Here is a 57,671-nt window from a genome sequence, read left to right on the forward strand (position 1 = left end):
ACGATACTTTAGCCAATATTCGGGCCCGCAAACGATGCTCTACCAGACAGGGGTAGCAACGCTGTTGTTATGCGCCTTTATTGAAGTGCCGATAATGCAAGTATCACATTATGATTTAGGCTTATTAGTCGTAGCTGGCGTTATTTTTACAGCAACACCGCATTCGCTATTTGCAGCAAGTTTGCAGTACTTATCAGCTTCCACTGCAGGGCTTATATCGTGTTTGCAGCCACTATATGGCACCTTTTTAGCTTTTTTATTGCTACATGAACAACCTTCATTACTGACTTTAGTCGGTGGAGCTTTAGTCATTAGTGCAGCATTTTACGAAACATGGTCAGTTACACGGAAACAGAAATAATGATAAAAGTATTCGCCCATCGCGGCGCAAGTGGTACTCACCCCGAAAATACTCAAAGTGCCATTAAAGCCGCCGTCGAAGTTGAAGTAGACGGTATTGAAATAGACGTACAAAGCTGTATTGATGATTACATGATCATTCATGATACATGGCTCGATCGCACCACCAGCGGGCGTGGTAAAGTAAATAAGTTAAGCCGAGAACAAATTCAACAATTTGATGCCGGAAAAGGTGAGTTTGTACCAACTTTACAACAAACTATCGATTGGATTGACGATAAAACGATACTTAACTTAGAGCTTAAGCATACTTTTTCTTTAGATAAATTTGTGGAGCTAATTGAAGAGAATGTGGCTGACAATAAACTATCTCGTAACAACCTGTTGGTGTCTTCGTTTGATCATCATCAATTAATGTGGCTTAAGCAAAAGTTACCTTGGGTGAAAATTGGCGCGTTAACGTCATCTATCCCCATTCATTATAGTGAGTTTGCTGAGCAGTTACATGCGTTTAGTATTCACATAGACAAAAACTTTATTAACCATGAATTTGTTGCTGACGCAAAACAACGTGGTTTACAAGTTTATGCCTACACAGTTGATAAACAAGAAGACATCGAGCTGATGCTTGATTATGGCGTGGACGGTATTTTTACCAATTATCCGTGTAATACCAAAATGATTTTAAACTCGCTCTAAATCAGTGAAGATATTAACTTCTTGTGACTTACCTAAACTATCTAAAAATGCTGAGTTCAGCATTTCACAGAGGCTAATATCAAGGCGTTACTTAGTAAAAATGGCAGTGCCTTTTAAGAAGTAATACCGAAGAGAGTGAGTACCTGTGAAATTCCCAAATAATTGGTTTAAAAGTGATTTATACTGCATTATTGGTTTTAATAAGAAATAATCATACTCTGCAATTAATACCTGCCTAAATCGCTTTTAACCCCAACGACGCTCGCATCTTGAGATGGTTTGGGTATATGTGGTAAATTGCGGTGTTATTTTGCAACTATGGTTATACACCCGTGACGATGCCAGCCCCTGATTACACGCAACTCGCTCAGCAAATAAAAGAGTGGGGCAAAGAGCTTGGCTTTAGCGAGGTCGGTATTACTGATATTGACCTAACTAAACATGAAGCTCAATTACAGCGCTGGCTAGATTTAGGTTATCACGGTGATATGGACTACATGGCTTCGCACGGTATGAAGCGCGCACGCCCCGCAGAACTAGTACCCGGCACACAGCGGGTGATTTCAGTAAAAATGAACTACCTCCCCCCTGATGCAAGCTTTGCTAAAACACTCAAAAATACAGATCAGGCCTACATAAGTCGTTATGCACTTGGCCGTGATTATCACAAGTTAATGCGTAATCGTATTAAAAAGCTAGGCCAAAAAATAGAGCTTGAAGTAGGCGAATTGGGTTTTCGGCCCTTCGTTGACTCTGCCCCCGTACTTGAGCGCCAATTAGCCGAAAAAGCAGGACTTGGTTGGCAGGGTAAACATAGTTTATTGATCAATAAAGAGGCCGGCTCGTGGTTCTTTTTAGGGGAATTATTTGTTGATATTCCCCTGCCCGTTGATAAACCCAATGAATTTGAAGGCTGCGGTAAATGTGTTGCCTGTATGACTTTATGCCCTACTGGCGCTATTGTTGAACCTTATGTTGTTGATGCCCGTAAATGTATTTCTTATTTAACGATAGAGCTGCAAGGCGCTATTCCTGAGCAGTATCGCTCATTACTGGGTAATCGAATTTATGGTTGCGATGACTGCCAGTTAGTATGTCCTTGGAATCGCTATGGGCAGCTAACTGATGAAGCCGACTTTCACCCACGAAAACAGCTAAAAGATAAAGATTTAATAGAGCTTTTCAACTGGGATGAAGCCACTTTTTTAAAAAATACTGAAGGCAGCCCAATCCGCCGTATTGGTCATCAACGCTGGCGCCGAAACATAGCTGTAGGATTAGGTAACGCCGAGTTTGATCAAACTATAATTGATACACTTAATCAAATTCGTGAGCAATCTAGTGAACTGGTTATTGAGCATATAGACTGGGCGCTTGAGCAGCAGCAAAACAAAAAAGCCAAACAGCTTAGGAAAACCGCTCGGCTCATTCGTATCGTCGAAAAAGGCTTACCTCGCGACGCCTAATATCAGTATTATTAGCGCTCAAGCAATAAAGCTAAATTTAGCTCTTTATGTTCCAATATTATTTTTACAGTACCTAGCGGCACACCATGAGCGATAAAATTAAATCAAACGACCATAAGAGATATCTTCTTCCAACATTGAGAAATGAAGTAACTCAACGGTACAACCAATCAACTCTAACAGAACTTTAACACGTATAGCTAGGCTATTACTGCCTACAATTAAAATATGCCGCACAACACGTTACGCTTATTATTCATTCATAATAAAAGCATAACCTATAATTTTTTATAGGCAGGATATCGCCTGTTATTTTAAATTAACCATTTGAAATAATTAGTTTTTAAACTTAATATTTTACAAATTCTTACCTAATATGGTTAAACTATATTTTTGTCCATCCATAGTTGCGATATTTGGTAGCACTCCCCACGTTTGATATTCAAAGCGCTGAAATAGTTTTATACTGGGTATATTATGGCTAAAAATAAATGCCAACAATACACTAATATTAAGCATCTTGGCCTGTTGTTCAGCAAACGTAAGCAATTGTTTACCGAGCCCTCTCCCTTGGACTGCACTCGCAAGGTAAATGCTTATTTCAACGGTACCGTCATAAGCTGGACGGCCATAAAATGACTTATAACTAAGCCAAGCGCTCACTTGCTCTGCTTGCTCATAAACATAAATAGGTCGGCGCTCATTGTGGCTGTCAAACCAAGCTTGTTTTTCATCTACGGTGGTAGGCTCAGTATCCGCGGTAACCATACGCGACGGAATAGTTTCGTTATAAATAGCTACAATTGCAGCCAAGTCAGCTTGATTAGCTAGACGAATAGACATATAAACTTAAAAATAGTGTTGTTCAAGATGTCTGATAATAGCGTATATTTAGCCTAAATAACTAGCTCTGATAACCATTCTTTTAAAAGTATAATGCTTATAAGTGCCCTTCTTAACGCCTCCCTATAAACTGATGAAAAGCAACCAGTACAAAATAGCCAACTAAAAACGATGACTTTGTCAAAGTCACACTACATAAGCCGCACTATAAAAAAGCATTGATTTATTATACCAATAAAAAACAGACTATTATTAGCCGTGAATACCGCCAGCGAGCGACATAACCATGATACCGACACTATATTAAACACCTTAATATACAAACGAGCTCACAGCTGGAACTTTTAGAAATATGTTGTATATGTTGACCACAAGCAAGTTGGGCGTTTTAATAGTGAGACTAAGCCCAATTTTGATAAATTAATTACAGCCCTAGATTCAAATTGTAAGTGCATAACTTGTTTTGGCTAGATTAAGTGGTCAGTTGCTCATAAACTAACTGCTTTTTCTCCGGCAAGAGATTTTACAATGAGACATTACAAACAACTGACCTATGCGCAAAGATGCCAGATCGCCGTTCTAAAGAAAAGCGGTTTTACGCAACAAAGTATTGCTGAGCTAACTAATTTATCGCAATCTACGATTTCAAGAGAGCTTTCTAGAAATACAGGTAAGCGAGGTTACAGACACAAACAAGCTCATGAGCGGGCTTTGTTTCGCCGAAGAAGTGTAAGAAAACCGCTTAAGATGACACCTGAAATGATAGCTTTAATTACCCAGAAGCTTAATGAGAAGTGGAGTCCTGAACAAATAACGGGATGGTTACGCAAAGAAAGTGAACTGTCTGTCAGCCATGAATGCATTTATCTGTATATCTGGGAAGATAAAAAAGCAGGTGGTGAGTTATACCTACATCTGCGCCGACACGGTAAGAAATATCACAAGCGCAGTCATGGTAAAACAAACCGAGGGCAAATAAAAAATCGCGTTAGCATTGAAGAGCGCCCACAAATAGTTGATGAGAAAGGTCGTATCGGAGATTGGGAAATAGATACCGTCATAGGCAAAGGTCATCGAGGCGCCTTTGTTACCATTGTAGAGCGGGTCACCCAATTCACTGTATCAACTCAGGTGGCAGGCAAAACAGCACAAGCCGTCACTGCGGCGACGATAGAGCTATTAAGGCCATATAGGTCAGCGCTTCATAGCATCACGGCTGACAATGGAAAAGAGTTCGCTTATCACGAGCAAATCACAGAGGCTTTAAGTGTTCCTGTTTATTTTGCTCACCCTTATCACTCATGGGAGCGCGGATTGAATGAAAACACGAATGGATTACTACGTCAGTATTGGCCGAAGAGCACCGATTTTAAGGCGGTAACACCAGCGCAAGTTATACCAGTACTTGAGCAACTTAATAATCGTCCGAGGAAGACACTTGGATTTGAAACGCCTGCAAAATTGATGCAGGATCACTTGGCGGCTAAAGCCGCCTAAACGTTATGCACTTCAGATTTGAATCCGCGAGCTATTAAAAAGGCTATTTAAGATATTTAAATTTAAACTGGTACATGTAGTAACAAGTAGACTAGACTAACGGTAAATATGGTTAAAAATACACCACAATTAAATGGGAGAATTTATGGCAGTAGCAAGTGCAAGACATATACTAGTAGATAGCGAAGCGCAATGCTTAGACTTAAAAAGCAAAATAGAGCAAGGTGAAGGCTTTGCAGAGCTTGCCAAAGAACACTCAAACTGTCCGTCTGGCCAAGACGGTGGTGCACTAGGTGAGTTTGGTCCAGGCATGATGGTACCAGAGTTTGATAAGGTTGTTTTTTCTGCGCCACTTAATCAAGTGCAAGGCCCAGTACAAACACAGTTCGGTTATCACTTATTAGAAGTAACAAGCCGTACTGAGTAAATGTACAATTTATAATTTAATCGATATAAGCCGTGTTCATTTATTGAGTACGGCTTTCTTTTGAGTAAAAATTTTATTGTGCCAACACTCTGGTTTTGATATTAAGAATGATAAAATAATTTTAATCTACAAATGAACTAGTTATTGAAACATTAAACTATTTAAATAGTCATTTAACTGATAAAAATTAAAGGCTATGAATAGTGATACTGCTTACTTGATTGAGTTTAACGCTACTTCTCAGTTAATTGCGTTGCAAACATATAGCCTAAAAAAAGCGCCAAGCAAACCAGTCCACGTAACTAATCCTAAATTCGGATAATAAGTGCAATTTCTCAGATTAGATGGCCAGCTGTTATAATTCGGCCATTTTCTCGCCAAAGGAAATTGCTTTAATGAAATATAAACAGCTGACACAAGAAGAAAGATACCAGATTTACGCGTTAATAAAAGCAGGAAATAACCAAAAGCAGATAGCTGAAGAACTAACTCGTTCACCGTCATCTATTTCTAGAGAGCTAAAACGCAATAAAGGACTTAAAGGCTATCGGCCTAACCAAGCCAATAACTTTGCTGAACAAAGACGTAAGTCATCTTTCAAAGCAAGTAAGTTAACAGAGGACGTCACTCACTGGATTAATAAATTGTTGCATGACGGACTTTCCCCTGAGCAAGTGGCAGGCCGCTTAGCTTTAGAGAAACAGGTCGTTTTACATCATGAAACAATTTATCAATATATTTACAGAGACAAGGCTCGTGGTGGCAAGCTACATAAGACACTCACTCGTGCATGTAAAAAGTATAAAAAACGCTATGGAAGCTATGATAAACGTGGACAGATAGTTAATCGAGTCAGCATTGATGAACGCCCAAGTATTGTGGATTCAAAGTCTAGGATTGGTGATTGGGAGGGCGATACAGTGATAGGTAAAGGGCGTAAAAATGCGCTTGTCACAATGGTTGAACGTAAAACGTTATATACAGTCGTTCACAGAATTGAAAGCAAGCATGCGAAAATAACAGCCGATGCGCTGATCACGTGTATGACACCATATAAAGGTAAGGTTATTACCGTGACGTTAGATAATGGAAAAGAGTTTGCTCACCATGAGCATGTTGCACAAAAATTAGAAGCTGATGTGTATTTCGCTCATCCCTATTCATCATGGGAGCGGGGCATAAATGAGAATACCAACGGCTTACTTAGACGCTTCTTCCCCAAGGGAACTGACTTTATGGCGCTAAGTGAAGCAGAGATACAGGCGGCAGTTGATAAGCTCAACCATCGGCCAAGAAAAACAAGAGGGTATAAAACCCCTCATGAATTATTTACGGGGCAATCAGAAGTTCTGGTGGCTGCATAATGATTGCACTTAATACTTGAATTCAAGAATATAAAAGGTAAAAAGCATGAGTGATATTGAAATTGAATCTGAACTAGTCAGTTTTGTTGAAAAAGTACGCCTTAGCGAGCAACTTTGGGCACTTGGTGCAGAAGATGGTGGCTTTGTAGTTTGCGAATCAAACCAGTTTGAAAACGCTGATGTATTACTTCTGTGGGAAAGTGAAGCCAGCGCTAAAGCGCAATGTAAAGAAGAGTGGGCAGGATACAGCCCTGTTGAAATTAGTGTTGTTGAGTTTTTAGATGAATGGGTTGAAGACTTAAAAATTGATGATGCCCTAGTTGGCTTAAATTGGAATGATGACCAAGTATGCATAGAAATAGAGCCGGTAGGCCTTGCCCGTGCATTAAGCGAATAACCCTACTTTAAACTCGCTAGTTTATTTGTTTAATAAAATTTGCAATAAACTAGCGAGTATTTTTGCTTTCAAGGTATTAAATTGAAATCCCATCTCGGCCGCAGGCCTTTTTCCGCTATGGAATTGCACACTATTAATCATGGTTATATTTATGGTGACCAGCGCTTACCCCATGAACAAGCTAAGCACTGGCACTTTTGGCTACCACTTATTGCCTATTATAGTGGTGCATATAGTGATGAAATTGGCCATTTAACACTTAGTGATCTTTGCGACACTACAATTCCTTGCTTTCATTTTCATACTAGCGGAAAAATAAAAGCCCGATTAGTACCTATTCATCAGGCGCTATTTGATGCAGGTTTGAGTGATTATATAAAAATGCTAAAGCTCAAAGGCCATACTCGATTACTATTTGACTTGCCTGCTAAATCTGGCCGTTATAGTGAAAAAGTACGAATTTGGTTTTCAGGTGAAGGCGAGCGCGCAGGTTACTTACAAAAGTGCAATATACCCAGTATTGATCAGCTTGGAATGAAAACCGCCATTAGTAGCCTTAGGCTTAACTTTGAGCAGCAAATTCGTATTTACGCGTTACAAGCAGCCAATAAAGACGCCTTTAATTATTTAATGGGTTTTAACAACTACTCAAACGATGCTTTTACCGATACCCACAGCCTTAACTTAATCATCCAACAAATTAGGGTAGTTAACCCGCAACTACATTGGCAACGTTTTATTTCAAGGCAATCTGACTGACAAGTTTTGTTACTAAGTTCTTCATTACTCAATTAATAAAAAACTGATAGGATGGCTTTGTATACATTCTAACAAGAAACTATCAGAGACTCCTATGTTCATTAAAAGCCTACTAACACTCAGTATTGCCTTAGCGGTAAGTTCAGCAAATGCCAATGAGTTTGTTATTGAAAAACTTGCTAAACCAAGTTCACAAAACGTTGATCTTACGCTCGACCCTGCACAAGATACTTTTAGCGGTAAAACCGAAATAGCCCTTGAAGTACTAAAACCGACCAAATATATTGAGCTAAACGGTGTTGATTACGCTACTCAAATGGCGCAACTATTCGGTGATGAAAATTGCGATTTAAGTACCGAAATGCTGAAAACAGGTAAAGTAAAATTTAGCTGTGATGAGCAGATCCAGCCAGGAAAATATACTTTAAAAATTGATTTTACCGCACCTTATAATCGCCAAAGTGTTGGTTTATATAAAACCCTTGATCAAGGGGTTCCTTATTTATTTACCCAATTTGAAATGAGTGATGCACGCCGCGCATTTCCGGTTTTTGATGAACCAAGCTATAAAATCCCTTTTCAATTGACCATTACTGCGCCAAGCTCACAAAAAGTGTACGCCAATACGCCAGAGCTTAAAACCGTAGTTAATGAGGATATGACCACTCACTTCTTTGATAAAACACCACCAATTCCCTCTTATTTAGTGGCAATGGCTGTAGGCCCATTTGAAGAGCGTGAAATAAAAGATATGGCAGTTCCAGGTCGCGTAATTACTCCGCAAGGTAAAATTCATTTAGGTGAATACGCCGAACAAAACATACCCAAAGTACTTAGCGCATTAGAGGATTATTTTGGCATTCCTTATGTGTATAAAAAGCTCGATTCAGTCGCAGTACCTGAGTTTCCATTCGGTGCAATGGAAAATGCGGGATTAGTCACTTACCGTGAAGATATTCTATTAGTTGATTTAGCCACAGCAACTCGTAGCAAAAAAGAGCGTAATATCTCTATTATTGCTCACGAACTTGCTCACCAATGGTACGGTAACTTAGTAACGATGAAATGGTGGAACGACTTATGGTTAAACGAAGCGTTTGCAAGCTGGATGGCGGCTAAAATTACCGCACAACTTAATCCTGAGTTTGAGTCGCACTTAGACTTACCACAAAACAAAGTAATGGCATTAGATTCCCGTTTAAGCACCAAGCCTATTCGTAAGCCGATTAAAACCGAAGCAGACATTATGGATGGTTTAGGTCTTGCCTACAGCAAAGGCAGTTCAGTACTCGCCATGGTTGAAAACTGGATTGGTGAAGATGCTTTTCAAAAAGGTATTCAAGCTTACCTTAAAGAGTTTTCGTATAAAAATGCTGAAGCTGCCGATTTATGGCAGGCACTGGGTAAAGCCTCAAATAAAGACGTAGCGAGTGTATTAAAGTCATTTATTGAGCAATCTTCGTTTCCACTGCTAAAAGTAAACCAACAAGGTAAATCAATCACCATAAACCAGAGCCGCTTTACTAACGCCGGTGTTGATGCGCCTGCACAGTTATGGAATGTACCCGTTGCGATTAAATATGGTGCAGGGGATAAAGTAAAAACAGCCAATATTTTACTAACCAAAGAAAACCAAAAAGTAGAGCTTGAGTTTGCACCTGAGTGGATTTATCCAGATCAAGGTGCGCTTGGTTATTACCGCTGGGTGCTTGATGAGCCGCAATTTGCTGCGTTAATCGATAATGCGGCTACAAACCTCAGTGTACGTGAGCGCTTAGCGCTATTATCAGCTGCGGATGCATTACTTGATGCAGGAGTAATATCAGCCGCGCACTTAATGCAAACATTAGAAACCTTTGTTAGCGACAAACACCCGCGCGTTGCAAATACAGCGCTGGGTTACTTAGCATCGAAAAAGCGTACTTTTGAAGATGGAAGCAACAAAGAGCTATGGCCTGAGTTTATTCGTAAAAGTATTACACCCGCAGCTAAGCAATACGGTTTAACAGCAAAAGAAGGTGAAGATGCGGGTATTTCACAGCTAAGAGGCCAAGTTGTTGCTCAGCTAGGTTTTGCTGGCGAAGATCAAAGTGTGATCAATACCGCAAAGGTGCAAGCCCAACTGTATTTAAATAACCCTGAGAAAGTAGACCCTTACTTAGCATCTACTTATTTAAACTTAGCGGCTTTGCATGGTGATAAAGCCTTACTAGACGTTTATAAAAATACTTTCAAAACCACGAAAGATCCACAAGTGCGTACTAAAATGCTTGCTGCAATGAGCTATTTTGGTAAACCAGAATTACAAAATGCAGTGCTTGAATATAGCTTAACAGATGAAGTAACCGCCTCTGATATGCGTACCATTATGTCTGGTCAAGCGTATACCGATGCGCGTGAAACCTTATTCATCAACTGGATTTACGCTAATTACGATAATGTAGTTGCTCAGCTACCCCCGTTTTTTGTGCCTAACTTACCGTTTTTCACCACTTCAGGTTGTAGTGAGGCAAGCTTACAAAAAACACAAAAGTTCTTTACTGATAAAATCAGTGAAGTCCCAGGTTATGCTCGGACATTAAGTAAATTAGAAGAAAGTGTAAATACTTGTATCGCACTCAAAGAGCGCGAGCTTGAATCAGTCAATAACTTCTTAAAGCGTTAACTACGTACCTTAAAAGCATAAACGGCAAGCTACTCGCTTGCCGTTTTTATTTGTATCTTTTTATATATTACTGAGAAATCGTATTCACTAACTTAGTAATAAATGCATCTGCGCCTTCGCGCGAGGTGATCTTGTAAGCTAAACCATAGTGAATAGGTTTCGCACTTTTAAATATACGAGTCGGAAAACGCGTCATTTCACTACTATGAAAAAAACCATCAATACGCGCTACACCATCAAGCGCTGAAAAATCGTCATTAAAAATTTCAAATATTGGCCGAATTATTATTTTAGGATGCAGGGCAAGATCATACTTAACTTGATTATTACTTCGAATCTGTGATCAAATCGCCTTTTTCTCAAAGGCGATTAACATGTCATTCATCAACCATTTCAACGACATTCAAGATACTCGTTCACACATCAACAAAAAACATGAATTGCTGGATGTTATATTCCTTACAGTCACTGCGATTATTTCAGGTGCTGAAGGGTGGAAGGATATTAAGCAATTCGGTGACAGTAAACTGACTTGGTTACGTAAGTTTCGTTCATTTGAAAATGGTATTCCTGTCGATGATACGATTGCTCGTATCATTAGCTCACTGGCCCCTGAAGCTTTATTAGCTTGTTTTGTTTCTTGGGTTAATGAGCTTAGAGATGCGAATAATCAAAGCGTCATTGCCTTTGACGGTAAAACACTTCGCCATTCTTATGATGGTGATAAAAAAACAGCTATTCACAGTGTTTCAGCTTATGCAGTTGAACAGGGCCTAGTACTAGCACAATGCAAATCCAAAAGTAAGAAGAATGAAGTATCAACAGTGATGGCACTTATTGAATTACTTGAGCTTAAAGGCAATATCATCACAGCAGACGCGATGCATTGTTTAAAGAAAGTGACGAAAGCCGTCAGCAAGAAAGACGGAGACTATTTGCTGCAAGTGAAGAATAACCAAGGAAAATTGAACAAAGAAATTCAAGCCTACTATCACAAAGTCAGACGAGAGCAGCCATCACTCATCCAGCAAAATAGCCATGAAACAGTAAATGATGGGCATGGTCGAATAGAGCAGCGCACGTACACTCAACTGTTGGTGACAGATTGGCTTGAGCAGCGCCACGGTTGGGTCAATTTCAACTCCATAGTCGAGGTAGTACGACAGCGTTATGTTGGCGATAGTCATACAATGGAAACGAGTTATTACATCAGCTCGCTAGGGATAAACCCAGAGCAAGTAGCCAAGTCTATTCGCCAGCATTGGGGAATAGAAAACTCAGCACACTGGGTATTAGATATGACATTTAAAGAAGACGATTCACGTATTCGTCGAGGTGATGCCCCCGAGAATATGGCGACCTTCAGACGATTTGCGATGAACTTAGCGAAATTAAGCGCGATAAAAGACAGTATGAAAGGTAAGTTGAAACAGGCTGCTTGGTCAGATGAGGTAAGAGAGCAGCTTATTTTAGGATAAATAACGCTCAAGTATGATTTTGCCCTGTTTTAGGATGCCCCCCTTCACTATGAAGGTAAATTGCCTCTTTTGATTTTGGTAACATAAATTCGGTAATGTTTTTAATTTGAAAATTACTACGACAGCCCAACTCAATAATTAACTCTTTAACCTGCTCCGTGCTTACTGACATAAACGCCCTTTAGGTAAACTGTATTTCAGGTAACTTATTACTTTTTACAAACAAATGCTAGCTGCTCAGAAAAATAACTCATACGCGTAATCGTAGTATCGCAATAAGGCGTTAAATCAAGCCATAGTGATACTTCATCAGGTTTTATAAGAGAACGTTTATATACGCGGTTTTGTAGTGCATAAATTAAGGTGTGATCATTAATTAATATGAAATCTTGTAGTGATGGCGGCAAACGAAATAGCTCAGTTACTTCACCCGATTGAGGCTTAAAACTAGCAAGCCAATTTTGCTGCTCTTTTTGATAACTAAATAGATACTGATTGTTCGCGCTATTAAATAACAGAGTACGGCCAATATTATTTGCTACCACTTCAGGCTTTGCTGAGGCTACAGATGTGTATTGCAAAGTATGTGGCTCGCCTAAAATAAACATTACTAAATCGTCATTTACACCCCAAGCATGATAACCAACCGGCTCGATCCATTCAAAGATACGTTTTGGTGATGCTGACTTATCAAACGGGTAATACCATAATTTTTGCTTTGTATTATTTTCAACAACAATTGCAGAAAGCCCTTCACCAATAGGTGATAGTGTAGGTGAACATTCACTTACTTCACTATTGGTGAGGTTGGTAGTTTGCTTAGTAGCAAAGTCATAAAAGGCGATATCGGTTTGGCTTTGCTCATCTGCTATTACCTCTTTGGTAAAATAAATACCTTTTTCAGTTAATAATGGCTGATTAGTGTAACTATCGGCTTCTGTAATACGGCTCACTTTAAGGCCATGCGGTGTATTTAAATGCGCCAATAATATTTCACTTTTAGGCATAGCTGCATTAGTAACTAGTGGTGTAAGTGCCGCTACCGTGATGAACTGGGCCACCTTTAAAATTAAATTCATCATTTTCTCTAATTATTATTTTATTGTTCTATCATAACGCTATTTAAACATTCCGTCACTTGACCTACACTGTTAAGCTCTTTATAAATGACTAGAGCATAATAACGAGAATAACTATGTCAGCTAAACACCCTATAATTGCTATTACTGGTTCATCAGGTGCAGGAACTACAACAACGACGAATGCCATTAAGCATATATTTCGTAGTCTTAATATCGATGCTTCATTTATAGAAGGTGATAGCTTTCATCGCTATACTCGCCCTGAAATGGATAAAAAAATCCGTGAAGCACAAAGTGAAAGTAAACATATTAGTTATTTTGGCCGTGAAGCCAATGACTTTGGTGCTCTAGAAGAGCTATTTTGCACATACGGCGAAACAGGTTCTGGTAAGCTACGTCGTTATTTACATACCTTTGACGAAGCCGTACCTTATAACCAACTTCCAGGCACATTTACACCCTGGCAGGAACTTGAAAAAAACACCGACATTCTTTTTTACGAAGGTCTGCACGGTGCCGTTGTTGATCAAGATCATGACGTTGCAAAACATGTTGATTTACTGATTGGCATGGTGCCTATAATAAACCTTGAATGGATCCAAAAGCTTATTCGCGACACTTCTGAGCGCGGTCATTCTCGTGAAGCTGTAATGGGCTCTATCGTGCGTAGTATGGATGATTATATAAACCATATTACGCCGCAATTTTCTCGTACCCATATAAACTTCCAGCGCGTACCTACAGTTGATACATCGAATCCATTTAGCGCAAAAGATATTCCTTCACTTGATGAAAGCTTCGTAGTGATCCGATTTAGGGGCATTGATGATGCAGATTTCCCTTATTATCTGCGTATGATTGAGGGAAGCTTTATGTCACGAATTAATACCCTCGTAGTACCCGGTGGAAAGATGGGATTAGCAATGGAATTAGTTTTAACGCCACTGATAAAAGATATCATTTTAAAGAAACGCGCTCTTGAAAACTTAACACCAGTAGGCTTGCCGATTTGAATAACTCACGTACACTTCCCTATTACTTTTAACGGGAGCGCTCTGTATGAGTGAGTTATCATTAAAAATAATTGTCGGTTCTAAAAATCCAGTAAAGATTAATGCCGCTAAAAAAATATTCGAGCTTTATTACCCCAATCATAATATTGATTGTGAAGGGGTTGCTGCACCATCAAATGTGCCCGACCAACCTATTGGCGAAGAACAAACTCGCATAGGCGCACAAAATCGCGTGCAATATTGTCAAAAGCACTACCAAGCTGACTTCTACAGCGCAATGGAAGGCGGAGCAGAAAATTTTTCTTATGGCCCAGCCACGTTTGCATATGTCGTGATTGCTAATCACTCAGATTGCAGTATAGGACGCAGTAGTAACTTACCTTTACCATCAGCACTTTACAATTCACTTATCGAAGGTAAAGAGCTCGGTGATGTTATGGATACTGCGTTTAGTACCACCAACATAAAACAACAAGGTGGTGCCATTGGCCTTTTAACTAACCATCAAGCAACGCGAGAAAGCACTTATATTCAAGCGCTGACACTTGCCATGGCGCCTTTTTTACACCCAACTTTATACAAGCTTTAACGGAGTAATAATGAAGTACAGCCACGTGTTATTTGATGCCGATGAAACCTTATTTAGTTTTGATGCTCAAGCAGGCCTAAAACACATGTTCAAAAGCTACAGTGTTGATTTTACAGCGGCTGATTACAGTTACTTTCAAGCGATAAACAAACCACTTTGGCTTGAATACCAAAATGACAAGATAACAGCAGTACATCTACAAGTTACCCGCTTTAGCGAGTGGTCAAAAAAGCTAAACGTACCAGCGAAAAAACTCAACGACGACTTTTTAACAGCTATGGCTGAAATTTGTAAGCCGTTGCCAGGAGCTATATCACTGCTTAACAAATTAAAACCCCATGCAAAGCTCGGTATTATTACTAATGGCTTTACACAGTTACAAGCTCGTCGTTTAAAGCAAACAGGCTTAGCTGACATGTTTGATTGGTTAGTGATCTCTGAGCAGGTCGGTATCGCAAAACCTAACCCAGGAATCTTTAATCACACATTTCAGTTAATGGGTAACCCACCAAAGAAAAAAATTCTTATGGTAGGCGACACGCCAAGTAGTGATATTTTAGGGGGTCAAAATGCAGGTATCGATACCTGCTGGCTACGTCATCCAGGTTCTAGCTTACCTGATAATATAAAACCAACGCATATCATTGATAACCTCCAACAACTAGAGCAAGTCCTAAAGCTCTAGTACTGTCTATGTGTAGGTTACGTACTACAGGGGCATAAATAGCGTAGCCACAAAGATACCTTATCGCAGATAACAAAAAACCCACTTCATCTCTGACGCGGGTTCTTCAATTTAAAACTTAGTAGTGTCATAGTGCCTAGAGCGGGCACGAGACACATCACAAATATGCGACTCTATGTTTCTTGATTCAATCACTGCTGAGCTCTTCATGGCTTCCTGACAGTTTACTCAGTCCCAAACTTATTAAACGTAAGCGCGCATTTAAGCAGTGCGCTTAGCTATAATCGAAGTCTAGCTGCACATTCCACGGCATTAGGTCGGTAAAATCATCATCACCCACATCTCGATTCGGCAACGTTTTAAATAAATGCACAAAGTAGTAATACGGATTGATGTCATTAGCACGACACGTCATCACAATACTATAAAGTATCGCGCTGGCCTGAGCACCATTAACCGATTTTGAGAATAGCCAGTTTTTTCTACCAGTGGTAAACGGCCGAATATCTCGCTCAGTAATATTATTATCAATCCCTAGTTCGCCATCTTCACTATACCGCATTAATTTCGGCCATTGATTAAGCGTGTATTTTATCGCTTTGCCAATATAACTCCCCGCCGTTACTTTACCTTCGGCTTCATCAAGCCACGCTTTAAAGTGCATTAATATGGGTAAGGCTTTTTCTTGTCGTAACTGATACCGCGCTTGAGGAGATAACTGTTTGTTTTTAGCGTGGGTTTCCAGTTTATATAATTGGCTGATAAAGCTGATGGCTTTATGCGCTCGACCTTTGTTTTTCGACTCTGCTTTTAAGGCATCGTTATATTTGCGTCTAGCGTGTGCCCAGCAACCAACAGGGGTAATGCCTTCAATACCGTCATAAACACGGTAACCGTCGCACTGTAAATAGCCTTGATAACCGGCAAGAAATTCTTTTGCGCAAGCGCGACTTCGACCTGCTTGGTAATCGTAAATCACGACAGGCTCACGGCTGACCTCATTGCTGCGATAAACCCACATGTAGGAATTGCTGCTAGGGTTGTCACCTTCATCTAAGACTTGTGTACGGGTTTCATCGGCACATAAACTGTGCTCACTAAGCAAGTGACGTTGCATGGCTGCCACTAAGGGGCTGATTAGCAGGCCCGCTTTAATACACCAATTAGCTAATGTTCCGCGCGATAGTTCAAGGCCGCCACGGCCCAGTATGTCAACGAAACGATAAAGCGGTAAGGCATCGCAGTATTTGCCCGTAACAACCGCCGATAACGCTTCTGGACTCGCAATGCTGCCAGGAATAGGCTGCTTGGGTTTAGGCGCGGTGATTATTTTACTGGCCAATTGTTCATGCTCGCAATGTCTGCAAGCATATTTAAATTGTTTGTGCTTAATGACACTGACTTTCGCCGGAATAATCTTCACTTGCTCGCTGTCTTCACTACCACATTGATGTAGTTGTTCACCGCAACACTGACACGTTAACTCGGTTAAGGTGTGCTCAACCTCTTCTCGTTCAAAGTGCTCAGCCAGTATTTGTTTACCTTTCTTATGGTGTTTAGGCGGCTCAGTCGTTTTATGCTGCTCCGCTTCATTGAAGGTGCCCCGTGGGGCTTTTTCACTTTTTTTACCGTATTTTTGGGATTTACTTAACTTAAGCTCAGCAAGCAAGTGGTCAATCCGCGATTGCATTTCAACCTTATCTTCTTGCAGTGAAATTTTATCTTTTTCTAAGCCATCAAGCTTAGCCTGCATAAGTGCAAGCTGATTTTGTAGTTCGGTGATGAGAATAGTGTCTGGCATTTTAATAGCATGACACATGGGAAAGATCGTTCAAGTAAAAAAAACGATCTGGTTAATTTACATCACTGATAACCCTGATAAAGTTGAGTGGCGGGTTTTATTATTTACCGGTAAGCCAGATAATAACCATTGTAACTGCCGTTGTTCAATCCCCATGGCTACGTGTGCTTGAGCATGATTTGGCCATTGAAATCGTCCTTGCTCTAAGCGACGATAATAAAGCCAAAAACCATTGGTATCCCAAAACAAAATTTTTAATTTATCGCGTTGTTTATTACAAAAAACGAACCACGCTTGGCTTAAAGGATCGAGAGATAGGGTATCGCTGACAATAATACTTAACCCATTGATTGATTTTCGCATGTCGGTGAATCCCGTGACCAAGTAAACTTGGTGGGTGCAAGGTGTCACAGTACGCTCAATAATTTGGCTAGCGTTTGGTTAGCTAATGTCGACTCGAAGTCTATTTGATAGCCGTTTGGTGTGGTGAGTTTAATGATTGAAGGGTGTGTAAAGGCTTGCTCATGAATAACAAACGGGATCACCTGTTGCTTTTTAACCCTTATCGTTTCGTCAGAAAGGCGTTTACGCCAAACATAGAAAGTCGATGCGTTAATGTTGTTATCACGACAAAATTGAATGATGGCTAAACCACTCGATTTTTGCTGCTCAAAAATGCCTTGCCAGTGTTTTATTTTTTGCTGTTTATTCATAATTACCTCAGGTTAATATGCTGAGTAAATTATGCATAGGTAGCATTAATATTGGTATGTGGGTTTAATTGCGCGCTTACTATTAAACACCAGACAGCATCGAGTAGGGTGAGGCTTATGCCTCATCCCTCTCACAGAACCGTACGTACGGACCTCGTATACGGCTCCTGTACCCTTCACATTTTATCAACTTATTTCCTAAACGCCGATAAAGCAAGCCATCCCGTATTCACTTTTTCTATTGGATATAAACCAAGCTCCTCAAACCATTGGTTTGGCATCGATACACAAGATAAAGGGCTTAGTGAGTTACGCCACGAGTTCATCTTAATGAACTTAAACGGTGGCTTTTTTCCTAACTGTTTTAGTCGTCGATGTAGCCTTGATGGCTTCTTCCACAACCTCAGCTGTATTGCCCTTAGTCTTCGTCTGATCCAACCTGCCAAGGCTTTTAGCTCTCGTTTACAATTGGCTATACTAAAATAATTTACAAAACCGCGCACAACTGGATTTAGCCGTTTTATTACTTCTGCTAAATTTATGCCGCCGTTACGTTTTGTTAATTGCTTCACTTTTTGTTTAAACCCGATGAGTTTTGATGCTTGTATCCGTGTCCACTGGCTACCTATCTCTACTCCCAAAAACTTCACTCCTTTGCTGCTATGAGCAATATGGGTTTTATTTTGGTTCACGGTTAATTTCAAGTCTCGCTCTAGTATCTGGGTGGATGCCTTAAGTGCTTCTTGCGCTGCTTTTTCTGTGCTGCACAAAATCAAGATATCATCTGCATACCTCACTATTCGGTGATTACGCTTTTTCATTTCTTGATCGAAAGCATCTAGGTAGATATTGGCCAATAACGGGCTAATTACGCCACCTTGTGGGCTTCCTATCGTACTAGCCTCCCAGTGTTCACCTATCATTACTCCGCTTTTTAAGAACTGATTAATCAGTTTTAAAATACTACCGTCCGTCACTTTGCGTCTAACACTCCTAATTATCAAAGCATGATCAAGCAGGTCAAAACACTTCGACAAATCCATGTCTACGACCCAGTCGCGATGGTATTTACGGATAAATACACTTGCTTTACTGATAGCGTCATGACAGCTTCGTTTCGGCCTATACCCATAACTCGATGGGTGAAAGTCGATGTCGAATATCGGTTGGAGTATGTTCAATAGTGTTTGTTGCACTATTCGGTCTCGAACTGCGGGGATACCTAGCATTCTGACACCGCCATCATCTTTGGGTATTTCCACCCGTTTGACAGGTTGTGCCCTATATTGCTTGGTTTGCAGCTCAAGTTGCAGTTGTTTTAAGTTTGCTTCTAAATTCAGGGCGAATGCGCCTACGGTCTGCCTATCTATTCCGGCCGCTCCTTTAGCTGCTTTCACTTTTTTGAATCCCTTGTACAGGTTATTAATGTCTAATAATTGTCCGTACAAGCTGTAGTAAACTGTCATTTTCTGCCTTTGCTTGCGGTATGTCTGCTCGTGTCACTCTACTTATCGCTGATTCTTCATGATGACATTAGGTGTGCTAGCCTTTTTTGGCAATCTGCCTAAGTGGTCAGTCATTACTCCATTGCTCGCCCTTCAATTCTCAGCGTCTACATTCCTGTTTGGCCGTCATATTTTGGCTATTTCCGTCGAAATACTTGTGAGCCGATAAACAAAAGTTCCCGTCTTTCATACGCTTAAAGAATACTTCCCCCCTTCGCAATCAATTAAAGCTTTTGGCTAAAGTTGACCCCATCAAACATAATGTTGATGGTCGGCTTGGTTTTCCCCTCCACACCATTACTGGCTTTCATCGGCCTAGCCTTACTCACTACTACGGGTTCATCTGCCACCTCACACCGACACTAAATCTTGGCTTTCACCTTGAATTTAGGCCACTTACTCTCATTAAGTTTAGATGCCAGGCTTCCCCAGTTACTGCACTGGCTCCCTGTTAGAAATCCCACCCTCAAGCACAGTATTGGTCTGACTAAGTATAGGGCGTTGCGCTATTTTGCACGCTGACCCACCAATACTGCCGAAACAGGTTACGGTTAGTTGTGTACCTCTAACTTCTTATGGCTTCCTTCAGACCCCACCGTTGGCCAGTGACGCCCTTGCCATTCAGATTATCTTCCCCTTAGTCAGGGTGATAAGGCATCTTTCAGCCTATCGGGTTTGCCAGCTTCGCTGGGCAAACATCGAGTAGGGTGAGGCTTATGCCTCATCCCTCTCACAGAACCGTACGTACGGACCTCGTATACGGCTCCTGTACCCTTCACATTTTATCAACTTATTTCCTAAACGCCGATAAAGCAAGCCATCCCGTATTCACTTTTTCTATTGGATATAAACCAAGCTCCTCAAACCATTGGTTTGGCATCGATACACAAGATAAAGGGCTTAGTGAGTTACGCCACGAGTTCATCTTAATGAACTTAAACGGTGGCTTTTTTCCTAACTGCTTTAGTCGTCGATGTAGCCTTGATGGCTTCTTCCACAACCTCAGCTGTATTGCCCTTAGTCTTCGTCTGATCCAACCTGCCAAGGCTTTTAGCTCTCGTTTACAATTGGCTATACTAAAATAATTTACAAAACCGCGCACAACTGGATTTAGCCGTTTTATTACTTCTGCTAAATTTATGCCGCCGTTACGTTTTGTTAATTGCTTCACTTTTTGTTTAAACCCGATGAGTTTTGATGCTTGTATCCGTGTCCACTGGCTACCTATCTCTACTCCCAAAAACTTCACTCCTTTGCTGCTATGAGCAATATGGGTTTTATTTTGGTTCACGGTTAATTTCAAGTCTCGCTCTAGTATCTGGGTGGATGCCTTAAGTGCTTCTTGCGCTGCTTTTTCTGTGCTGCACAAAATCAAGATATCATCTGCATACCTCACTATTCGGTGATTACGCTTTTTCATTTCTTGATCGAAAGCATCTAGGTAGATATTGGCCAATAACGGGCTAATTACGCCACCTTGTGGGCTTCCTATCGTACTAGCCTCCCAGTGTTCACCTATCATTACTCCGCTTTTTAAGAACTGATTAATCAGTTTTAAAATACTACCGTCCGTCACTTTGCGTCTAACACTCCTAATTATCAAAGCATGATCAAGCAGGTCAAAACACTTCGACAAATCCATGTCTACGACCCAGTCGCGATGGTATTTACGGATAAATACACTTGCTTTACTGATAGCGTCATGACAGCTTCGTTTCGGCCTATACCCATAACTCGATGGGTGAAAGTCGATGTCGAATATCGGTTGGAGTATGTTCAATAGTGTTTGTTGCACTATTCGGTCTCGAACTGCGGGGATACCTAGCATTCTGACACCGCCATCATCTTTGGGTATTTCCACCCGTTTGACAGGTTGTGCCCTATATTGCTTGGTTTGCAGCTCAAGTTGCAGTTGTTTTAAGTTTGCTTCTAAATTCAGGGCGAATGCGCCTACGGTCTGCCTATCTATTCCGGCCGCTCCTTTAGCTGCTTTCACTTTTTTGAATCCCTTGTACAGGTTATTAATGTCTAATAATTGTCCGTACAAGCTGTAGTAAACTGTCATTTTCTGCCTTTGCTTGCGGTATGTCTGCTCGTGTCACTCTACTTATCGCTGATTCTTCATGATGACATTAGGTGTGCTAGCCTTTTTTGGCAATCTGCCTAAGTGGTCAGTCATTACTCCATTGCTCGCCCTTCAATTCTCAGCGTCTACATTCCTGTTTGGCCGTCATATTTTGGCTATTTCCGTCGAAATACTTGTGAGCCGATAAACAAAAGTTCCCGTCTTTCATACGCTTAAAGAATACTTCCCCCCTTCGCAATCAATTAAAGCTTTTGGCTAAAGTTGACCCCATCAAACATAATGTTGATGGTCGGCTTGGTTTTCCCCTCCACACCATTACTGGCTTTCATCGGCCTAGCCTTACTCACTACTACGGGTTCATCTGCCACCTCACACCGACACTAAATCTTGGCTTTCACCTTGAATTTAGGCCACTTACTCTCATTAAGTTTAGATGCCAGGCTTCCCCAGTTACTGCACTGGCTCCCTGTTAGAAATCCCACCCTCAAGCACAGTATTGGTCTGACTAAGTATAGGGCGTTGCGCTATTTTGCACGCTGACCCACCAATACTGCCGAAACAGGTTACGGTTAGTTGTGTACCTCTAACTTCTTATGGCTTCCTTCAGACCCCACCGTTGGCCAGTGACGCCCTTGCCATTCAGATTATCTTCCCCTTAGTCAGGGTGATAAGGCATCTTTCAGCCTATCGGGTTTGCCAGCTTCGCTGGGCAAACAAAAAACCCGTCACATTACTGTAACGGGTTTCTTTAATTTATATCCTGGTAATGTCCTACTTTCGCATAACAAATGCTACACTATCATCGGCGCTGTTTCGTTTCACTACTGAGTTCGGCATGGAGTCAGGTGGGTCCAAAACGCTATTTTCACCAAGAAAATTCTGTTTAATTTTCTTATTTTTAATTATTAAGTTTAAAGTCCTTCGACTGAATTTGAAGCCTGGTAATGTCCTACTTTCGCATAACAAATGCTACACTATCATCGGCGCTGTTTCGTTTCACTACTGAGTTCGGCATGGAGTCAGGTGGGTCCAAAACGCTATTGTCACCAAGCAAATTTGGGCGTTAATTCGTATCGCTACGCACTAACTGAATTTGGAAAATAGCTGATAATATTTTTTAAGTCTTTCTACGTAATATCTACTTTAGTCATTAACTTCTGTATAAACTGTCGCATAAAACGCGTTTGGCGTTGTATGGTTAAGCCTCACGGGTAATTAGTACAAGTTAGCTTAACATGTCACCATGCTTCCACATCTTGCCTATCAACGTTGTAGTCTTCAACGGCCCTTCAGAGACTTTAAAAGTCTAGTGAGAAATCATCTCGAGGCCTGCTTCGCGCTTAGATGCTTTCAGCGCTTATCAGTTCCGAACGTAGCTACCGGGCAATGCCATTGGCATGACAACCCGAACACCAGCGGTTCGTTCACTCCGGTCCTCTCGTACTAGGAGCAACCCCTCTCAATTCTCAAACGCCCACGGCAGATAGGGACCGAACTGTCTCACGACGTTCTAAACCCAGCTCGCGTACCACTTTAAATGGCGAACAGCCATACCCTTGGGACCGACTTCAGCCCCAGGATGTGATGAGCCGACATCGAGGTGCCAAACACCGCCGTCGATATGAACTCTTGGGCGGTATCAGCCTGTTATCCCCGGAGTACCTTTTATCCGTTGAGCGATGGCCCTTCCATTCAGAACCACCGGATCACTATGACCTACTTTCGTACCTGCTCGACGTGTCTGTCTCGCAGTTAAGCTGGCTTCTACCATTACACTAACCGTACGATGTCCGACCGTACTTAGCCAACCTTCGTGCTCCTCCGTTACTCTTTAGGAGGAGACCGCCCCAGTCAAACTACCCACCAGACACTGTCCGTAATCCCGATTCAGGGACCAACGTTAGAACATCAAAACTACAAGGGTGGTATTTCAAGGTTGACTCCAACAAAACTAGCGTCTCATCTTCAAAGTCTCCCACCTATCCTACACATGTAGGTTCAATGTTCAGTGCCAAGCTGTAGTAAAGGTTCACGGGGTCTTTCCGTCTAGCCGCGGGTACACAGCATCTTCACTGCGATTTCAATTTCACTGAGTCTCGGGTGGAGACAGCGTGGCCATGGTTACACCATTCGTGCAGGTCGGAACTTACCCGACAAGGAATTTCGCTACCTTAGGACCGTTATAGTTACGGCCGCCGTTTACCGGGGCTTCGATCAAGAGCTTCTCCCTAAGGATAACCCCATCAATTAACCTTCCGGCACCGGGCAGGTGTCACACCGTATACGTCATCTTGCGATTTTGCACAGTGCTGTGTTTTTAATAAACAGTCCCAGCCACCTGGTCACTGCGGCTCCAATTAGCTCAGGGAGTAAATCCCGTCACCCATCGGAGCGTACCTTCTCCCGAAGTTACGGTACGATTTTGCCTAGTTCCTTCACCCGAGTTCTCTCAAGCGCCTTAGTATTCTCTACCTGACCACCTGTGTCGGTTTGGGGTACGATTCGGTATAATCTGAAGCTTAGAGGCTTTTCCTGGAAGTATGGCATCAACAACTTCACCACCTTAGTGGCTCGTCTCGTGTCTCAGTCTAACAGTAACCCGGATTTACCTAAGTCACTAACCTACTCACTTTCACATGGACAACCATCGCCATGCTTGCTTAGCCTGCTCCGTCCCCCCATCGCAATTATACCAAGTACGGAAATATTAATCCGTTTCCCATCGACTACGCCTTTCGGCCTCGCCTTAGGAGTCGACTTACCCTACCCTGATTAACATGGGATAGGAACCCTTGGTCTTCCGGCGTGCGGGTTTTTCACCCGCATTATCGTTACTCATGTCAGCATTCGCACTTCTGATACGTCCAGCATGCCTCCCGGCACACCTTCAACCGCTTACAGAACGCTCCCCTACCACTCATCCTAAGATGAATCCGCAGCTTCGGTGCATAGTTTAGCCCCGTTACATCTTCCGCGCAGACCGACTCGACCAGTGAGCTATTACGCTTTCTTTAAAGGATGGCTGCTTCTAAGCCAACCTCCTGGCTGTCTGTGCCTTTCCACATCGTTTCCCACTTAACTATGACTTTGGGACCTTAGCTGGCGGTCTGGGTTGTTTCCCTCTTCACGACGGACGTTAGCACCCGCCGTGTGTCTCCCGGATAGTACTTTACGGTATTCGGAGTTTGCAAAGGGTTGGTAAGTCGGGATGACCCCCTAGCCTTAACAGTGCTCTACCCCCGTAAGTATTCGTCCGAGGCTCTACCTAAATAGATTTCGGGGAGAACCAGCTATCTCCCGGTTTGATTAGCCTTTCACTCCTAACCACAGGTCATCCCCTAACTTTTCAACGTTAGTGGGTTCGGTCCTCCAATTGATGTTACTCAATCTTCAACCTGCCCATGGCTAGATCACCGGGTTTCGGGTCTATACCTTGCAACTCATCGCCCAGTTAAGACTCGGTTTCCCTACGGCTACCCTATTCGGTTAACCTCGCTACAAAATATAAGTCGCTGACCCATTATACAAAAGGTACGCAGTCACCTAACAAGTAGGCTCCTACTGCTTGTACGTACACGGTTTCAGGTTCTATTTCACTCCCCTCACAGGGGTTCTTTTCGCCTTTCCCTCACGGTACTGGTTCACTATCGGTCAGTTGGGAGTATTTAGCCTTAGATGATGGTCCACCTATATTCAGTCAAAGTTTCACGTGCTCCGACCTACTCGATTTCACTTAAATTGCATTTTCATGTACGGGACTATCACCCTGTATCGTGGCGCTTTCCAGCGCCTTCCATTAACACAACAAAAGCTTAAGGGCTGTTCCGGTTTCGCTCGCCGCTACTTCCGGAATCTCGGTTGATTTCTTTTCCTACGGGTACTTAGATGTTTCAGTTCTCCGCGTTCGCCTCGTTAACCTATGTATTCAGTTAACGATACCTGCAAGCAGGTGGGTTTCCCCATTCGGAAATCTTAGTCTCAAGTGCTTTTTACTAGCTTGACTAAGCTTATCGCAAGTTAATACGTCCTTCATCGCCTCCAACTGCCAAGGCATCCACCGTGTACGCTTAGTCACTTAACCATACAACCCAAACGGGTCTTTGTTTTGTGACAGTTTAACTTCGCCAGAAGTTAATATTGAATACTAAAGTAGATACCAATCAATCAACTCATAAGAGTTAACTAAATGGCACTGAATGATACTGCTATCATTCTTTTTTACTTTTGAAAACTCTTGATAAATACAACGTATCTATCAGAATTTTATTATCAGCTTTTCCAAATTTTTAAAGAGCATATTAATTAGTAAGCGTTCGCTTTCTAACTAACAATCATCTGTGTGGACACTACGAACAAATAAGTTCTAAATCGTATAAGGAGGTGATCCAGCCCCAGGTTCCCCTAGGGCTACCTTGTTACGACTTCACCCCAGTCATGAATCACTCCGTGGTAAACGTCCTCCCGAGGGTTAGACTATCTACTTCTGGAGCAACCCACTCCCATGGTGTGACGGGCGGTGTGTACAAGGCCCGGGAACGTATTCACCGCGTCATTCTGATACGCGATTACTAGCGATTCCGACTTCATGGAGTCGAGTTGCAGACTCCAATCCGGACTACGACGCACTTTAAGTGATTCGCTTACCTTCGCAGGTTCGCAGCACTCTGTATGCGCCATTGTAGCACGTGTGTAGCCCTACACGTAAGGGCCATGATGACTTGACGTCGTCCCCACCTTCCTCCGGTTTATCACCGGCAGTCTCCTTAGAGTTCTCAGCATTACCTGCTAGCAACTAAGGATAGGGGTTGCGCTCGTTGCGGGACTTAACCCAACATCTCACAACACGAGCTGACGACAGCCATGCAGCACCTGTATCAGAGCTCCCGAAGGCACCAAACTATCTCTAGTAAGTTCTCTGTATGTCAAGTGTAGGTAAGGTTCTTCGCGTTGCATCGAATTAAACCACATGCTCCACCGCTTGTGCGGGCCCCCGTCAATTCATTTGAGTTTTAACCTTGCGGCCGTACTCCCCAGGCGGTCTACTTAATGCGTTAGCTTTGAAAAACAAAACCGAAGTTCCGAGCTTCTAGTAGACATCGTTTACGGCGTGGACTACCAGGGTATCTAATCCTGTTTGCTCCCCACGCTTTCGTACATGAGCGTCAGTGTTGACCCAGGTGGCTGCCTTCGCCATCGGTATTCCTTCAGATATCTACGCATTTCACCGCTACACCTGAAATTCTACCACCCTCTATCACACTCTAGTTTGCCAGTTCGAAATGCAGTTCCCAGGTTGAGCCCGGGGCTTTCACATCTCGCTTAACAAACCGCCTGCGTACGCTTTACGCCCAGTAATTCCGATTAACGCTCGCACCCTCCGTATTACCGCGGCTGCTGGCACGGAGTTAGCCGGTGCTTCTTCTGTCAGTAACGTCACAGATTGCAGGTATTAACTACAACCCTTTCCTCCTGACTGAAAGTGCTTTACAACCCGAAGGCCTTCTTCACACACGCGGCATGGCTGCATCAGGCTTGCGCCCATTGTGCAATATTCCCCACTGCTGCCTCCCGTAGGAGTCTGGGCCGTGTCTCAGTCCCAGTGTGGCTGATCATCCTCTCAAACCAGCTAGGGATCGTTGCCTTGGTGAGCCATTACCCCACCAACTAGCTAATCCCACTTGGGCCAATCTAAAGGCGAGAGCCGAAGCCCTCTTTGGTCCGTAGACGTTATGCGGTATTAGCAGTCGTTTCCAACTGTTGTCCCCCACCTCAAGGCATGTTCCCAAGCATTACTCACCCGTCCGCCGCTCGTCAGCAAAGTAGCAAGCTACTCTCTGTTACCGCTCGACTTGCATGTGTTAGGCCTGCCGCCAGCGTTCAATCTGAGCCATGATCAAACTCTTCAATTAAAAGTTTTTTCTGTCCTTCCCATAAAGGGAGCGGACATGCTCAATGAATTCTGAATTTATTTAATATCTTTCGATATTGAATTGACTGTGCTGAATAAATAAATTTATTCCGTTGGTCACTCAGTTCAATTGAGACTCTAAATTTTTTGCCTCATCTAGCGAACTAGAATCGGCTGTTAGAACTCAATCTGTACGAGCGCCCACACAGATGATTGCTTTATATTGTTAAAGAACGTTGCGATTAAAGCGCTTTGCTTTACCTCGCTAGGGCTGCGCATATTACGCTTTCCTATTTTTTTGTCAACACTTAATTTTAAACTTTCTAAAAAATCTAAACTCAAGTTTTACTCGACTTACTGACTTGCTGCTTGCCTCGCTAAGCGTTGCCTGCTCTGCCGTGTCAGTGGGGTCGCATTATAGGGAGGACAGATTTTTACGCAAGCGTTTTTTAAAGAAAACTTGAAATAAAGTACTGTTCGCTGAGTATTTGAGCTAAATGTGTTAAAAACACAACATAACTAGCACTTTATTAACATTTTAGGTGTACTAATTGGTTTATATAGAGGGTTTACTGAAATAACTTTATATAGAAACTCGCACCCCAAACGATCATAACGATCAACAATGAAAGTGTTACCGCCGCAGATCCCATATCTTTTGCTCTTCCTGATAGCACATGGCGCTCAGTACTAACACGATCTGTTAATGCCTCGATTGCTGAGTTAAGTAATTCAACAATTAATATGATCAATAATGTGCTAATTAATAATGCCCAGTGTAGTAAGGATGTAGCTAGGGGCTGTTGATCTTTGTAGTACATATATCAATCAGCCCACATTGGTAGCCACATCATAGTAAATGCTAAAGCGAGCATTGAATGATAATTTCGTTCAAGCTTTTCATACCGCGTGGCTATCCCTCTATATTGCTTAATACGGCCAAATGCATTCTCAACCAAGTGCCGATATTTGTACATGCACCAGTCAATATCTTCATTGCCTACTAAACTGTTGCCCTTACGTGGAATAACGGGTGTAGCGTTATTATCACGAACAAACGCTCTCAGTTTTTCACTGTCGTAGCCTTTATCTGCGACAACCATATTACTTGTTGGGCAATTAGCTACGAGTGACTCTGCATGGACGATATCATGCGTATTCCCACAGGATAATTCATAATAAACAGGCAACCCTCCGCTATCGACTGCAAGATGAATTTTCGTAGAATTTCCACCTCGGCTCTTTCCAATTGATTCATTGTCAGCAGTTCTTGCACCGCAACTATGTTGATGAGCCCTGACAATACTGCCATCAATGAAGACCCAATCCATGTCCGCATCACGAGATAATGCGCGAAACAGTTCATTCAAAATCCCTTTTTTGGACCATAAATTAAACCGTCTGTAGATAGCACTCCAACGGCCAAAATCAGAAGGTAAATCTCGCCATGGAATACCTGTGCGCATCTTATACAGTATGCCTTCGAGCGTTTTTCTATGGTTGGGCTTATTATAAATTCGACCACTTAAGTACATTACTTTTGATAAGACATTCCATGTCCCGTCTGTTAACATTAATCTTGGCATGTAGGTTCGGTGTAAAGTTTTCTGGCGAATTCAATTATACCTTATCTTCATGCTGTTTGTTTTTCATACCACAAAGATCAACACGCCCTAGCCAAAATGAAATAGGTAGTAACACTATACTAAGTACAAGCTCCTGCCTAAAGGCTGCTTCTTCTTTAAAAGCAGCTTTAAAACCAAGGTAAGAACAATACGTTGCTTTAAAAACTCGCTTTAGGCCAAGGCCATTAGGCTTGAATACATCTTTCATTTGTAAGCTCTGTTAATTATAGTCAAAAGAAAGCCCCGCTTAGCGAGGCTTTTAAAATTTATATTTACGCTACACCGTATTGGTCACGATACGCTTTAACAGGTGCTAAATGCTCTTCCATTGTACCTTTAGTTTCAAGGTAACTAATTAAATCAGCAAGCTTTACAATTGAGATAACTTTAGTATTAAAGTCGCGTTCAACCTCTTGTATTGCTGAAAGCTCTGCTTTACCTTTTTCTTGACGATCTAGTGCTATTAATACGCCACTTAAGTCTGCGCCATTATCTGCAATGATTTCCATTGATTCACGAATTGCAGTACCCGCGGTGATCACATCATCCACCAGCATGATTTTACCATTTAGTGGTGAGCCTACTAATGTACCACCTTCGCCATGTGCTTTTTTTTCTTTACGATTAAAGCAGTAAGGCATGTCTTTATCATAATGATCAGCAAGAGCAACCGCCGTGGTCGTCGCGATAGGGATGCCTTTATAGGCCGGGCCAAATAAAACATCATAATCAATTGCTGCATCTTCTAAAGCCGCAGCATAAAAACGACCAAGGCGCGCAAGGTCGCGACCGGTGTTAAATAAACCCGCATTAAAAAAATATGGGCTAGTACGCCCAGACTTTAAGGTAAACTCACCAAACTTTAGTACCTGCTTTTCAAGAGCAAATTCAATAAATTCTCTTTGATAATTTTTCATTGCTATTAAACCTATTCCCCTATTAAGCGAGTGCTTGCTTTTGAACGTCGATAATTTCGCGAATTGAATGCTTAGCCAATGTCAGTAGCTCATCAAGCTCGTCAAACGAAAACGGTTCACCTTCAGCTGTACCTTGAACTTCAATAATTTTACCTGTTTCAGTTAAAATCACATTCATATCTGTTTCAGCATCAGAATCTTCCAGATATTCTAAATCACTAATAGCTTGGCCTTTGTAGACACCAACTGAAATTGCCGCAATCATAAACTTAAGAGGATTTGAATTGATCATACCTTTACTACGCATATGAGTAAGTGCATCAACTAATGCTACACACGCACCACTTATAGAAGCTGTACGCGTTCCACCATCGGCTTGAATAACATCACAGTCGATAGTGATAGTGTTTTCACCTAACGCTTTCAAATCAACGGCTGCGCGAAGTGCGCGTGCAATTAAGCGTTGAATTTCCATAGTACGACCGCCTTGCTTACCACGCGACGCTTCACGACCATTACGGGTATGAGTAGCTCGCGGTAACATACCGTACTCGGCATTTACCCATCCCTTACCTTGGCCTTTCATAAAACGCGGTACACCTGATTCAACTGTTGCTGTACAAAGTACTTTAGTATTGCCAAACTCAACCAGCACAGAGCCTTCAGCGTGCATAGTATAATTGCGCGTAAATGTAACCGGTCTAATTTGGTTAGGTGTTCTTTCGCTTGGACGCATTAACGATCCCCTTTATTCTGAATTTGCCATATTATAAGTCGATGTGAGGCTAGATGCCATGCCGATTTACATAAAAGACCATTGTAAAATTCTCATCAACAAAAATTTCCGCTAGAGCTTCACCAGTGTTACGGTATAATCATCGTAATATTGTATTTATAAATTTAGGAAAATATCCATGATCCACAGTATGACAGCTTATGCGCGTCGCGAAATAAAAGGCGATTGGGGGACTGGCACGTGGGAAGTTCGTTCAGTGAACCAGCGCTATCTTGAAACTTTTATTCGCGCACCTGAGCAATTTCGTGGCATGGAGCCAGTAATTCGTGAGCGTCTGCGTAAGCACTTACAACGCGGTAAAGTAGAGGTCTTCTTAAAATTTGTAGCAAACCCTGCGCATGTTGGCGAGCTATCAATTAATCAAGCACTTGCTGAGCAACTTATTAATAGTGCTAAGTGGGTTCAACAACAAAGTAACGGCGATATTAATCCAGTTGATATCCTACGCTGGCCAGGTGTAATGGAAGCTGAAGAACTCGATATGGACAGTGTTAACACCACTCTTATTTCAGGTTTTGACCAAGTAATCGAAGACTTTAAATCAGCCCGCGCTTCTGAAGGGGCCAACCTTGAAGAAATGATAGCCACCCGCCTTGATGCAATTTTAGAGCAAGTTACAGTAATCGAAACACATATGCCTGAAATTGCAAAGTGGCAGCGTGAAAAACTAAACCAAAAGCTCGAAGATTTAAAAACAGATATCGACGAGTCTCGTCTTGAGCAAGAGCTTATTTACCTTGCGCAAAAGCAAGATGTTGCTGAAGAGCTAGACCGTTTAAAATCACACGTAAAAGAAACTAAAAAAATCCTTAAAAAAGGTGGCGCTTGTGGCCGCCGTTTAGATTTCATGATGCAAGAATTTAACCGCGAAGCAAACACCCTCGCTTCTAAATCAATCAACAGCAACATCACCAATGCAGCTGTAGAGCTTAAAGTATTGATTGAGCAAATGCGCGAGCAGATCCAGAATATTGAGTGATTTATTTTAATTACTCGTAACTTCCCTAATCCTTCCAAAGCCCTTTAAATTAAGGGCTTTATTGTTTATACACTTTCCCCTTCCTTCCCATATGTACCAATTTTGTGGTGAGTTCACCGGTGAGTACGAAACAGTTGCAAAAGTTATGAGTGGTGAGTACTTTATATGTAGCTCATAAGAGGAATTTCACCATGACGGCGTTAACTGCAACAAAAATCACATCACTAGACAGAAAAAAACAACACGGTAAATATGCTGATGGTCTCGGCTTATATTTTGTTGTGCCTAAAAAAGGCCAGTCGTATTGGTCTTATCGCTACACAGTTCATAAAAAAAGACGGGAGATGACACTAGGCAAGTACCCTTTTATGGGCCTTGCGGATGCTCGTAGTGAATTGCTATCGAAAAAGCGTGAGTTAATGAACGGGCTAGATCCCCTGGTGGCAAGAAAGAAGGAAGCTTGGTCAGGTATTGAAACCATGGATCATTTATTTGAAGACTGGTTTACCAATGATATTAAACCTCGATTGAAGCACCCGAACATTCCTGCTCGCTTGTACCGTAAGGAGATAAAGCCAGTTATCGGTGATATGCGAGTTGAGAAGGTAAATGCTCGCGACGTTAGAGAAGTTTTACAGCGCATTAAATTAAGCAACCGACCAAGCATAGCTAATGATGTACTGATGTATATGAAACAACTTTTCCGTCACGCGGTGAAGCTTGATTTAACACTAAACAATCCCGCTTCAGCATTTGGCACTAATGATGCTGGGGGTATTGAAAAGTCACGTGAAAGGGCCTTATCCTTAGCTGAAATAAAAGAAGTGACTGCTGTTTTTCGAAAGCACATGGACCGCTTTGGTATGGATAATTACATCGCTGTTTGCCTTTATTTAGTACTAGGTATCCGCAAGTCTGAGCTTACTGAAGCATCCTGGAGTGAGCTAGACCTAGATAAAGGTGAATGGATAATACCAGACGAGCGCGTAAAAAAGGGAAAAGGTATAGCCATTCCCCTACCAGCCCAAGCAGTCAAATGGTTCAATATACTCAAAGCTCGCTCATTTGGTTCAGAATATGTACTACCAGCACGAAGGGGAGCTAGCAAACCCTTTATTGGCTCAGATACCATAAATAGGGCTATTAACAAAATGTTTGGTATTGAACAAGGTCGCAAACGACCCGCCCCTAATTTAATGGGAGATATCCAGCATTTTACTGTTCATGATCTCCGTCGTACCTTTCGCAGTCAGGTGTCAGCATTAGGCTTTAGTGGTGCAGTTGGTGAGCGCGCGATTAATCATAGTTTGAAGGGAGTTGAAGGTATATACGACAGATATGACTATTACGAAGAACGCCGGCATGTCCACCAAAAGATTGCAGATGTTATCGAGCCACTAGTTTGGACTGAACTTGATTAATTTCCGAAGGTACTACAAATAAAACACTGATTTTAATTTGAAAATAAGCTGTATTAGTTCAGACAAAACCTGAGCTAGTACAAATAATACTTTAGCTATTATTAGCCAGCGGCTATTTAACTTTCATCAAGCCGCTAGCTAATTATTTACAAGTTTGCACTATCAGATCTTTTCTAAGCTTACTCGCAATGCTCTGTAGTGCTTAGTAAGTTTCTGCAAACGAGATTGGTGTTTATAAAGTAATTCAAAGTTGTTAATGACACAATCATAAATTGAGCGTTCCCAACCTGGAATATTACCAAAACTATTTCGAATGAGTTTATAATACTCAATTCGTTTAGGCGATTTGCGCCCCCCATAGAAAATTCCTCGATGCCACACATAACTTATTCCTTTTTTTAGAAAGCGGACATTAAGTGCATACTCAAATGGATAATTTACCCCAAGTTCAGCTGCGGCCGCTCGATGGCAGTCTGTAAAATTTAAAACAATATCGTCAGCGTACTCTTCTAGGCGACCTCGTTGTGATTCTATCCATTCTTCGACTAAATTAAGGTCGCTGGGCACTGGATCAAACCCTGAAAAGCTGACTACGCGTAGTAAACGTAAAAACTCATACTCATACTCATACTCATACTCATTACTCATTGTTTGCTCCTGCAAATCCACTTAAAAGACATTCCAATGAATCTAGTAACCGAAGGTTCATTGATGTTTTTCGTCTAATGATTGTTAAATTTTGATTTATACGGCGGCACAATCTGAAAGCTAGTTCTGTATCCAAAATAATAGGAAGCTCCCAGTCATGCGCTCTATTGAATCGATTGTTGAAGTAACCATGCTCTCCTTCCTTTGGCAAGTAATGGCTAATTACATTGTGTTTGCCACTACCGTCGTTTTTCCTTTTAAATTGATTGTAATACCAACTAAGTTCAAACTTTGGCGCAGCGAGTCTTACACGACAACCATAATGTCCAGGGTAGCCATCTGTTAAATCGGTCCGGTGAGCACGATTGTGGGACCAAAAATAATCAGCTGCTCGATTTGCTAAGTAGGCCAAGCGAACTTGGTCTATACGACACATATTATGAGTGTGTGTTGCAAAGTTACGACTATCGGTAAACGCTCTAGTAACTAAGTTTGTATTGTTGGTGCGCATGTTCGCTTGCCATGCTTGCATATATTTATCAAAGTCCATGCTTTTCTCCTTTTAATGAACTTCGTCAATACTAAAATGCAACGATCGAAAAGCATGCATGGCTAATTGCCGTTTTTGGGGAACTCTAGCCATTTATATCAAAATAATTTCTTGCAAAGGCTGTCAAAGAGCCAAGGGAACTTTCCAATTCCTTTCCAGATACCTATCTGATGTGGGAAATTCCCACTTTATTCCATGTAATTATTTGGAGCGTTACAGGGAAGTACTCCGTGCCTAGACAGAATAATGTGGGAAATAGCCAATGTGAGGTGTAAACCTTGTTTCTACTGGGAAAGTTATCGATACTCTTCGTAAAAATGATATAACGGATGCGTAAGCTCAATCATAGGGTGTCTACCGAAGGCATCTAATATATCACCAGTCTTATTCAGACCAAACGACACATCCTCAAAGTCAAGCGGCTCATCATTTGAGCTTCCTGTAAATTTCTGAGCGCTACAATTAACGTTAAAATCATTTCTAAACTGACTTTGGTTACTAAACTGATTCAGCTCACTAAACTGAGAAAAGAAATGTCGCATAGTCGATATAAAGCCAGTTATCCCTTTTATAATAAGCACACTCATGCTATTTAAGCCTGCCAACACCAAGGAAAAGGGTGTGTAACCTAAATTTGATAACCAAGCTTCGATTGCACCGAATACTAATAACCCGACCGACGACCATAACCAATATCTTTTAAGCATTGTCTTACCCTCGTATTACTTTATTACAAGCTTAGCATGATGTTCAAAAGTGCAACGTTGTAGTCAACGAGCACCCCCAAAAGTTTCACATGTGAAAGTTCCCAAGGCATGGTTCGCTACAAGTAACATAAAGAAAAAACTGACACTATAGTGCTGTAACTGCCCAAATTGGCGACAAACACATGCTTGGTTACTTCCCAACTCGATCAACAATATTGCACACACACAAACCACGAAAATGATGCTGAATAAATGAAACTCAACTGCAGTAGTGAAAAGCTTGAGCGATACATTAAGCTGCTTGATATGCAAAACGAAGCACCTGAAATAGTGTATTACCCCAGTTTGTTTTGCCAGCTTTCACTACCCATGGCACGTACTGATGAAGGGTTGTTTACTCGAGATTCAGGCCAAATTGAAATGCAACTACGTACTACCAGTCAATTACCTTATGGGTCTATCGCTAGGCGTATTTTATATTACACCGCGAATAATTTAACTCAGAGTGGCACCGTTAATTGGCCTAAATCACAAGCAGCTTTACTCAAAGCTATAACCTTAAGTACTAGTGGATCTGATGTGAGGCGCTTTAAAACTCAGTTTAACGCGCTTTCAAACACAAGATTTACCGTGATAAGAGACGGACATAAAATAATAGATGATGCATTTTTATTTCAACGGTTAGAGATGCCTAACCAAAAAAAGGCATTTCCACAGCTATCAGAAGCCATTAAAAAGCATATTTACCAATCTTGTACACCGCTAAGTAAAAGTGCTGTAGAGGCACTCATTAAAACTCCATTCGCATTTGATTTATATACTTGGCTGACTTGGCGTGCGGTATCTCTGAAAAAGCCAATGACCCGTATCAGTTGGCGTCAGTTACATTGTCAGTTTGCTAGCAATCAAAACCTATCATCGTTTAAGCAGAGTTTTAAGCGGCAACTAATGCTAGTTATGCAGGCCTACCCAGCTATCACTGATAAAGTTTTTTGGGATCAAAGTATATTGACTCTAAAACGTTATCAACCACATATACAGCCTTATCAGAGACAAAAAGCTATCCATAAATAGTGGTGAATTGGCGTGCGGTATCTCTGAAAAAGCCAATGACCCGGATCAGTTGGCGTCAGTTACATAGTCAGTTTGCTAGCAATCAAAACCTATCACCGTTTAAGCAGTGTTTTAAGCAACAACTAGCACTCGTTATGCAGGCCTATCCAGCTATCACTGATAAAATTTTTTGGGAGCAAAGTATATTGACTCTAAAACGTTATCTGCCACATATATAGCCCTATCAGTAACAAAAGTTACCCACAAAAAGTTGTGGATAAGCCTTTTTATCCACGTGCTTCTACCTATCGCTAACTCTAAGCTCTTCAACCACTGCTAACACCAACCCAGCAGCTAATCTAACCTTTAAGATTACGAAAACTAACACGTGCATTTATCTATCGCTTTACGTTCTTCTATTCATAAAACACGTGCATTTACCTATGTAAGCCATAATAAAAATAAAACTTTTTATATTAATATCAATAACTAAAAGACTCTTTGCGTTCTTACCAATTAATACAATTACTAGATCAATTAACCAATTATTATCAGCACTAAATTATGGATAAAAAATAAGGGTAAACTGCTATAACTGCCCAAAATGGGAAACTACAGACCCGTCGTTTATATACTAATCAAGGTAACCTAGGGATGTTGATTAAAAACAGTAATATCAAAGGAGAAAGCCCATGTCACCTGAATTACAGATGATTAGCCAAGCAATGTCTGAATTAAAGAAAGTACAGTTGGTAACAAAAGAATATATGACCGCTGAAGAATGCGCAAAATACTTAGGCCTATCTCGTTCGGCTATTTACAAGCTGACTCATAGAAAAGAAATTCCACACTTTAAACCGAGTAAACGCGTCATGTTTAAACGTTCTGAAATTGATGCTTGGATCCAACAAAGTTATGTCCCTACAAAATAATAAACAAACCAAACCATCGCTAACAGCAGCGTTTGATCAGTACATTGATGAAACGCTGCGAAAAGAGATAACCGGTATTAGCAGAACAGCCTGGTGGCGATTAGAGCGACAAAATAAAACGCCTCCGAGTTATCGTATTGGTTCACTTAAGCGGTGGTTGTTATCAGAGGTGCTGTTGTGGCTCCAAAGTAATTAAGTTTTTATATAAAGCTAGGCATAAAGAAATACTTACAATGTTAAAATATGTGGCTAGTTCATTTGAGTTGAAATTGCCAGGACATGGCTTTGATTTCATTCAATTATAAATATTGACAAAATATATAGTGAATCGGATCCGAGTTAACAAGCACAGATCCGTTTTATTATTTATACGCACTTAAAGTGGATGTATCTATATGAGGATGAAACTGTTTGTGACATAAAGCCAATATTAGTTTCTGTTGTTAAAATCATAGGTGATGTTTCGGAACTGGTCTCAGCTAAAATCTCATATTTACCATCACATATGTTAAACATTTTTTTGTAAGCATCTTCACGACGAGCTTCTCTTACGAAAGATGCACCTTCATTTAAATAGCGCATTACTCCAATGTTATTATCAGCTTTTTTTTCATTCTGTGGGGCATACTTACTAGTCTTAGCAACATCTCCGGGATGCCTTAATACATCAGCTGAAGTGCAACCTACTAGAATAGACGCACATGTAATTGACAAGAAAGCTTTTTTCATCATGTTCTCCTTTTGATGACTGCAAAAGTATAATAGCTTATTAGTACTAATTTACGGTTGAAAACCAACCCGCAAACTGTTGATTTATAAGTCAATAAAGCGAACAGATTATACCAGCCTCTTATACTTTGGCAATGTAGCGTTTCATATTCCACTAAAGTGGAATCCCTATGTAAATGTTTTGAATTAAATTAAACAGCTAGCTAAAATAAATATGTAAGCGCGCATTTAAGCAGTGCGCTTAGCTATAATCGAAGTCTAGCTGCACATTCCACGGCATTAGGTCGGTAAAATCATCATCACCCACATCTCGATTCGGCAACGTTTTAAATAAATGCACAAAGTAGTAATACGGATTGATGTCATTAGCACGACACGTCATCACAATACTATAAAGTATCGCGCTGGCCTGAGCACCATTAACCGATTTTGAGAATAGCCAGTTTTTTCTACCAGTGGTAAACGGCCGAATATCTCGCTCAGTAATATTATTATCAATCCCTAGTTCGCCATCTTCACTATACCGCATTAATTTCGGCCATTGATTAAGCGTGTATTTTATCGCTTTGCCAATATAACTCCCCGCCGTTACTTTACCTTCGGCTTCATCAAGCCACGCTTTAAAGTGCATTAATATGGGTAAGGCTTTTTCTTGTCGTAACTGATACCGCGCTTGAGGAGATAACTGTTTGTTTTTAGCGTGGGTTTCCAGTTTATATAATTGGCTGATAAAGCTGATGGCTTTATGCGCTCGACCTTTGTTTTTCGACTCTGCTTTTAAGGCATCGTTATATTTGCGTCTAGCGTGTGCCCAGCAACCAACAGGGGTAATGCCTTCAATACCGTCATAAACACGGTAACCGTCGCACTGTAAATAGCCTTGATAACCGGCAAGAAATTCTTTTGCGCAAGCGCGACTTCGACCTGCTTGGTAATCGTAAATCACGACAGGCTCACGGCTGACCTCATTGCTGCGATAAACCCACATGTAGGAATTGCTGCTAGGGTTGTCACCTTCATCTAAGACTTGTGTACGGGTTTCATCGGCACATAAACTGTGCTCACTAAGCAAGTGACGTTGCATGGCTGCCACTAAGGGGCTGATTAGCAGGCCCGCTTTAATACACCAATTAGCTAATGTTCCGCGCGATAGTTCAAGGCCGCCACGGCCCAGTATGTCAACGAAACGATAAAGCGGTAAGGCATCGCAGTATTTGCCCGTAACAACCGCCGATAACGCTTCTGGACTCGCAATGCTGCCAGGAATAGGCTGCTTGGGTTTAGGCGCGGTGATAATTTTACTGGTCAATTGTTCGTGCTCGCAATGTCTGCAAGCATATTTAAATTGCTTGTGCTTAATGACACTTACTTTCGCTGGAATAATTTTCACTTGCTCGCTGTCTTCACTACCGCAATGGTGCAGTTGTTCACCACAGCATGGGCAATCAAGTACCGTTAACCTGTGCTCAACTTCTTCGCGCTCAAAATGCGCCGCTAATGTTTGTTTACCTTTTTTATGATGTTTAGGCGGCTCTGTGGATTTATGCTGCTCAGCTTCGTTGAAGGTACCTCGCGGGTCTTTTTCACTTTTCTTGCCGTATTTTTGCGATTTACTTAATTTAAGCTCAGCCAGTAAATGGTCGATACGCGCTTGCATTTCAACCTTATCCTCTTGTAAAGCATCAAGCTTAGCCTGCATAAGAGCAAGCTGATTTTGTAGTTCGGTGATGAGGATATTGTCTGTCATTTTAATAGCATGACACATGGGGAAGATCGTTCAAGTATAAAAAAACGATCGTGTTAATTTACATCACCGATAATCCTGATAAGGTTGGGTGCCGAGTTTGATTACTGACTGGTAGCCCCGATAGTAACCATTGTAATTGGCGTTGCTCAATCCCCATAGCCGTGTGTTCATGAGTATCTTTGGGCTATTGAAATCGCCCTTGCTCTAAACGACGATAATAAAGCCAAAAACCGTTCGTACCCCAAAATAAAATTTTTAATTTATCGCGTTGTTTATTACAAAAAACGAACCATGCTTGGCTTAAAGGATCGAGTGATAGGGTATCGCTGACAATAATACTCAGGCCATTGATTGATTTTCGCATGTCAGTGAACCCCGTGACCAAGTAAACTTGGTGGGTGCAAGGTTTCACAGTACGCTCAATAATTTGGCGAGTGCTTGGTGCGCTAATGTCGACTCGAAATCTAATTGGTAGCCGTTTGGTGTGGTGAGCTTAATCATTGAGGATTGTGTAAAGGCTTGCTCATGAATAACAAATGGGATCACCTGTTGCTTTTTAGCCGGTGGTATTTCGCTAGCAAGGCGTTTACGCCAAGCATAAAAAGTAGATGGGTTAATGTTGTTATCACGACAAAATTGAATGGTAGTTAACGCGCTAGATTGCTGTTGTTCAATGATGGCTTGCCAGTACTTTATTTTTTGCTGCTTTTTCATAATTACCTCAGATTAATGTGCTGAGGTAATTATGCATAGGTACCATTAACATTGGTATGTGGGGTTAATTACGCGCTTACATAAATATTAGGCTTAAGTATTGAAATTTTCTGAAACAACTTGGAAAAGAGAGCTGGGAAGTCCAACCAAATTTAATGGTGACATGCCTCACTTTACGGTTCATGACTTACGCCACCTGTCGTACTTTACTAGCACAGCAAGGCCCCCCCGGCTATGTAGCCGAGAGATGCTTAAATCATAAGTTAAAAGGGGTAGAAGGTATTTATGATAAATACGATTACTTTGAAGAGCGCAAAATTGCGTTAGAAGCACTAGCTTTATCTCTTAAGGAGAACTTATTGGCCAATTGAGAAGATGAAGGATAGGATTTCTATAATTTTATCCTCTGCATTATAACCTCGCTCTGTGTTCTCGAATGCTATCGCTTCATTAACACTGCGAACTAACTGCGAGTTAGTACCCATTATTTGTTTAAGTTCGTTATCAAACCATGAGTTCCAATTTATCAGGTATTGCTCTTCTTTAGTTAGCACAGGGTCAATTAGATCCAGTTGAACACCATCATCATAGCTAAATCTATAATAGGCCGCCATGGTGTCATGAGCATCTTGTAATACCCTGTGATCAAAAGTACTTTTGGCTTCTAGTATTGTGCTAACTTCTGTTTTCATATCCAGCACATCACAAGAATATAAATAAATACTCTTTGCTACTAAAAAAATATTATGAACATTCTTAGGATACTCACTAAATTGAGCATCCTTAAGAACATGGTTATCGTCTCCACTATAACAGCTAGCAAGTATCATCTAATACTGATCTACTACTTTTAATAAATCACCATAGCTGGCAACCATATTGAATTTAACTTTCTCAGCTTCATCATTAGATTTTACTTCTTGCTCTAATCGCTTAAAGAACTTTTTAGCACATTCAATCTTAGCTTCTTCAATCTTTTTAAGCTGCATAGTAGACATTGAGCCTTTTGTTTCAGCAATAAATAGCACATGTTTAACAGTACCCTCTTTAAACGCTATTGCCCAATCAGGGTTATATCCTTCTGTACCGAGTGGCGTCGGGATAGTAAAACCTCTTGGTAGTTTGGCATAAACTTCAATATCGCTGCTGGTGTCCATTTCTTCAATGAATTTACGTTCAACTTTCGAGTCTGTAGATGCAAAATCGTAGACGTGTTTTTTAAGATTATCGACGACTTTACTAAAATCATTTATTACCTGATTTTGAGTAAAGATATCCGTATCGTAAGTTTCATCAATAAGATCGTAAGACAAATGCTGAATTGTCGCCGTTGCCTTTTCTTCATTAATTAAACGCGTCGCTTCGCTAATAAACTGTTCAGGGTTAACTTTAAATAAGCCAAACTTTTCAGGTGTAATTGCTTGTAGAATTTCACATATAGTTTTTCGGGTTAATTTAGTAGTTTCTGATATTTCACCTAATAGGTCATAAGGAACAGAGGATTGCACCGTTGTATTGTGCAATTGTCGACCCGTTTCTCTAACTTCAAAACTACTACCTTGTTTTAATTCGCTTTCAGAAAGCTGCTCTTTTTGATCGCCTACTTCAATTGTAAATTGCAGAGGGGTTACATATAAATTTTGATTGATTGCAACTACTGCATTTTTAACTAATTCATTAGAGTCAAAGTTAACTTGGTATACTGCTTTACGGTTGATTTTACTCCAAAGTTTTTGGAACGACTTTTTATCAAAGTTAGCATTCAATACATTTGATTTAGGTTTACGATCATCTGTAATTTCAGGCATCTGTGCTTGACTAAACACGCCATTAATTAATTCTATAACCTGATCTGTGAAGGGGGCTAACAACTCTGGTAGTTTACCAAGTTCACCTTCTTTCAATTCTTTATGGTAAAGATCAGTTATTTCATCATTATCGTCGGTATAATCATTTTTAATTAAGTAACGCTCAATAGCTTTAGCCATTTCATCAGTAATAGCTAAATCTCCATCGTCTGTTTTAATAATTTTATTCACAAAATATGATTTGTCTGCTTTTTTAGGTCGTGCCGATAGTGATTCTGCAATATCGCTTTGCAAGCCTTTTACAAAATCTCCAAAGCCTTCGTTGGCTACAACGGTAAGTACATTAGTTTCATGAACTGTTGCGGGGTGATCTTGCCTTTCACCCTGTTGGTTAACTGCAATGCGTAAACCACGGCCTACTTCCTGTCGGCGTGATACAACGTTATCGTAGTCGGCATGTTTAAGCATACATATCACAAAAACGTTGGGGTTATCCCAACCTTCGCGCAAAGCAGAGTGAGAAAATATAAATCGCTTAGGCTCATTAAAACTTAATAGTTGCTCTTTATTTTTCAAGATAAGGTCATAAGCCGCGGTTGCACCTTCATCATTGGCTAAGCCTCGCTCTTCACCACGTGTTTTAACTTTAGGATCAACGAGCTTTTTCTTTTTATCAATAGCAAAATAGCCTTCATGAGTGTTAGTACCATCTAAGTTTAGCAAGTACTTTTTATATGGGTCCGCATCAGCTAAATCAGATAAAAACTCTTGTTTGAGAATTTCATATTCTTCCTCAAACACTCTTGCATATTCACCTTTTTCATCATCTTGACCGTAGTCTCGGTATTTAACAACTGAGTCAATAAAAAACAGTGATAATACTTTAATTCCTTTACCGAATAGCCGGCGCTCTTTATCTAAATGTGTTTTAATGGTATCTCGTATCTGAATACGGCGCATAGCCTCTTCAGTTATATCATTTGACGCCACGCCTACCTGAATGCTTTGACCATTTAAAAACTCTACGGTATCAGTAACTGCATTTATTTCAGAAACGACAAAGCCATCATATTCAGCAAGGCCATTAGATAAATCGATAAGTCGATCACCCTTATGCACTTTAATGATTTTGCGAACTATACTGCCAGACTTTAATTTTTGCTCTACCTCTAAACGCGCTACAGGTGCCTTTTTAGATATTTCTATTTGCTCAAGATAAAGGTAAGCATTAGTGCCTGCTAAACCATTGGTTTTAATACCACGAACCGATATACGCTTCACCAGCTTTTGATTATAAGCATCTAATGCATCAAGGCGATGAATCTTGTTATGAACTGTTTTATGAGTAGCAGAATAGCGCAGAATAAATAATGGATTAAAACGCGGTAAAGACTCCTGTGTGGCCTTACCTTCCATTTTTTGGGGCTCATCCAAGATCAATATCGGCCTGTTAGCACTAATAACATCAATAGGACGACGGCTTTGAAAATCATCTAGCTCTTCATATATTCTACGGTTATCAGCACCTGTGGCATTAAACGCTTGAATATTAATAATCATCACGTTTATACCAGAGTCAGATGAAAAACTTTCTATCTTGTGTAAATCTTTAGAGTTGTAGGTGAAAAACCGAATTTTCTTATTATAAATTTGATTAAAATGATCAGCCGTTACCTCTAATGATTTGTGCGCTCCTTCTCGTATAGCAATCGTCGGTACAGTAATAATAAATTTTGACCAGCCATACTGCTTATTGAGCTCAAAAATAGTTTTAATATAACAATAGGTTTTACCCGTGCCGGTTTCCATTTCGATATCTAAATTAATATCGGCACCAGGCTTATACGTACCTTTTAATTTTTTTCCTTTATCATCCGTAAAGTACGTTAAGCCGTCAGACAACGGTAAGTTCTGTGCTTTTTGTACGTCGTGAATATTTTCTAGCAACTGTTCTGACGACAGCTGGATAGCTGAGTTTTTAAAACCCTCTTCATCAAAATTAGCATTTTGAGTTTGCCCTCTCTTTACTAGGCCAGGGTCAATGCGATACTGAATACTTTTTATGTTTGGCTGACCTTTAAAGCAATCTACAACCGATTGCACCGACTTTTGTTGGTAATCAAGGGGCTTAAAATTAAGTTTCATTAATAGTTGCTCCCTTAAATTGATTTAACATCGGTCATTGGTGATATTTGTTTAAATATCTGTTCAACATTAATTTTTACTGAGTCGTTAACAAAACCATCATCTCTGAATACCACACGTAAAGGCTGTTTTTCTGCAAGCGTTTTAATAAGTTCATTTGAGATATCCTTGCCAAAACAAGCGATTAAATCTGCATTTTCTCCTTCATCGTCTACATTAACAAAAAATACATCTTTAGCCTCAATTTTTTGCTGTGTAATAGGTAAGGTTAGCCCAACGCCCCAGTCTAATAACACTTGAAATAATAGATCTTCGTCAGTGCGACCTTCTTTGATGTTTTCAATTTGCGCAAACATATCTTCTTGGCTAGTTTCACCTGGTGTGTAATGAGAACTAGTCATATTTGATGAGTCTACCTTTAAAAAACGAAACCCTTCATTTAAATTATTTTTTTCTATTACTCTTCTAAGTCTTTCAGCACTTAGCTCACTAATGACCCTGTAGCCTTCCTTATATGCCAATGTTTTCTCATTTATCGTTTGTGGGATTTGGACAAGTATAAAAGTATTATTTAGTTTATTTTCTAAATTGCTCTCAAGTAAAGCATGGCCTGTAGTAGCAGAGCCAGCAAAAAAATCCAGAACAATTTCATGATCCTCTAACGTTTGAGAGATCAGTAACTTAATAAGAGATATAGGTTTTGGGTAATCAAAAAGTTTTTTATTATCAAATAACTCATTTGCTTTTTTTGTACCTTCTGTATTATAACCAATATTAAAAATGTCTTTTTGGAGCCAACTACTTATTGGTTTTGAATCTGTTTTTAATTCATTAAAAAACTTTTTAAGCATCGGCTTTGTTTTACCTTCTGGGTGGAAAATAACCTTACCCTCGGCAATCAGTTTTTGCATGCTTTCAGGAGCATAAGCCCAGACCCTATTTGGATTGGCTTCATACTTTATGCCAGTATTAGGATCTATTAATGTATAGAAACAATTCGGTCTTTCTTCTGCTGTAGAGCCAACATCTAGAGGGTGCTTTGCCCAAATACCTCTTGGATCTTTATCTGGATTCTTGTATGTAGATGCATCTCTTTCAACTCCTTTAAGTTTTGCATACGGGGTTTTTGAAAATGCTACAATGTATTCATGCTCTACGGATGTATTAGAATGAGCAACCTGCTTTCCACTTGCTTGTCTTGTTTTCCAAACAAAAGTGCAAACGGAGTTATTTTCACCAAAAACCTCTTCCATTAACTTTATCAAGTTAGAATATTCAGATTCATCAATAGAGACAAAGATAACACCATCCTCAGATAGTAAGTTTTTTGCTAATTTTAATCTAGGATAGATCATCGTTAGCCAGTCAGAGTGAAACCTTCCATTTGATTCAGTGTTTGTAATTAGCTTATTTGATACATCATCTGTTTGCTTAGATACTTTTAAATACCTCTCAGTTTCAATAGAAAAGTCATCTTTATAAATAAAGTCATTGCCGGTATTGTAAGGCGGGTCAATGTAAATCATTTTCACTTTACCTAGATAAGTCTCTTGTAAAAGCTTTAATGCTTCTAAATTATCTCCCTCAATAAACAAATTTTCTGTTTTATCAAAGTTAACACTTTCTTCGCGACAAGGTCGCAGGGTTTTCGCTATTGGCGCATTGGCCGTTAACAATGCTTCACGTTTACCTGGCCAATTAAGCTGATAGCGCTCCTGTGGGCCTTCGACTATCGAATCGGATAACTCTTGTTTTAGCTGGTCAAAATCTACAGTCAATTTTAAGTTACCGCTATTATCAGTTGCTTCTGTAACGCAATTAGGAAACAACTCCTTAATTTTTTCTATATTGCTCTGTGATAAGTCAGGTGAATGCATTTTTAACTTGTCCATTGATATTCCTTGTAAATTATTTAATTCTTGCTAAACAGAAACTGTGAGTTGCTTTAACTCTTGTTTAATTTTTTTTAACTCAGCATTGATCTTTACTTTGTTTTTAAATTGCTTCTCGTTACTGAGTTTTTTACTTATTTGTTGTTGCTGCTTGTTAAGCATCTTAATGGCGTCGATCCGTTTTATGAGCTCTGGAAAAGTCTCATGCTCTTTTAACGGATAAGGTAACAATGATGCTAATAATTGCTCGTAGAGCGCTTTAATGTTTAGCGTTAACGGTAAATTTTGACGATTATCAGTACTCGTTGACTCTGAGTTACTATTTTCTATACGTTTTTGACAACTTGAACTGTAATATTCTGATAATGTAACACTACCATTTATACCTACCTCCTTGAAACAAGTGGTTGTTCTCATATTTTGGCTGTGAGAGATTACCTCAAAAATAATGGGGTGCAGTATGGCTTTGTCTATGGTTTGTAATACTTCCTCACTTAACTCATCACCTTTGAGCACAATACTGAATATTTGAATTTCTTTTATTTGCTCATGGGCTTCTATGTTAAGAGTTTGAGCAGAGAGTTTATTTGCCCAGGTAATTTGTTCAACTTGAGTGACAAATAATTCTCGAATAGCCGAGTTTACCTTGCCTTGCTCATAAAGCTTGCTTTTAGGTAATGTGCGATTGACCTCAGTACTTTTAGGGTACTTGTAGAAAATAGCGTTAGGCATTAGTGCAGCCTTTTTTCACAACGCTTGCTTTAGTATGGTCTTGCACAACTAAGAAATTGATCAGCTCGAAATCATCAAGCCCTTGAATAGTGTTGATAAGCGCAGTTGTTTCGCCACCATTAAATAAACTGTCGATGTCTTGTTCTTCTTTCACCTCAATAATTGAACGTATAGTGTCTGATAGCAGTTGTGAATATTTATCCATTTCTTTGCCGTCGTTAGTGAGCTCGTTAAATAGGTTACACACTTCGGTTATAGGTTCATTGACTCCCTTGCATGATGTACGAACTAAATCTAATAATCTTTTTACTTCCGCATGATTTGCTATCACTTCGCCAGTATCGCTGATATAAACGAGGTAATAAGGGTGTAAGCGATTTTTTTGATCTATATTGACACTATTATTTATGTTTCTAAGTGTGAATATAACTCCTGGCTTTAAACCTAAGTTTTGGTTGCTCGGTACAACTGCATGCATGCCATTAGGCACACCTCTCGGCTCACCTTGCTCTTTTACATAATTAAGTAAGTCCATTCTGAATTCATTTAAGCCAAGATCTGTGATTGATATGCCCGTTTTAACATCTTCGAGTTCAATGACTTCCTCTTGCAAGCGTTTAAGCTGATCTTTACGGTAGCTCACATCGTTAGCTTTGGCGCTGAGTACATTGTCGTCACCCGTTGCGGTAACATCAACAATAGTCATACGGCTTTCTACGCGCTCTTTTAAGTTAATATATTCGTCTAACGATATATCTGGCCAATAGTTTGCAAGTTGGATTGAGTCGTTTGGTGAGCCAATACGGTCCACACGGCCAAATCGCTGAATAATACGCACAGGGTTCCAATGTATATCGTAGTTAATAAGGTAATCACAATCTTGTAGGTTTTGGCCCTCTGAAATGCAGTCTGTAGCAATTAATAGGTCTATTTCTGCAGGCTCATTGGGTAACACTAAATGTTTTTCTTTTGAACGTGGTGAGAAAAGAGTTAGGCACTCTTGAATGTCATAACCTTTTTTACGTGACCTAATTGTACTTTTAGGATTACCTTGGCCTGTTATCCTTGCTGTATGAAGCTGCTTAGTTTGAAACAGATCATTAGCTAAATTGTTATATAAGTACTCAGCAGTGTCGGCAAAGGCTGTAAAGATAATAATCTTTTTATTATTTGGATTTATTGGGTTTTCTATTTTATCTAACACGTGCTGTTTTAGATGCTGAAGCTTAGCATCGTACTCTGGAGTAATAGCTTTCATTTCATTTAATAAGGCACCTATAATTTCTATATCGCCATTTAAGTCTTGTTGCCAAGATGGGAGGTCCATATCCATTAGTTTTATTTTGATCTTGTTGCCAATTTCCATTTCTTGAAATGACAACATTTCATCATCCTCAGCATCAATTGCCGCCATGGCACCTGCAAAGTCATCAATTTCAGTGACACCATCGTTATCATAAAAGGCTTGAATAGCTGCTAAGGTATTGGCGTGATTGTCATATAAACTTTGTAATGTGAGCCTAAATGCTTCAACTGAACTTTCTAAACGCTTAAGTAAATTGGTCGTCATTAATGCAACTAGGCTTTTCTCTCTATCTACTTGACGTAACTTACCTTTACCCCCATCTACTTCTGTATCGTATTGCTCTTCATACTTTTTGAGCCTACTAGGTAGAATGTAACTAACCGGTGCATAAACAGATAACTTAAGTAATTTAAGCTGAGTGAATATTTCGTTCAATGAAATGACGTCCGTTTTATGAGTCAATGGGCAATGAAACGATAATGGTTTTCTTCTGGTGGGAAACTTACCAATATCAGTAGTATCGTAAAATGTTTGTATATGCTTACGAGAGCGAGCAATGGTTACAGCATCTAATAATTCAAAAAAATCAAATTCAAGACTACTTAATATAGCAGATGGAGTTCTTTCTTCTGGCTCTAGCTTTGCCCATTCATTAAATGCTCGTTGAGCATTTTTAAAAATAGTATCAATCGATTTGGTTGTTCTTAGCTTATCTGTTAACTCTTTTTGATTACCTTCATAAGCTAGCGCTAACTGGTTTTTTAAATCCGTAAATTTATTATTAACTGGCGTAGCCGATAACATTAATACTTTAGTTTTTTTACCATCTCGCACGACTTTTCGCATCAGCTTTTGATAACGTGTTTCGCGGTCTTTTACAGGGTTATCATTTCTAAAGTTATGCGATTCATCAATAACAACTAAGTCATAGTTACCCCAATTAACTCTATTTAGAGGTGTTCCAAAAGACTCCCCGCTAGTTCTGTCAATATCGGTATGGCACAAAACATCATAGTGAAATCTGTCTTTTGCAAAGATGTTAGTATTTAAATTTCGATTATAATTAAGCCAGTTATCTGCTAATTTTTTTGGGCATAATACTAAGACGTCCTTGTTCCTTAACTCGTAATATTTAATAACAGCTAAGGCTGTAAAAGTTTTACCTAAACCGACCGAGTCAGCTAAGATACAACCGTTATATTGCTCTAGTTTATTGATAAGCCCAGTTGAAGCATCTTTTTGATAGTTAAATAGTTTATTCCAAACAAGCGTATCTAAATGGCCTACACGCTCGTTAGGTAAGTTATCCTCGTTCAAGTCATCTAAAAACTCATGAAAAAGATTATATAGCATCAAGAAATAAACTCGTTCTGGGGCATTTTCTTGATAAATTGATTCGATATGCTCAGTAATTGAATCTGTTACTTCTTTTACTTTATCTGTGTCTTGCCAAATTTGCTCAAAAAGCTGAACGTATTGATTCGACATTATATTGTCATCAATTTTATGAACAAAATTAGATACCGCATTTCCTTTTTGATAACCAAGATCAACAGCAGTAAAGCCATTTATAGGCATATAGGCCGAGGGCTTACTTCCATCAACGACACTAAACTGCTGCATTGGTGCACTAGTTATGTTTGATTTGAACGTGGCTTTTTTTCGTATCCAATTTGCACATTCTTTAGCTATGGCTTTTTGGTTTAATTTATTTCGCAGTTGGATTTCAAACTCTGTCCCATAGAGGCTCGACTCAGTTTGATTACTCTTATCTTGAGGAATAAAAAATTCACGACGCTCTTTTCGAACTTTATCGGTAACAGAGCTAGGAACAAAAGCGGGTGACGTGAATATAAATTCTAGTTCATCAATATTCGCTAACTCATCTTTTAAAGCTTCATAGGCATAGATAGAGAAGCAAGACGCGGCGATTCTTAGTTTATCGCCTGGTTGAATTGTTTCTTTTAGATCGTCACCAAATAAACTATTAACATTATCTATTATCTTCATTCACTTTCCTTGTTTTTTTTTCTCTATCCATTGCTCTATATCTTCACGCTTAAAACGCCATGAACCACCGACTTTAAAGCCTGGCAGTTTTCCTTCACCCGCTAACCGATAAGCTGTTTTTTCATTAAGCTTTAGGTACTCTGCAAGCTCTTGGATTGTTAGTATTTCGTCACTCATTGATTTTTCTCTAACTGTGAACAAAAGTAGAGTATGAGAAAATTGCGGAATGGTCAATACAACTCGCCAATTGCTCTAAGCTAAAAGCATAATGAGCGCATAAAGCACCAGGCCGTTAACGACCTGGCTCAATATGCGTTTAGTTTTACTTAGTTGTAGTTACACTTCTGTGGCTTCTAGCTTGCTTAACATCCACTCTTCAACGTCGCTCTCTAGCCAAGCTTTACGCTTACCTGATACGGTAAAGTTTTTAGGGAACTCCCTGTTACTCATTAGTTTATATATGTTGCTTTAGCACAATCTTAGGGGCGTCACTGCTGGGGTATTTGTCCTAGCTCGGTACAACCCTAGCAAAGTAGTGCTGCGTTCTCTTGTTTTCGCTGGGCGAGTGTTTCTGCAATTGCTTGTATAGTTGTTTTACTGATCGCTTGTTGTGTTGCAAGGGATGAAAAGTTACCAATCGCTTCAACGACTTCTGAATACATTGCTGGGCCTCTTTCCAGTGAGCAAAACCTGCACTTGCTGCCAACTTTTGCATTACTTTGAGTGGCGGCGCTTTTCCATACCCTGCAAAGGCTGTTGCATGCTCATTAAAGGGATGAGGGTTAAATGTAACGTCGTAAAAAGGGGCTAACTGCCAGTTACCATCATCCCCTTGCAAAAAGCCCCAGTTTTTACTGTGGTCATCTTGGTTTGCAGCAAATAAATTAAAAATAGCACGACGAAACTGCAGTTGCCCTGCTGCAGGAGACTTACACAACTGACGACTCGCTTTAATAAGGTCACTATAGTCTAGGCTAGGAGTACGAAAGTCGGCATCTAATAAACCACAAGCACTATGCATATGCAAACGCCCTGCATGTTGTTCGCCATCTACTTTATGTGCCGGTAATCTTTGTACTTTAGGTAAATAGTCAAAACGTTTAAGTGTTAGCCAAGCTTTTGCACCGCTACTTGGTGGCGCATCAATTAACTGCCAAACCGGTGGCTGGCACTTTGCTTGTTCAGCCATTTGTAAATACACGGCTTCACATAAACCTTCTTCGTGGCCTAGTGCCAAGTTCTTCGACGTAAACTTAACTAACCATGCTTCATCCCCTGGCTGTGTATACGTACGGCATTGCTGCGCATCACCAGCAGGCATATAAACTTGTGCTTTAGGCCTTGCCCCACCTGAGCTACCCACAACGACCGAAGTTGCTAAAACTTGTTGAGTCTTACCATCTAACTCTTCAGGCAGAGACTGATCAAACAAGGTTTGTGCTTCTAGTCCAAGTGTTGCTATGTCAATATTTTGATGTTGCTCAGGTGAAAACGCTGATACGGGCGTAAAAGACAAGCCCCCCATCCCTTGGCTGCCAACAAACGCAAGCGATCCATCGCGGTAACTTGAGCAGGTAAAACGCCTTGCTGGCGAAATATTCTATCTTGAAGCAACAACCCCCAGCCATCAGGAAAACTATCACCAAAAACACCATGAACTCCCTGGTGAGGCTCTTTAGGTGCTTGTTGAAGCTGTCCAGTTGCTTTTAAAGTAAACGGGGATAAATTTCCAAACTTACTAATGTATTCATCAAAGTACTGAAAGAACACTCCTTGACGGTTTTGAGCTAATACACCAACCGGCACAGTCTCGCCCGTTGTAAGCGTTCGTTGCACATTGAGCTTTTGAATTGATTTAAAACTCATCTTTGAGGACCTCTTCTATACTGGTCGGTAAAGCAGTGCGGTCTGCGCTTACCTGAGTTAGCTGATAAAGCATATCGAGTGAGTCAAGTGACTGCCATAAGAGTAGTAACTGGCGAAATGAAATTTGCCCAGTGAGTTCAAATTTTTTAATGGTAGGCGCAGGCACACAACTTCGCTGGGCAAGTGCTTCTCGCGATAGCTTAGCTTGCTCACGTAAGCCACGAAGATGCGCTGCAAAAGCTTGGCTAACATCAGTGTCATCTAAAAGTGAAAATTTCATACTCAACCCTTATGGATACAGTAATATCCATAACTGTGAGATTCGACCATGTATAGAGAAATGCACTCAAAGCTGGTATATTCTTAGTAGAGCAAGTACCCCGGAGTATTCGTTTAACTTTCTCCCCTATACGTTAAGAAGCAATCAGCTGGTGACTAAAGTGGTGAGTAGCATTCAATATTACATATCACCTTAAAGCTCAAAGCATTGATATGTTTAAGTTTAAAAATATGAACCAATAAGCAGATCCAGAATATAGAGTAATCCAGTTACTCACTCAAGTAACCAACTTGAGCAATGTTCGTTAAATCAAGTACAATGTAAACATTAAAGGCTTGAGTTACTCGTAACTCGAGCCTGTTTATTTTTAGTAGAGATGAAAATCATGGCGCAAACTCGCGGAAATTTATTTATCTTATCGGCCCCTTCGGGGGCAGGTAAATCTAGCCTTATTAATGCATTACTTACAAAACATAATGACATGAAGGTTTCAGTATCACACACCACTCGCGCACCTCGCCCAGGTGAAAAAAGTGGCGAGCATTACCATTTTGTAAATGTTGAACAATTCAAATCATTAATTGAAAAAAATGACTTTTTTGAATGGGCGCAAGTATTTGATAACTACTACGGTACGTCTAAGCAAGCTATTGAAGAACAGTTAGCCGCGGGTATTGACGTATTTTTAGATATTGATTGGCAAGGTGCTCGCCAAGTTCGAGAGCTGGTTGAGGATGTTGAAACTATTTTCATTCTACCGCCTTCAAAAACAGAACTTGAAGCACGATTAAATAATCGCGGCCAAGATTCAGCAGAAGTAATTGCTGGGCGTATGGCTAAAGCACAGTCAGAAACCTCGCATTATGATGAGTATGACTATTTAGTAGTTAATGATAACTTTGAAAATACTTTAAATGAAATTGAAATGATTGTTATGACAAAGCGTTTATCATTGAAAAGCCAAGCGATTAGTCATAAAAACTTGTTAAGTAATTTACTAAAGTAACCTTAATAGATAAAAATTAACCACTAGCTATTGGCGAATTTGCTTCGTTGGAGTAAACTACGTCTTTGCTTAAAAATTTATTTGGAGTGCTGAGATGGCTCGCGTAACTGTTGAAGATGCAGTAGATGCAATTGGTAATCGTTTTGACTTAATTTTAGTTGCGGCTCGTCGTGCCCGCCAAATTGCGGTTGGTGGTAAAAACCCACTAGTCGACACTGAAAACGATAAACCAACAGTGGTTGCTTTACGTGAAATTGAACTTGGTTTAGTTGATAATTCTTCTATGGATGTTATTGACCGTGAAGAGCAACAACACCAAGAAGCCGCTGAAATGGCTGCAGTTGCTGCTATTGTTGGTGGTAACCAATAATCACGCATCCCTGTGCTGATTTAGCTAACGGCTGAGTATTTCGACTCTAGCCGTTGGCAATCCTTCCTTTTCATCGTATATTCTATCCATACCGTTACCGATTTACTTCACTAGCGCCTTGGAGTGTGACTTTGTATCTTTTTGAAGGTCTAAAAAAGAAAATATCTGAATACTTGCTCCCAGCCGATGTTGAGCTGGTGCAAAAAGCCTATGTGGTCGCTCGTGAAGCCCATGAAGGTCAAACTCGCTCAAGTGGCGAACCGTACATCACCCATCCTGTGGAAGTAACCCAAATACTTGCAACTATGCATCTTGATCACGAAACCTTAATGGCAGCGTTGATGCACGATGTAATTGAAGATACTGACTTTAGCCAACAAGATTTAGCCGAAATTTTTGGCGAAACAGTTGCCGAGTTGGTTGAAGGTGTGAGTAAACTCGATAAGCTCAGCTTTAAAGATAAAAAAGAATTCCAAGCTGAAAACTACCGAAAAATGATCATGGCGATGACGCAGGATATTCGGGTTATTTTAATAAAACTAGCCGACCGCACCCACAACATGCGGACTTTAGGTGCTTTACGCCCTGATAAACGCCGTCGAATAGCTCGTGAAACACTCGAAATTTACGCACCGATAGCAAATCGTTTAGGCATCCATGATGTTAAAAACGAGCTGGAAGATTTAGGTTTTCAGGCTCTTTACCCTATGCGCCATCGCGCACTTAGATCTGAAGTGGCAAAAGCTCGTGGAAATCGTAAAGAAATTATCTCAAATATTAAAACCGAAATAGAAGCCCGCTTAGAAGAGGCAGGTATTACAGCTACTATTTCCGGTCGAGAAAAGCACCTATATAGTATTTACAAAAAAATGTTAAACAAGGAACTGTCGTTTAACGAAGTAATGGATATTTATGCATTTCGTATTAATGTCGATAAAATGGATATCTGTTACCGTGTACTCGGTGTTGCCCATAATTTATATAAACCAATTGAAACTCGTTTTAAAGATTATATTGCAGTACCTAAAACCAATGGCTACCAGTCTCTTCATACATCTCTTGTCGGTCCGCACGGTATTCCTGTTGAGATTCAAATTCGTACTCACGATATGGATCATATGGCTGATAAAGGGGTTGCAGCCCATTGGATGTATAAAAAATCAGGCGATAGCGCAGGAAACACCTCGCAGCAACGTGCTCGCCAATGGATGCAAAGCTTACTCGAATTACAACAAAGTGCGGGGTCATCCTTTGAGTTTGTTGAGAACGTTAAAACAGAGCTATTCCCGGAAGAGATTTACGTATTCACCCCAGATGGTCGTATTGTAGAATTACCCATGGGGGCAACAGCAGTTGATTTTGCCTATGCAGTCCATACTGATGTAGGTAACACCTGTGTTGGCGCTCGCGTTAATCGAAAACCTCACCCATTGAGTCAAGCCTTAGATACAGGGCAAACGGTTGAAGTGATCACTAGCTCTGGCGCGCATCCAAATGCAACTTGGCTGAACTTTATTGTCACAGGGAAAGCCCGTTTAGGTATTCGTAATTACTTAAAGAGCCAACATCACGAAGAGGCCATGCATTTAGGTCTTCGCTTATTAGATTCAGCTTTAGGTGAATATAAACTCGATGATATACCAGATGAAAATATCAGCCGCGTACTTGAAGAACACGAGTTAAATACCGTATTAGAGTTATTGGTTGATATTGGCTCAGGAAACTTAATGAGCATGCTTATTGCTAAGCGCTTATTGCAATCAGATACCGATGACTTAACTGATATTGCTAAAAAAGCCAAAGCGACCATTATTGGCACCGAAGGCATGTTGGTAAATTACTCTAAATGCTGTCGCCCAGTACCGGGAGATGCAATCACCGCGCATATAAGTCAAGGCAAAGGGCTTACGGTACACCGCCAAGAATGTAAAAACATACGTGGTTGGGAGAACGAGCGTTCAAAGTATCTAATTGTGAAATGGGATGATAACCCGGAAAAAGAATATATCGCTGCTTTGCGGGTTGAAATAATAAATCATCAAGGGGCACTGGCTAAACTCACCAATGTAGTTGCTACAACTCAAGCTAACATTGTTGAAATTACCACTGACGAAAAAGAAAGTAATTTGTACGTGATAGATTTAGGGATCACAGTTAAAAACCGTGTCCATGTTGCTAATATCATGCGCCGCATTCGCGTAATGCCTGATGTGCAAAAAGTCTATCGAAAGAAATAACAAGGGAAAAACATGAATAAAGCATTTATTTCGACCGATAAAGCACCTTCTGCGATCGGTCCTTACAGCCAAGCAGTTAAAGTTGGTACAGCCGTTTACTTATCAGGGCAAATCCCACTAGTGCCTGAAACAATGGAAATGGTATCTGAGGATTTTAGCGAGCAAACTCATCAAGTATTTAAAAATATCTGTGCAGTGTGTGAAGAAGCAGGCGGTAAAATTCAAGACTTAGTAAAGATTAATATTTACCTTACTGACTTATCAAACTTTGCGACCGTCAACGAAGTGATGAGCCAATACTTCAAGCAGCCCTTCCCTGCTCGTGCAGCACTTGGTGTAAGAGCACTACCGAAAGGCGCGCAGATTGAAATTGATGGCATTATGGAATTACCGTCAACCAACTAACCTGACGTTATGTAAGTAAAGCGTTAATCAAAAGCACCTAATCAAGATTAGGTGCTTTTTTGCTTGTGTTGCAAGCAAAACATTCATTTTCTTGACTCGTTCATATTTCTCTAGCACTCTGTAAAAAGACCTACTTCCCCCCTTAAACTTTTGTAGTAAAGAAGGATTACTCCTTGTTCAAGCTTGCCATAACGGTGTTGCGACCTTGAAGGCCAAGCTAATCATAACTTAATCAATGCTCAAGAGCTTATACAAATAGGCCCTGCAAAAAACTTACAAGGTAAATTGTTTGGCGGTGAAATTATTGATGCACAAACGATAGTCGCAGGTGAAATAGGCAACAAATCTGGCTCACAGATGACTATCAATCTTGCAGTAAGTGGGGCAGCCGTGACAGCTAAAACTGACAGTTGCTTTAAAAAGCTGGCCAGGACAGATAAACAGCTAGTTACCCACCTTGCAATATAAAGCTTGAAGAGGGAAAGATTGAAGTTGAATTTAAAACCGGCTAAAAAATACAAATAATAAAAAAAGAGGCTAAGTCGCCTCTTTTTTTATTTATAGCGTACTATAATATTTCAGCAAATTGCTGCTTAAGCTCACTTGGCCACACGCCAACTTGAACTTGACCAATATGCTGCTTTTGCAGTAATAGCATAGCTAAGCGAGATTGACCAATACCACCGCCAATTGTTTGTGGAAATTTCTTATCAAGCAACTGTTTATGCCAATCAAATTCAAGACGCGCTTCATCTTTAGTGATTGCAAGCTGTGTAGCAAGTGCATCTGGGCTGACTCGAATACCCATTGACGAAATCTCAAAGGCATCTTCAAGTACCGGGTTCCATACTAAAATATCACCATTTAAGCCACTGTATTCCTCACAGGTCTGGGTTGACCAGTCATCATAGTCTGGGGCACGAACATCATGAACCTCACCATCGCCAAGCGCCCCACCAATACCAATTAAAAATACTGCACCATGCTCTTGAACAATCGCTTTTTCACGTTGCTTAGCAGTGAAGTCAGGGTACATTTGACGTAGCTGTTCACTATGCACAAAAGTAATTTCTGCGGGTAAAAAAGGCGTGATATCAAATTCACTTGCAGCAAAACGCTCTGTTGCTTTAATACCACTATACAGTGCCTGAACGGTTTCTTTTAACTTATCAAGTGAACGCTCAGTGCTTTCACAAATTACTTTTTCCCAATCCCACTGGTCAACATACACAGAATGAATAGGACTTAATGACTCTTCATCTGGGCGCAATGCCTTCATATGAGTATAAAGCCCTTCTCCAATACTGAAACTGTGATCAGCTAGGGTTTTTCGCTTCCATTTGGCTAGCGAATGAACAACTTCAAATTGACTATCAGGAATCGTTTTAACGGCTACTGCTACAGCATTTTCCGTACCACTTAAATTATCTTGAATACCGTCACCGACTTTAGCCAAAAT

General features: G+C 40.5%; 51 protein-coding genes, 4 rRNA genes and 5 pseudogenes (2 of these 60 cut by a window edge). 24 read left to right on the plus strand and 36 right to left on the minus strand.

Annotation, left to right across the window (positions count from 1 at the left end; translation table 11 throughout):
- The 3 genes from ACT3S9_RS12835 to queG form a co-directional block, all read left to right on the plus strand.
- A protein-coding gene (locus tag ACT3S9_RS12835; protein WP_441835846.1) for a DMT family transporter crosses the window boundary here: on the plus strand, positions 1-361 show its 3' portion. Its footprint begins 503 nt before the window's first position; only the last 361 of its 864 coding nucleotides appear in the window; its start codon lies off the left edge, out of view; its stop codon occupies positions 359-361.
- Complete coding sequence (locus ACT3S9_RS12840; RefSeq protein ID WP_441835835.1) at positions 361-1,059, plus strand: glycerophosphodiester phosphodiesterase; 699 nt, start codon at positions 361-363, stop codon at positions 1,057-1,059. Before ACT3S9_RS12835 ends, ACT3S9_RS12840 begins: the two co-directional genes overlap by 1 nt.
- A 338-nt stretch (positions 1,060-1,397) precedes the next feature.
- Positions 1,398-2,525: a tRNA epoxyqueuosine(34) reductase QueG gene (gene queG, locus ACT3S9_RS12845; RefSeq protein ID WP_441835847.1), complete on the plus strand. Its 1,128-nt coding sequence runs from the start codon at positions 1,398-1,400 to the stop codon at positions 2,523-2,525.
- 99 nt (positions 2,526-2,624) lie between these two features.
- Here the strand turns inward: queG and ACT3S9_RS12850 are convergent, their stop codons facing one another.
- Positions 2,625-2,762, minus strand: coding sequence for a hypothetical protein (locus tag ACT3S9_RS12850; protein ID WP_444750960.1), 138 nt, complete (start codon positions 2,760-2,762; stop codon positions 2,625-2,627).
- 120 nt (positions 2,763-2,882) lie between these two features.
- Positions 2,883-3,368 (minus strand): GNAT family N-acetyltransferase, encoded by a 486-nt coding sequence (locus tag ACT3S9_RS12855; RefSeq protein ID WP_441835836.1) that lies wholly within the window; start codon positions 3,366-3,368, stop codon positions 2,883-2,885.
- A gap of 528 nt (positions 3,369-3,896) precedes the next feature.
- On the opposite strand from ACT3S9_RS12855, the gene ACT3S9_RS12860 reads away from it, so the two are divergent.
- The 6 genes from ACT3S9_RS12860 (at position 3,897) to ACT3S9_RS12885 (ending at position 10,477) form a co-directional block, all read left to right on the plus strand.
- Positions 3,897-4,865, plus strand: a complete 969-nt coding sequence (locus ACT3S9_RS12860; RefSeq protein WP_444750711.1) for an IS30 family transposase — start codon at positions 3,897-3,899, stop codon at positions 4,863-4,865.
- A 145-nt stretch (positions 4,866-5,010) separates the two neighbouring features.
- Positions 5,011-5,292: a peptidylprolyl isomerase gene (locus tag ACT3S9_RS12865; RefSeq protein WP_441835837.1), complete on the plus strand. Its 282-nt coding sequence runs from the start codon at positions 5,011-5,013 to the stop codon at positions 5,290-5,292.
- Between the two features lie 395 nt (positions 5,293-5,687).
- Positions 5,688-6,656, plus strand: a complete 969-nt coding sequence (locus ACT3S9_RS12870) for an IS30 family transposase (RefSeq protein WP_086959932.1) — start codon at positions 5,688-5,690, stop codon at positions 6,654-6,656.
- 46 nt (positions 6,657-6,702) lie between these two features.
- A complete protein-coding gene (locus tag ACT3S9_RS12875) occupies positions 6,703-7,053 on the plus strand; it encodes a DUF2750 domain-containing protein (protein WP_444750961.1) in 351 nt (116 codons plus the stop codon).
- A gap of 81 nt (positions 7,054-7,134) precedes the next feature.
- A complete protein-coding gene (locus tag ACT3S9_RS12880; RefSeq protein ID WP_441835839.1) occupies positions 7,135-7,812 on the plus strand; it encodes a hypothetical protein in 678 nt (225 codons plus the stop codon).
- Between the two features lie 94 nt (positions 7,813-7,906).
- Complete coding sequence (locus ACT3S9_RS12885) at positions 7,907-10,477, plus strand: M1 family metallopeptidase (protein ID WP_441835840.1); 2,571 nt, start codon at positions 7,907-7,909, stop codon at positions 10,475-10,477.
- A gap of 67 nt (positions 10,478-10,544) precedes the next feature.
- On the opposite strand, the gene ACT3S9_RS12890 is transcribed toward ACT3S9_RS12885, so the two are convergent.
- Positions 10,545-10,673, minus strand: a complete 129-nt coding sequence (locus tag ACT3S9_RS12890) for a hypothetical protein (protein WP_444750962.1) — start codon at positions 10,671-10,673, stop codon at positions 10,545-10,547.
- A gap of 178 nt (positions 10,674-10,851) precedes the next feature.
- Between ACT3S9_RS12890 and ACT3S9_RS12895 the strand changes: the two genes are divergently transcribed.
- On the plus strand, positions 10,852-11,955 hold the full coding sequence (locus ACT3S9_RS12895; protein WP_096793603.1) for an ISAs1 family transposase: 1,104 nt from the start codon (positions 10,852-10,854) through the stop codon (positions 11,953-11,955).
- Between the two features lie 7 nt (positions 11,956-11,962).
- Here ACT3S9_RS12895 and ACT3S9_RS12900 read toward each other — a convergent pair whose 3' ends face one another.
- A complete protein-coding gene (locus ACT3S9_RS12900) occupies positions 11,963-12,127 on the minus strand; it encodes a hypothetical protein (RefSeq protein ID WP_444750963.1) in 165 nt (54 codons plus the stop codon).
- Between the two features lie 37 nt (positions 12,128-12,164).
- Positions 12,165-13,034, minus strand: coding sequence for a hypothetical protein (locus ACT3S9_RS12905; RefSeq protein ID WP_444750964.1), 870 nt, complete (start codon positions 13,032-13,034; stop codon positions 12,165-12,167).
- A gap of 116 nt (positions 13,035-13,150) precedes the next feature.
- Between ACT3S9_RS12905 and ACT3S9_RS12910 the strand changes: the two genes are divergently transcribed.
- From ACT3S9_RS12910 to yjjG, 3 genes are read left to right on the plus strand one after another with little or no spacing between them, the layout of a single operon-like run.
- On the plus strand, positions 13,151-14,050 hold the full coding sequence (locus tag ACT3S9_RS12910; protein ID WP_444750965.1) for a phosphoribulokinase: 900 nt from the start codon (positions 13,151-13,153) through the stop codon (positions 14,048-14,050).
- Between the two features lie 46 nt (positions 14,051-14,096).
- Positions 14,097-14,639: an inosine/xanthosine triphosphatase gene (gene yjjX, locus ACT3S9_RS12915; RefSeq protein WP_441835844.1), complete on the plus strand. Its 543-nt coding sequence runs from the start codon at positions 14,097-14,099 to the stop codon at positions 14,637-14,639.
- A 10-nt stretch (positions 14,640-14,649) separates the two neighbouring features.
- A complete protein-coding gene (gene yjjG / locus ACT3S9_RS12920) occupies positions 14,650-15,324 on the plus strand; it encodes a pyrimidine 5'-nucleotidase (RefSeq protein ID WP_441835845.1) in 675 nt (224 codons plus the stop codon).
- Positions 15,325-15,598: 274 nt separating this feature from the next.
- Here yjjG and tnpC (ACT3S9_RS12925) read toward each other — a convergent pair whose 3' ends face one another.
- The 14 genes and pseudogenes from tnpC (ACT3S9_RS12925) to rph all read right to left on the minus strand — a co-directional run bounded on the left by tnpC (ACT3S9_RS12925) (position 15,599) and on the right by rph (position 30,615).
- Positions 15,599-17,143, minus strand: coding sequence for an IS66 family transposase (gene tnpC / locus ACT3S9_RS12925; protein WP_443490041.1), 1,545 nt, complete (start codon positions 17,141-17,143; stop codon positions 15,599-15,601).
- Positions 17,144-17,182: 39 nt separating this feature from the next.
- The gene (gene tnpB, locus ACT3S9_RS12930; RefSeq protein ID WP_024605589.1) at positions 17,183-17,536 is read right to left on the minus strand and encodes an IS66 family insertion sequence element accessory protein TnpB; all 354 of its coding nucleotides are present in this window, start codon (positions 17,534-17,536) and stop codon (positions 17,183-17,185) included.
- Entirely contained in the window at positions 17,533-17,838 is a 306-nt protein-coding gene (gene tnpA, locus ACT3S9_RS12935; RefSeq protein ID WP_013465796.1) for an IS66 family insertion sequence element accessory protein TnpA, read from the minus strand. The genes tnpB (ACT3S9_RS12930) and tnpA (ACT3S9_RS12935) overlap by 4 nt, the downstream gene beginning before the upstream one ends.
- Before the next feature lie 191 nt (positions 17,839-18,029).
- Positions 18,030-19,304 carry a group II intron reverse transcriptase/maturase gene (gene ltrA / locus ACT3S9_RS12940; RefSeq protein ID WP_086960535.1) on the minus strand — a complete coding sequence of 425 codons (1,275 nt, stop codon included), beginning with the start codon at positions 19,302-19,304 and terminating at the stop codon, positions 18,030-18,032.
- 829 nt (positions 19,305-20,133) lie between these two features.
- Positions 20,134-21,408 carry a group II intron reverse transcriptase/maturase gene (gene ltrA / locus ACT3S9_RS12945; protein ID WP_086960535.1) on the minus strand — a complete coding sequence of 425 codons (1,275 nt, stop codon included), beginning with the start codon at positions 21,406-21,408 and terminating at the stop codon, positions 20,134-20,136.
- Between the two features lie 779 nt (positions 21,409-22,187).
- A 5S ribosomal RNA gene (gene rrf, locus ACT3S9_RS12950) occupies positions 22,188-22,302 on the minus strand.
- Between the two features lie 63 nt (positions 22,303-22,365).
- Positions 22,366-22,480 (minus strand): 5S ribosomal RNA (rrf, locus tag ACT3S9_RS12955).
- 143 nt (positions 22,481-22,623) lie between these two features.
- A 23S ribosomal RNA gene (locus ACT3S9_RS12960) occupies positions 22,624-25,510 on the minus strand.
- A gap of 292 nt (positions 25,511-25,802) precedes the next feature.
- Positions 25,803-27,338 (minus strand): 16S ribosomal RNA (locus tag ACT3S9_RS12965).
- The 16S, 23S and 5S rRNA genes sit together here, the layout of an rRNA operon.
- Positions 27,339-27,906: 568 nt before the next feature.
- Positions 27,907-28,134, minus strand: a pseudogene (locus tag ACT3S9_RS12970) (diacylglycerol kinase); the annotation flags it as partial.
- Positions 28,135-28,161: 27 nt separating this feature from the next.
- Positions 28,162-28,923 carry an IS5 family transposase gene (locus tag ACT3S9_RS12975; RefSeq protein WP_089367531.1) on the minus strand — a complete coding sequence of 254 codons (762 nt, stop codon included), beginning with the start codon at positions 28,921-28,923 and terminating at the stop codon, positions 28,162-28,164.
- Positions 28,924-29,011: 88 nt separating this feature from the next.
- A pseudogene (locus ACT3S9_RS12980) lies at positions 29,012-29,170 on the minus strand (diacylglycerol kinase); the annotation flags it as partial.
- Between the two features lie 64 nt (positions 29,171-29,234).
- Entirely contained in the window at positions 29,235-29,879 is a 645-nt protein-coding gene (gene pyrE, locus ACT3S9_RS12985; RefSeq protein WP_441835060.1) for an orotate phosphoribosyltransferase, read from the minus strand.
- 22 nt (positions 29,880-29,901) lie between these two features.
- A complete protein-coding gene (gene rph / locus ACT3S9_RS12990; RefSeq protein ID WP_441835061.1) occupies positions 29,902-30,615 on the minus strand; it encodes a ribonuclease PH in 714 nt (237 codons plus the stop codon).
- Between the two features lie 178 nt (positions 30,616-30,793).
- On the opposite strand from rph, the gene ACT3S9_RS12995 reads away from it, so the two are divergent.
- Together ACT3S9_RS12995 and ACT3S9_RS13000 are read left to right on the plus strand one after the other, a co-directional pair.
- Positions 30,794-31,654 (plus strand): YicC/YloC family endoribonuclease, encoded by an 861-nt coding sequence (locus ACT3S9_RS12995; RefSeq protein WP_441835062.1) that lies wholly within the window; start codon positions 30,794-30,796, stop codon positions 31,652-31,654.
- Positions 31,655-31,845: 191 nt separating this feature from the next.
- Entirely contained in the window at positions 31,846-33,075 is a 1,230-nt protein-coding gene (locus ACT3S9_RS13000; RefSeq protein ID WP_443487973.1) for a tyrosine-type recombinase/integrase, read from the plus strand.
- Positions 33,076-33,237: 162 nt separating this feature from the next.
- On the opposite strand, the gene ACT3S9_RS13005 is transcribed toward ACT3S9_RS13000, so the two are convergent.
- From ACT3S9_RS13005 to ACT3S9_RS13015, 3 genes are all read right to left on the minus strand, one after another.
- Positions 33,238-33,723: a hypothetical protein gene (locus ACT3S9_RS13005; protein ID WP_444750966.1), complete on the minus strand. Its 486-nt coding sequence runs from the start codon at positions 33,721-33,723 to the stop codon at positions 33,238-33,240.
- Positions 33,716-34,273, minus strand: a complete 558-nt coding sequence (gene mobI, locus ACT3S9_RS13010; RefSeq protein WP_444750967.1) for a conjugative transfer protein MobI(A/C) — start codon at positions 34,271-34,273, stop codon at positions 33,716-33,718. Before mobI ends, ACT3S9_RS13005 begins: the two co-directional genes overlap by 8 nt.
- A 296-nt stretch (positions 34,274-34,569) precedes the next feature.
- Positions 34,570-34,980, minus strand: coding sequence for a hypothetical protein (locus tag ACT3S9_RS13015; RefSeq protein WP_444750968.1), 411 nt, complete (start codon positions 34,978-34,980; stop codon positions 34,570-34,572).
- 252 nt (positions 34,981-35,232) lie between these two features.
- Between ACT3S9_RS13015 and ACT3S9_RS13020 the strand changes: the two genes are divergently transcribed.
- The 3 genes from ACT3S9_RS13020 (at position 35,233) to ACT3S9_RS13030 (ending at position 37,161) form a co-directional block, all read left to right on the plus strand.
- Positions 35,233-36,054, plus strand: a complete 822-nt coding sequence (locus ACT3S9_RS13020; protein WP_444750969.1) for a replication protein RepA — start codon at positions 35,233-35,235, stop codon at positions 36,052-36,054.
- Between the two features lie 671 nt (positions 36,055-36,725).
- On the plus strand, positions 36,726-36,965 hold the full coding sequence (locus tag ACT3S9_RS13025; RefSeq protein ID WP_443487978.1) for a helix-turn-helix domain-containing protein: 240 nt from the start codon (positions 36,726-36,728) through the stop codon (positions 36,963-36,965).
- Entirely contained in the window at positions 36,949-37,161 is a 213-nt protein-coding gene (locus tag ACT3S9_RS13030; protein WP_444750970.1) for a helix-turn-helix transcriptional regulator, read from the plus strand. Before ACT3S9_RS13025 ends, ACT3S9_RS13030 begins: the two co-directional genes overlap by 17 nt.
- 170 nt (positions 37,162-37,331) lie before the next feature.
- On the opposite strand, the gene ACT3S9_RS13035 is transcribed toward ACT3S9_RS13030, so the two are convergent.
- From ACT3S9_RS13035 to tnpA (ACT3S9_RS13050), 4 genes are all read right to left on the minus strand, one after another.
- A complete protein-coding gene (locus ACT3S9_RS13035) occupies positions 37,332-37,697 on the minus strand; it encodes a hypothetical protein (protein WP_444750971.1) in 366 nt (121 codons plus the stop codon).
- Positions 37,698-37,935: 238 nt separating this feature from the next.
- A complete protein-coding gene (tnpC, locus tag ACT3S9_RS13040) occupies positions 37,936-39,459 on the minus strand; it encodes an IS66 family transposase (RefSeq protein ID WP_444750972.1) in 1,524 nt (507 codons plus the stop codon).
- A 166-nt stretch (positions 39,460-39,625) separates the two neighbouring features.
- The gene (gene tnpB / locus ACT3S9_RS13045; RefSeq protein ID WP_444750973.1) at positions 39,626-39,853 is read right to left on the minus strand and encodes an IS66 family insertion sequence element accessory protein TnpB; all 228 of its coding nucleotides are present in this window, start codon (positions 39,851-39,853) and stop codon (positions 39,626-39,628) included.
- A complete protein-coding gene (gene tnpA / locus ACT3S9_RS13050) occupies positions 39,850-40,155 on the minus strand; it encodes an IS66 family insertion sequence element accessory protein TnpA (RefSeq protein ID WP_444750974.1) in 306 nt (101 codons plus the stop codon). Before tnpA (ACT3S9_RS13050) ends, tnpB (ACT3S9_RS13045) begins: the two co-directional genes overlap by 4 nt.
- Before the next feature lie 142 nt (positions 40,156-40,297).
- Here tnpA (ACT3S9_RS13050) and ACT3S9_RS13055 point away from each other — a divergent pair.
- Positions 40,298-40,526 (plus strand): annotated as a pseudogene (locus tag ACT3S9_RS13055) (integrase); the annotation flags it as partial.
- Here the strand turns inward: ACT3S9_RS13055 and ACT3S9_RS13060 are convergent.
- The 9 genes and pseudogenes from ACT3S9_RS13060 to ACT3S9_RS13100 form a co-directional block, all read right to left on the minus strand.
- Positions 40,512-40,847, minus strand: coding sequence for a hypothetical protein (locus ACT3S9_RS13060; RefSeq protein ID WP_444750975.1), 336 nt, complete (start codon positions 40,845-40,847; stop codon positions 40,512-40,514). The pseudogene ACT3S9_RS13055 and the gene ACT3S9_RS13060 sit on opposite strands and share 15 nt — an antisense overlap.
- A 138-nt stretch (positions 40,848-40,985) precedes the next feature.
- Positions 40,986-44,108 carry a type III restriction-modification system endonuclease gene (locus tag ACT3S9_RS13065; protein WP_444750976.1) on the minus strand — a complete coding sequence of 1,041 codons (3,123 nt, stop codon included), beginning with the start codon at positions 44,106-44,108 and terminating at the stop codon, positions 40,986-40,988.
- Positions 44,109-44,122: 14 nt separating this feature from the next.
- Complete coding sequence (locus ACT3S9_RS13070; protein WP_444750977.1) at positions 44,123-46,000, minus strand: site-specific DNA-methyltransferase; 1,878 nt, start codon at positions 45,998-46,000, stop codon at positions 44,123-44,125.
- Between the two features lie 30 nt (positions 46,001-46,030).
- The gene (locus tag ACT3S9_RS13075; RefSeq protein WP_444750978.1) at positions 46,031-46,732 is read right to left on the minus strand and encodes a DUF4391 domain-containing protein; all 702 of its coding nucleotides are present in this window, start codon (positions 46,730-46,732) and stop codon (positions 46,031-46,033) included.
- Entirely contained in the window at positions 46,725-50,048 is a 3,324-nt protein-coding gene (locus ACT3S9_RS13080; protein ID WP_444750979.1) for a helicase-related protein, read from the minus strand. The genes ACT3S9_RS13075 and ACT3S9_RS13080 overlap by 8 nt, the downstream gene beginning before the upstream one ends.
- Positions 50,049-50,225 (minus strand): methylation-associated defense system helix-turn-helix domain-containing protein MAD1, encoded by a 177-nt coding sequence (mads1, locus tag ACT3S9_RS13085; RefSeq protein ID WP_444750980.1) that lies wholly within the window; start codon positions 50,223-50,225, stop codon positions 50,049-50,051.
- Between the two features lie 159 nt (positions 50,226-50,384).
- Complete coding sequence (locus tag ACT3S9_RS13090; RefSeq protein ID WP_443487990.1) at positions 50,385-50,510, minus strand: helix-turn-helix transcriptional regulator; 126 nt, start codon at positions 50,508-50,510, stop codon at positions 50,385-50,387.
- Between the two features lie 62 nt (positions 50,511-50,572).
- Positions 50,573-51,914 (minus strand): annotated as a pseudogene (locus tag ACT3S9_RS13095) (type II toxin-antitoxin system HipA family toxin).
- Positions 51,904-52,194, minus strand: coding sequence for a helix-turn-helix domain-containing protein (locus ACT3S9_RS13100; protein ID WP_443487989.1), 291 nt, complete (start codon positions 52,192-52,194; stop codon positions 51,904-51,906). Before ACT3S9_RS13100 ends, ACT3S9_RS13095 begins: the two are co-directional and overlap by 11 nt.
- Before the next feature lie 385 nt (positions 52,195-52,579).
- Between ACT3S9_RS13100 and gmk the strand changes: the two genes are divergently transcribed.
- The 5 genes and pseudogenes from gmk to ACT3S9_RS13125 form a co-directional block, all read left to right on the plus strand.
- Positions 52,580-53,200, plus strand: a complete 621-nt coding sequence (gene gmk / locus ACT3S9_RS13105) for a guanylate kinase (RefSeq protein WP_441835063.1) — start codon at positions 52,580-52,582, stop codon at positions 53,198-53,200.
- A gap of 94 nt (positions 53,201-53,294) precedes the next feature.
- A complete protein-coding gene (rpoZ, locus tag ACT3S9_RS13110; protein WP_441835064.1) occupies positions 53,295-53,570 on the plus strand; it encodes a DNA-directed RNA polymerase subunit omega in 276 nt (91 codons plus the stop codon).
- 131 nt (positions 53,571-53,701) lie between these two features.
- Positions 53,702-55,807 (plus strand): bifunctional GTP diphosphokinase/guanosine-3',5'-bis pyrophosphate 3'-pyrophosphohydrolase, encoded by a 2,106-nt coding sequence (gene spoT / locus ACT3S9_RS13115; protein ID WP_441993244.1) that lies wholly within the window; start codon positions 53,702-53,704, stop codon positions 55,805-55,807.
- A 12-nt stretch (positions 55,808-55,819) separates the two neighbouring features.
- Complete coding sequence (locus ACT3S9_RS13120) at positions 55,820-56,212, plus strand: RidA family protein (protein WP_441835066.1); 393 nt, start codon at positions 55,820-55,822, stop codon at positions 56,210-56,212.
- A 219-nt stretch (positions 56,213-56,431) separates the two neighbouring features.
- Positions 56,432-56,680 (plus strand): annotated as a pseudogene (locus ACT3S9_RS13125) (FapA family protein); the annotation flags it as partial.
- A 100-nt stretch (positions 56,681-56,780) separates the two neighbouring features.
- Here the strand turns inward: ACT3S9_RS13125 and asnA are convergent.
- Positions 56,781-57,671, minus strand: the 3' portion of a protein-coding gene (gene asnA, locus ACT3S9_RS13130; protein ID WP_441835067.1) for an aspartate--ammonia ligase. Its footprint extends 105 nt past the window's final position; the window shows 891 of its 996 coding nt (coding positions 106-996); its start codon lies beyond the right edge, outside the window; the stop codon is at positions 56,781-56,783.

Origin of the sequence: Pseudoalteromonas sp. AOP31-A2-14, from assembly GCF_052378035.1 — a bacterium.
Classification (GTDB): domain Bacteria; phylum Pseudomonadota; class Gammaproteobacteria; order Enterobacterales; family Alteromonadaceae; genus Pseudoalteromonas.

Excerpts from the sequence above, each read along its gene's own strand:
- ACT3S9_RS13005 (WP_444750966.1), bottom strand. The coding sequence starts at position 33,723 with ATGAGTAATGAGTATGAGTATGAGTATGAGTATGAGTTTTTACGTTTA.
- ACT3S9_RS12870 (WP_086959932.1), top strand. The coding sequence starts at position 5,688 with ATGAAATATAAACAGCTGACACAAGAAGAAAGATACCAGATTTACGCG.
- ACT3S9_RS13080 (WP_444750979.1), bottom strand. The coding sequence starts at position 50,048 with ATGAAGATAATAGATAATGTTAATAGTTTATTTGGTGACGATCTAAAA.
- ACT3S9_RS12905 (WP_444750964.1), bottom strand. The coding sequence starts at position 13,034 with ATGAATTTAATTTTAAAGGTGGCCCAGTTCATCACGGTAGCGGCACTT.
- ACT3S9_RS12900 (WP_444750963.1), bottom strand. The coding sequence starts at position 12,127 with ATGTCAGTAAGCACGGAGCAGGTTAAAGAGTTAATTATTGAGTTGGGC.
- tnpA (WP_444750974.1), bottom strand. The coding sequence starts at position 40,155 with ATGAAAAAGCAGCAAAAAATAAAGTACTGGCAAGCCATCATTGAACAA.
- ACT3S9_RS13030 (WP_444750970.1), top strand. The coding sequence starts at position 36,949 with ATGTCCCTACAAAATAATAAACAAACCAAACCATCGCTAACAGCAGCG.
- ACT3S9_RS13060 (WP_444750975.1), bottom strand. The coding sequence starts at position 40,847 with ATGAAAACAGAAGTTAGCACAATACTAGAAGCCAAAAGTACTTTTGAT.
- ACT3S9_RS12975 (WP_089367531.1), bottom strand. The coding sequence starts at position 28,923 with ATGCCAAGATTAATGTTAACAGACGGGACATGGAATGTCTTATCAAAA.
- ACT3S9_RS13120 (WP_441835066.1), top strand. The coding sequence starts at position 55,820 with ATGAATAAAGCATTTATTTCGACCGATAAAGCACCTTCTGCGATCGGT.
- ACT3S9_RS13000 (WP_443487973.1), top strand. The coding sequence starts at position 31,846 with ATGACGGCGTTAACTGCAACAAAAATCACATCACTAGACAGAAAAAAA.
- queG (WP_441835847.1), top strand. The coding sequence starts at position 1,398 with ATGCCAGCCCCTGATTACACGCAACTCGCTCAGCAAATAAAAGAGTGG.
- ltrA (WP_086960535.1), bottom strand. The coding sequence starts at position 21,408 with ATGACAGTTTACTACAGCTTGTACGGACAATTATTAGACATTAATAAC.
- ACT3S9_RS13100 (WP_443487989.1), bottom strand. The coding sequence starts at position 52,194 with ATGAAATTTTCACTTTTAGATGACACTGATGTTAGCCAAGCTTTTGCA.
- ACT3S9_RS12865 (WP_441835837.1), top strand. The coding sequence starts at position 5,011 with ATGGCAGTAGCAAGTGCAAGACATATACTAGTAGATAGCGAAGCGCAA.
- ACT3S9_RS12910 (WP_444750965.1), top strand. The coding sequence starts at position 13,151 with ATGTCAGCTAAACACCCTATAATTGCTATTACTGGTTCATCAGGTGCA.
- tnpA (WP_013465796.1), bottom strand. The coding sequence starts at position 17,838 with ATGAATAAACAGCAAAAAATAAAACACTGGCAAGGCATTTTTGAGCAG.
- yjjX (WP_441835844.1), top strand. The coding sequence starts at position 14,097 with ATGAGTGAGTTATCATTAAAAATAATTGTCGGTTCTAAAAATCCAGTA.
- ACT3S9_RS13035 (WP_444750971.1), bottom strand. The coding sequence starts at position 37,697 with ATGATGAAAAAAGCTTTCTTGTCAATTACATGTGCGTCTATTCTAGTA.
- mobI (WP_444750967.1), bottom strand. The coding sequence starts at position 34,273 with ATGGACTTTGATAAATATATGCAAGCATGGCAAGCGAACATGCGCACC.
- ACT3S9_RS13065 (WP_444750976.1), bottom strand. The coding sequence starts at position 44,108 with ATGAAACTTAATTTTAAGCCCCTTGATTACCAACAAAAGTCGGTGCAA.
- gmk (WP_441835063.1), top strand. The coding sequence starts at position 52,580 with ATGGCGCAAACTCGCGGAAATTTATTTATCTTATCGGCCCCTTCGGGG.
- ACT3S9_RS12855 (WP_441835836.1), bottom strand. The coding sequence starts at position 3,368 with ATGTCTATTCGTCTAGCTAATCAAGCTGACTTGGCTGCAATTGTAGCT.
- rpoZ (WP_441835064.1), top strand. The coding sequence starts at position 53,295 with ATGGCTCGCGTAACTGTTGAAGATGCAGTAGATGCAATTGGTAATCGT.
- ACT3S9_RS12875 (WP_444750961.1), top strand. The coding sequence starts at position 6,703 with ATGAGTGATATTGAAATTGAATCTGAACTAGTCAGTTTTGTTGAAAAA.
- ACT3S9_RS12840 (WP_441835835.1), top strand. The coding sequence starts at position 361 with ATGATAAAAGTATTCGCCCATCGCGGCGCAAGTGGTACTCACCCCGAA.
- mads1 (WP_444750980.1), bottom strand. The coding sequence starts at position 50,225 with ATGAGTGACGAAATACTAACAATCCAAGAGCTTGCAGAGTACCTAAAG.
- ACT3S9_RS13070 (WP_444750977.1), bottom strand. The coding sequence starts at position 46,000 with ATGGACAAGTTAAAAATGCATTCACCTGACTTATCACAGAGCAATATA.
- ltrA (WP_086960535.1), bottom strand. The coding sequence starts at position 19,304 with ATGACAGTTTACTACAGCTTGTACGGACAATTATTAGACATTAATAAC.
- ACT3S9_RS12860 (WP_444750711.1), top strand. The coding sequence starts at position 3,897 with ATGAGACATTACAAACAACTGACCTATGCGCAAAGATGCCAGATCGCC.
- ACT3S9_RS13020 (WP_444750969.1), top strand. The coding sequence starts at position 35,233 with ATGAAACTCAACTGCAGTAGTGAAAAGCTTGAGCGATACATTAAGCTG.
- tnpC (WP_444750972.1), bottom strand. The coding sequence starts at position 39,459 with ATGTGTCATGCTATTAAAATGACAGACAATATCCTCATCACCGAACTA.
- rph (WP_441835061.1), bottom strand. The coding sequence starts at position 30,615 with ATGCGTCCAAGCGAAAGAACACCTAACCAAATTAGACCGGTTACATTT.
- ACT3S9_RS12890 (WP_444750962.1), bottom strand. The coding sequence starts at position 10,673 with ATGACGCGTTTTCCGACTCGTATATTTAAAAGTGCGAAACCTATTCAC.
- ACT3S9_RS12885 (WP_441835840.1), top strand. The coding sequence starts at position 7,907 with ATGTTCATTAAAAGCCTACTAACACTCAGTATTGCCTTAGCGGTAAGT.
- ACT3S9_RS13075 (WP_444750978.1), bottom strand. The coding sequence starts at position 46,732 with ATGCCTAACGCTATTTTCTACAAGTACCCTAAAAGTACTGAGGTCAAT.
- ACT3S9_RS12895 (WP_096793603.1), top strand. The coding sequence starts at position 10,852 with ATGTCATTCATCAACCATTTCAACGACATTCAAGATACTCGTTCACAC.
- ACT3S9_RS13025 (WP_443487978.1), top strand. The coding sequence starts at position 36,726 with ATGTCACCTGAATTACAGATGATTAGCCAAGCAATGTCTGAATTAAAG.
- ACT3S9_RS12995 (WP_441835062.1), top strand. The coding sequence starts at position 30,794 with ATGATCCACAGTATGACAGCTTATGCGCGTCGCGAAATAAAAGGCGAT.
- pyrE (WP_441835060.1), bottom strand. The coding sequence starts at position 29,879 with ATGAAAAATTATCAAAGAGAATTTATTGAATTTGCTCTTGAAAAGCAG.
- yjjG (WP_441835845.1), top strand. The coding sequence starts at position 14,650 with ATGAAGTACAGCCACGTGTTATTTGATGCCGATGAAACCTTATTTAGT.
- tnpC (WP_443490041.1), bottom strand. The coding sequence starts at position 17,143 with ATGTGTCATGCTATTAAAATGCCAGACACTATTCTCATCACCGAACTA.
- ACT3S9_RS13015 (WP_444750968.1), bottom strand. The coding sequence starts at position 34,980 with ATGCTTAAAAGATATTGGTTATGGTCGTCGGTCGGGTTATTAGTATTC.